At 72.3% G+C, this 57,041-nt stretch carries 49 protein-coding genes and 1 riboswitch (1 of these 50 running past the window's edge); of the genes, 22 read left to right on the top strand and 27 right to left on the bottom strand.

The features are described 5' to 3' along the window. Together ACXR2U_RS01550 and ACXR2U_RS01545 are read right to left on the bottom strand one after the other, a co-directional pair. Positions 1 to 1,407, bottom strand: the 5' portion of a protein-coding gene (locus tag ACXR2U_RS01550; protein ID WP_458823154.1) for a helix-turn-helix transcriptional regulator. Its footprint begins 372 nt before the window's first position; the window shows 1,407 of its 1,779 coding nt (coding positions 1-1,407); the start codon lies at positions 1,405 to 1,407; its stop codon lies beyond the left edge, outside the window. 249 nt (positions 1,408 to 1,656) lie between these two features. Further along, the gene (locus ACXR2U_RS01545; RefSeq protein WP_458823153.1) at positions 1,657 to 2,721 is read right to left on the bottom strand and encodes a glycosyltransferase family 4 protein; all 1,065 of its coding nucleotides are present in this window, start codon (positions 2,719 to 2,721) and stop codon (positions 1,657 to 1,659) included. A gap of 230 nt (positions 2,722 to 2,951) precedes the next feature. On the opposite strand from ACXR2U_RS01545, the gene ACXR2U_RS01540 reads away from it, so the two are divergent. Continuing rightward, positions 2,952 to 3,761 carry an ANTAR domain-containing protein gene (locus tag ACXR2U_RS01540; protein WP_458823152.1) on the top strand — a complete coding sequence of 270 codons (810 nt, stop codon included), beginning with the start codon at positions 2,952 to 2,954 and terminating at the stop codon, positions 3,759 to 3,761. Further along, positions 3,745 to 4,767, top strand: a complete 1,023-nt coding sequence (locus ACXR2U_RS01535) for a hypothetical protein (protein WP_458823151.1) — start codon at positions 3,745 to 3,747, stop codon at positions 4,765 to 4,767. The genes ACXR2U_RS01540 and ACXR2U_RS01535 overlap by 17 nt, the downstream gene beginning before the upstream one ends. 40 nt (positions 4,768 to 4,807) lie before the next feature. On the opposite strand, the gene ACXR2U_RS01530 is transcribed toward ACXR2U_RS01535, so the two are convergent. Continuing rightward, positions 4,808 to 6,973 carry an amylo-alpha-1,6-glucosidase gene (locus ACXR2U_RS01530; RefSeq protein WP_458823150.1) on the bottom strand — a complete coding sequence of 722 codons (2,166 nt, stop codon included), beginning with the start codon at positions 6,971 to 6,973 and terminating at the stop codon, positions 4,808 to 4,810. 152 nt (positions 6,974 to 7,125) lie between these two features. Between ACXR2U_RS01530 and ACXR2U_RS01525 the strand changes: the two genes are divergently transcribed. Then, entirely contained in the window at positions 7,126 to 7,365 is a 240-nt protein-coding gene (locus ACXR2U_RS01525) for a hypothetical protein (RefSeq protein ID WP_458823149.1), read from the top strand. 85 nt (positions 7,366 to 7,450) lie between these two features. On the opposite strand, the gene ACXR2U_RS01520 is transcribed toward ACXR2U_RS01525, so the two are convergent. Next, positions 7,451 to 8,356 (bottom strand): alpha/beta hydrolase, encoded by a 906-nt coding sequence (locus tag ACXR2U_RS01520; protein ID WP_458823148.1) that lies wholly within the window; start codon positions 8,354 to 8,356, stop codon positions 7,451 to 7,453. A gap of 99 nt (positions 8,357 to 8,455) precedes the next feature. Here ACXR2U_RS01520 and ACXR2U_RS01515 point away from each other — a divergent pair, with 99 nt between their 5' ends. After that, positions 8,456 to 8,896 (top strand): MarR family winged helix-turn-helix transcriptional regulator, encoded by a 441-nt coding sequence (locus ACXR2U_RS01515; protein WP_458823147.1) that lies wholly within the window; start codon positions 8,456 to 8,458, stop codon positions 8,894 to 8,896. A 71-nt stretch (positions 8,897 to 8,967) separates the two neighbouring features. Next, complete coding sequence (locus ACXR2U_RS01510) at positions 8,968 to 9,564, top strand: sugar O-acetyltransferase (RefSeq protein WP_458823328.1); 597 nt, start codon at positions 8,968 to 8,970, stop codon at positions 9,562 to 9,564. Positions 9,565 to 9,597: 33 nt separating this feature from the next. Here the strand turns inward: ACXR2U_RS01510 and ACXR2U_RS01505 are convergent, their stop codons facing one another. The 4 genes from ACXR2U_RS01505 to ACXR2U_RS01490 all read right to left on the bottom strand — a co-directional run bounded on the left by ACXR2U_RS01505 (position 9,598) and on the right by ACXR2U_RS01490 (position 17,730). Continuing rightward, entirely contained in the window at positions 9,598 to 9,978 is a 381-nt protein-coding gene (locus tag ACXR2U_RS01505; RefSeq protein WP_458823146.1) for a RidA family protein, read from the bottom strand. A 50-nt stretch (positions 9,979 to 10,028) separates the two neighbouring features. After that, positions 10,029 to 13,136, bottom strand: a complete 3,108-nt coding sequence (locus ACXR2U_RS01500) for a discoidin domain-containing protein (protein ID WP_458823145.1) — start codon at positions 13,134 to 13,136, stop codon at positions 10,029 to 10,031. Between the two features lie 92 nt (positions 13,137 to 13,228). Further along, complete coding sequence (locus ACXR2U_RS01495; RefSeq protein ID WP_458823144.1) at positions 13,229 to 16,462, bottom strand: TIM-barrel domain-containing protein; 3,234 nt, start codon at positions 16,460 to 16,462, stop codon at positions 13,229 to 13,231. Beyond that, positions 16,459 to 17,730 carry an ROK family transcriptional regulator gene (locus ACXR2U_RS01490; protein ID WP_458823143.1) on the bottom strand — a complete coding sequence of 424 codons (1,272 nt, stop codon included), beginning with the start codon at positions 17,728 to 17,730 and terminating at the stop codon, positions 16,459 to 16,461. Before ACXR2U_RS01490 ends, ACXR2U_RS01495 begins: the two co-directional genes overlap by 4 nt. 168 nt (positions 17,731 to 17,898) lie before the next feature. Continuing rightward, positions 17,899 to 18,029, top strand: a riboswitch (cobalamin riboswitch). Between the two features lie 108 nt (positions 18,030 to 18,137). On the opposite strand from ACXR2U_RS01490, the gene ACXR2U_RS01485 reads away from it, so the two are divergent. Then, the gene (locus ACXR2U_RS01485; RefSeq protein ID WP_458823142.1) at positions 18,138 to 19,556 is read left to right on the top strand and encodes a prenyltransferase/squalene oxidase repeat-containing protein; all 1,419 of its coding nucleotides are present in this window, start codon (positions 18,138 to 18,140) and stop codon (positions 19,554 to 19,556) included. Between the two features lie 24 nt (positions 19,557 to 19,580). On the opposite strand, the gene ACXR2U_RS01480 is transcribed toward ACXR2U_RS01485, so the two are convergent. From ACXR2U_RS01480 to ACXR2U_RS01465, 4 genes are all read right to left on the bottom strand, one after another. Beyond that, entirely contained in the window at positions 19,581 to 23,663 is a 4,083-nt protein-coding gene (locus ACXR2U_RS01480; protein ID WP_458823141.1) for a discoidin domain-containing protein, read from the bottom strand. A 316-nt stretch (positions 23,664 to 23,979) separates the two neighbouring features. Beyond that, positions 23,980 to 25,422, bottom strand: coding sequence for a methyltransferase domain-containing protein (locus tag ACXR2U_RS01475; protein WP_458823140.1), 1,443 nt, complete (start codon positions 25,420 to 25,422; stop codon positions 23,980 to 23,982). 64 nt (positions 25,423 to 25,486) lie between these two features. Continuing rightward, positions 25,487 to 26,584, bottom strand: coding sequence for a Gfo/Idh/MocA family protein (locus tag ACXR2U_RS01470; RefSeq protein WP_458823139.1), 1,098 nt, complete (start codon positions 26,582 to 26,584; stop codon positions 25,487 to 25,489). Next, on the bottom strand, positions 26,572 to 27,180 hold the full coding sequence (locus ACXR2U_RS01465; RefSeq protein WP_458823138.1) for a TetR/AcrR family transcriptional regulator: 609 nt from the start codon (positions 27,178 to 27,180) through the stop codon (positions 26,572 to 26,574). Before ACXR2U_RS01465 ends, ACXR2U_RS01470 begins: the two co-directional genes overlap by 13 nt. 88 nt (positions 27,181 to 27,268) lie before the next feature. Between ACXR2U_RS01465 and ACXR2U_RS01460 the strand changes: the two genes are divergently transcribed. The 3 genes from ACXR2U_RS01460 to ACXR2U_RS01450 all read left to right on the top strand — a co-directional run bounded on the left by ACXR2U_RS01460 (position 27,269) and on the right by ACXR2U_RS01450 (position 30,184). After that, positions 27,269 to 28,240, top strand: coding sequence for an aldo/keto reductase (locus tag ACXR2U_RS01460; protein WP_458823137.1), 972 nt, complete (start codon positions 27,269 to 27,271; stop codon positions 28,238 to 28,240). A gap of 388 nt (positions 28,241 to 28,628) precedes the next feature. Then, on the top strand, positions 28,629 to 29,585 hold the full coding sequence (locus ACXR2U_RS01455; RefSeq protein ID WP_458823136.1) for a GlxA family transcriptional regulator: 957 nt from the start codon (positions 28,629 to 28,631) through the stop codon (positions 29,583 to 29,585). A 65-nt stretch (positions 29,586 to 29,650) separates the two neighbouring features. Then, entirely contained in the window at positions 29,651 to 30,184 is a 534-nt protein-coding gene (locus ACXR2U_RS01450) for a carbonic anhydrase (RefSeq protein WP_458823135.1), read from the top strand. Between the two features lie 16 nt (positions 30,185 to 30,200). Here the strand turns inward: ACXR2U_RS01450 and ACXR2U_RS01445 are convergent, their stop codons facing one another. Next, the gene (locus tag ACXR2U_RS01445; protein WP_458823134.1) at positions 30,201 to 31,148 is read right to left on the bottom strand and encodes an SDR family NAD(P)-dependent oxidoreductase; all 948 of its coding nucleotides are present in this window, start codon (positions 31,146 to 31,148) and stop codon (positions 30,201 to 30,203) included. A 75-nt stretch (positions 31,149 to 31,223) separates the two neighbouring features. On the opposite strand from ACXR2U_RS01445, the gene ACXR2U_RS01440 reads away from it, so the two are divergent. Then, entirely contained in the window at positions 31,224 to 31,778 is a 555-nt protein-coding gene (locus ACXR2U_RS01440; protein WP_458823133.1) for a TetR/AcrR family transcriptional regulator, read from the top strand. 1 nt (position 31,779) lies between these two features. On the opposite strand, the gene ACXR2U_RS01435 is transcribed toward ACXR2U_RS01440, so the two are convergent. After that, entirely contained in the window at positions 31,780 to 32,580 is an 801-nt protein-coding gene (locus ACXR2U_RS01435; RefSeq protein ID WP_458823132.1) for an alpha/beta hydrolase, read from the bottom strand. A 118-nt stretch (positions 32,581 to 32,698) separates the two neighbouring features. Further along, positions 32,699 to 33,328, bottom strand: coding sequence for a TetR/AcrR family transcriptional regulator (locus ACXR2U_RS01430; RefSeq protein WP_458823131.1), 630 nt, complete (start codon positions 33,326 to 33,328; stop codon positions 32,699 to 32,701). A 55-nt stretch (positions 33,329 to 33,383) separates the two neighbouring features. Between ACXR2U_RS01430 and ACXR2U_RS01425 the strand changes: the two genes are divergently transcribed. The 4 genes from ACXR2U_RS01425 to ACXR2U_RS01410 all read left to right on the top strand — a co-directional run bounded on the left by ACXR2U_RS01425 (position 33,384) and on the right by ACXR2U_RS01410 (position 38,788). Continuing rightward, entirely contained in the window at positions 33,384 to 36,128 is a 2,745-nt protein-coding gene (locus ACXR2U_RS01425; RefSeq protein ID WP_458823130.1) for a LuxR C-terminal-related transcriptional regulator, read from the top strand. A gap of 81 nt (positions 36,129 to 36,209) precedes the next feature. Continuing rightward, positions 36,210 to 36,989 (top strand): SDR family NAD(P)-dependent oxidoreductase, encoded by a 780-nt coding sequence (locus ACXR2U_RS01420; protein WP_458823129.1) that lies wholly within the window; start codon positions 36,210 to 36,212, stop codon positions 36,987 to 36,989. 95 nt (positions 36,990 to 37,084) lie between these two features. Further along, a complete protein-coding gene (locus ACXR2U_RS01415; protein ID WP_458823128.1) occupies positions 37,085 to 37,834 on the top strand; it encodes an SDR family NAD(P)-dependent oxidoreductase in 750 nt (249 codons plus the stop codon). 54 nt (positions 37,835 to 37,888) lie between these two features. Then, complete coding sequence (locus ACXR2U_RS01410; protein ID WP_458823127.1) at positions 37,889 to 38,788, top strand: NADP-dependent oxidoreductase; 900 nt, start codon at positions 37,889 to 37,891, stop codon at positions 38,786 to 38,788. Positions 38,789 to 38,884: 96 nt separating this feature from the next. Here the strand turns inward: ACXR2U_RS01410 and ACXR2U_RS01405 are convergent, their stop codons facing one another. Next, entirely contained in the window at positions 38,885 to 39,415 is a 531-nt protein-coding gene (locus ACXR2U_RS01405; RefSeq protein WP_458823126.1) for a MarR family winged helix-turn-helix transcriptional regulator, read from the bottom strand. Between the two features lie 102 nt (positions 39,416 to 39,517). Between ACXR2U_RS01405 and ACXR2U_RS01400 the strand changes: the two genes are divergently transcribed. Continuing rightward, positions 39,518 to 40,900, top strand: a complete 1,383-nt coding sequence (locus tag ACXR2U_RS01400; RefSeq protein ID WP_458823125.1) for an NAD(P)/FAD-dependent oxidoreductase — start codon at positions 39,518 to 39,520, stop codon at positions 40,898 to 40,900. Here the strand turns inward: ACXR2U_RS01400 and ACXR2U_RS01395 are convergent. From ACXR2U_RS01395 to ACXR2U_RS01385, 3 genes are all read right to left on the bottom strand, one after another. Next, the gene (locus tag ACXR2U_RS01395; RefSeq protein ID WP_458823124.1) at positions 40,891 to 42,114 is read right to left on the bottom strand and encodes an MFS transporter; all 1,224 of its coding nucleotides are present in this window, start codon (positions 42,112 to 42,114) and stop codon (positions 40,891 to 40,893) included. The genes ACXR2U_RS01400 and ACXR2U_RS01395 overlap by 10 nt on opposite strands. Before the next feature lie 70 nt (positions 42,115 to 42,184). Next, a complete protein-coding gene (locus ACXR2U_RS01390; protein ID WP_458823123.1) occupies positions 42,185 to 42,799 on the bottom strand; it encodes a TetR-like C-terminal domain-containing protein in 615 nt (204 codons plus the stop codon). 42 nt (positions 42,800 to 42,841) lie between these two features. Then, positions 42,842 to 45,097: an ATP-binding protein gene (locus ACXR2U_RS01385; protein ID WP_458823122.1), complete on the bottom strand. Its 2,256-nt coding sequence runs from the start codon at positions 45,095 to 45,097 to the stop codon at positions 42,842 to 42,844. Between the two features lie 112 nt (positions 45,098 to 45,209). Here ACXR2U_RS01385 and ACXR2U_RS01380 point away from each other — a divergent pair, with 112 nt between their 5' ends. From ACXR2U_RS01380 to ACXR2U_RS01360, 5 genes are all read left to right on the top strand, one after another. Continuing rightward, positions 45,210 to 45,926 carry an alpha/beta hydrolase gene (locus tag ACXR2U_RS01380; RefSeq protein WP_458823121.1) on the top strand — a complete coding sequence of 239 codons (717 nt, stop codon included), beginning with the start codon at positions 45,210 to 45,212 and terminating at the stop codon, positions 45,924 to 45,926. Between the two features lie 82 nt (positions 45,927 to 46,008). Beyond that, on the top strand, positions 46,009 to 46,833 hold the full coding sequence (locus ACXR2U_RS01375) for an alpha/beta fold hydrolase (RefSeq protein WP_458823120.1): 825 nt from the start codon (positions 46,009 to 46,011) through the stop codon (positions 46,831 to 46,833). Positions 46,834 to 46,919: 86 nt separating this feature from the next. Next, positions 46,920 to 47,831, top strand: a complete 912-nt coding sequence (locus tag ACXR2U_RS01370) for an AAA family ATPase (RefSeq protein WP_458823119.1) — start codon at positions 46,920 to 46,922, stop codon at positions 47,829 to 47,831. Further along, positions 47,828 to 49,228: a VWA domain-containing protein gene (locus tag ACXR2U_RS01365; protein WP_458823118.1), complete on the top strand. Its 1,401-nt coding sequence runs from the start codon at positions 47,828 to 47,830 to the stop codon at positions 49,226 to 49,228. The genes ACXR2U_RS01370 and ACXR2U_RS01365 overlap by 4 nt, the downstream gene beginning before the upstream one ends. Before the next feature lie 32 nt (positions 49,229 to 49,260). Continuing rightward, positions 49,261 to 49,413, top strand: a complete 153-nt coding sequence (locus ACXR2U_RS01360; RefSeq protein ID WP_458823117.1) for a hypothetical protein — start codon at positions 49,261 to 49,263, stop codon at positions 49,411 to 49,413. A 9-nt stretch (positions 49,414 to 49,422) separates the two neighbouring features. On the opposite strand, the gene ACXR2U_RS01355 is transcribed toward ACXR2U_RS01360, so the two are convergent. The 7 genes from ACXR2U_RS01355 to ACXR2U_RS01325 all read right to left on the bottom strand — a co-directional run bounded on the left by ACXR2U_RS01355 (position 49,423) and on the right by ACXR2U_RS01325 (position 54,393). Further along, entirely contained in the window at positions 49,423 to 50,202 is a 780-nt protein-coding gene (locus ACXR2U_RS01355) for an alpha/beta fold hydrolase (RefSeq protein ID WP_458823116.1), read from the bottom strand. Positions 50,203 to 50,240: 38 nt separating this feature from the next. Next, entirely contained in the window at positions 50,241 to 50,648 is a 408-nt protein-coding gene (locus ACXR2U_RS01350; protein WP_458823115.1) for a MarR family winged helix-turn-helix transcriptional regulator, read from the bottom strand. A gap of 52 nt (positions 50,649 to 50,700) precedes the next feature. After that, entirely contained in the window at positions 50,701 to 51,057 is a 357-nt protein-coding gene (locus tag ACXR2U_RS01345; RefSeq protein ID WP_458823114.1) for a MerR family transcriptional regulator, read from the bottom strand. A 156-nt stretch (positions 51,058 to 51,213) separates the two neighbouring features. Next, positions 51,214 to 51,714: a PaaI family thioesterase gene (locus ACXR2U_RS01340; RefSeq protein ID WP_458823113.1), complete on the bottom strand. Its 501-nt coding sequence runs from the start codon at positions 51,712 to 51,714 to the stop codon at positions 51,214 to 51,216. Between the two features lie 11 nt (positions 51,715 to 51,725). Continuing rightward, complete coding sequence (locus tag ACXR2U_RS01335) at positions 51,726 to 52,079, bottom strand: hypothetical protein (protein ID WP_458823112.1); 354 nt, start codon at positions 52,077 to 52,079, stop codon at positions 51,726 to 51,728. A 54-nt stretch (positions 52,080 to 52,133) separates the two neighbouring features. After that, positions 52,134 to 53,459, bottom strand: coding sequence for an HNH endonuclease signature motif containing protein (locus ACXR2U_RS01330; protein WP_458823111.1), 1,326 nt, complete (start codon positions 53,457 to 53,459; stop codon positions 52,134 to 52,136). Between the two features lie 457 nt (positions 53,460 to 53,916). Beyond that, positions 53,917 to 54,393 (bottom strand): phosphoribosyltransferase, encoded by a 477-nt coding sequence (locus ACXR2U_RS01325; protein WP_458823110.1) that lies wholly within the window; start codon positions 54,391 to 54,393, stop codon positions 53,917 to 53,919. A gap of 114 nt (positions 54,394 to 54,507) precedes the next feature. On the opposite strand from ACXR2U_RS01325, the gene ACXR2U_RS01320 reads away from it, so the two are divergent. Next, on the top strand, positions 54,508 to 56,091 hold the full coding sequence (locus ACXR2U_RS01320; protein ID WP_458823109.1) for a carboxylesterase/lipase family protein: 1,584 nt from the start codon (positions 54,508 to 54,510) through the stop codon (positions 56,089 to 56,091). A 10-nt stretch (positions 56,092 to 56,101) separates the two neighbouring features. Here ACXR2U_RS01320 and ACXR2U_RS01315 read toward each other — a convergent pair whose 3' ends face one another. Next, the gene (locus ACXR2U_RS01315; protein WP_458823108.1) at positions 56,102 to 56,680 is read right to left on the bottom strand and encodes a GAF domain-containing protein; all 579 of its coding nucleotides are present in this window, start codon (positions 56,678 to 56,680) and stop codon (positions 56,102 to 56,104) included. Positions 56,681 to 56,841: 161 nt separating this feature from the next. Between ACXR2U_RS01315 and ACXR2U_RS01310 the strand changes: the two genes are divergently transcribed. Further along, positions 56,842 to 57,041, top strand: a 200-nt coding sequence (locus ACXR2U_RS01310) for a hypothetical protein (protein WP_458823107.1), incomplete at its 3' end; no start/stop codon positions are given.

The following is a 57,041-nucleotide window of genomic DNA, read 5'->3' as shown; positions in this document are numbered from 1 at the left end:
GGTGAGGGTGCCGGCGGCGTCCGCGACGAGTTCGTCGAACGCGGAACCCGAGCCGGGTGTCATCTGGGCGGTCACGTCGACGTGACGTACCAGGACATGACCGGAGTGACCCCTCGCCGTGAAGCCGACACGGAACCACCGCAGCCCGCCCGGCACCGCGCACGGGTAGACCGTCCACGACGACGTCCGACGACCGGACAGCACGGCGTTCAGCGCGCGCAGGGCCGCTCCCACCGCGGGCGCCCCGGCGCTTTCGGACGCGCGACACACCTCGAGGTAGTTGGCGCCCACGCCGTTGCGCGCCGACGTGGGCACGCCCGCGAAACCGATCCACGCGTCGTTCACGGCCAGCACCTCCCCGTGTTCGTCGACGACACAGCACGCATCGGCGGTCGAGCGCGGAACGGGCGCGGACTTCTGGCGACGGGCGGGCGCGGGCTGACCGACCGCAACCGAGGTCCGGTCGACGACGGCGCCGCTCGGGGCGGGCGACGTGGCGCCGGCGGAGGGCACGTACAGACCGTCACGTTCGGCGCGGACCGCGGCCAGGGTCCGGCTCGTCGCGTCGAGTTTCACGAGGACGTGTTCGATGTGGGCGGCGACCGTTCGGGGCGCCACCGTCAGCGTCCGGGCGATCTCCTGGTTCGTGCACCCCTCGACCAACAGTCCGAGGACCTCGAGTTCCCGCGGTGTGAGACCGCGCAGGTCGGGTTGCGGTGACATCACCGCGACGGCCGTCGTGCGGGACGTGACGTCATCGGGCACGGCGAGGACGGTCACCTGTACGTGACTCTCACCGTGACGGTGCCCGGCGACCGGCCACAGGAACGAGGAGAACGGCTGCCGGGCCCCGAGCCGGTCGCGGCACACACGTACGAGGACCGAATCCGGCGTCATCAGCAGGTGCGTCGGCAGGCCCGGGAGAGGCTCGCAACTGCCGTCGTCGCGCAGGACGATCCCGGCCGTCGCCCCGCGGACGAGTCGGGAGGCTGCGGTGACCGAACGCATCGGGTCGATGCTGCGCGCGAACACCGGGACCAGTTGCTGGAGGGCGTGACGGGCAGCGGCGGTCGGCGGTCGGCGATCGCCGGAGAGCAGCGCGAGGAAACCGACGTGTCGGCCGTCGGCAGCGAACAGGCCCACGGCGAGTGCCTCGTACACGGAGGCGGGCATCAGGCAGTCGGCCCAGGTCGACAACTCCTCGGCCGGATACGGCAGATCGGACGGGCTGAGGGGCGGCCGGGCCACGTCGGTCCCGGTGATCTCGATGTCTCTCGCCATGGTGGGGCCGGCGAGGAAGTCCACGATCCCCTCGGACAGGTCGACGCTCTCGACCGTGCGGTAGTCCGGACCCCCGGGGTCGACGGCCGCGAGCCAGGCGCCGTCGAACGCGAGCGTCGGACGCATCAGGTCCAGCAACGTTCGCGCGTGTTCGCGTGTCGATCCCGCCGACGCGATCGCATCGGCGAGCATCGTTTCGAGAGGGAGGCTCTGTGACATGACGCCTCCGCACGACATGTGCCGGAACGAGTTGTTCCGGCAGCCGACGGGCTCCGTCATGAACCACCGTCAGTGTAGCGACGTCCGGCGCCGCGGCGTGGACTCCGGCAGTCACACCCGGGTACGGCCGCCACGTGCGGTGGGCGGCTGATCTCCTCAGACGGCGACCGCCCGGACCGGTCGGCCCACGGACGGCGTGCGGGATGTGACCGCCTCGTAGAGCTGGATGTGCTCGGTGACCATGCGTTCCGTCGAGAAGCGCTCCTCGGCCGAGACCCGGCACGCCGCGCGGTCGAGGTCCGCCGCCTCGAGCAGGGCTGTCGCCATCGCCCTGATGCCGTTCCGGACGAAACCCGTGACCCCGTCCTCGATGATCTCCGGGGCGGAGCCGGCCACCGTGGCCACCACCGGCGTTCCGGTCGCCAGCGCCTCGACCATCACCAACCCGAACGGCTCGTCCCACTGCAGGGGGTTCACCAGCGCACAGGAACCCCCGATCAGCTCGAGCTTGTCGGCGCTGCCGAGTTCCCCCAGGAACTCGATGTCGTGTCCGAGCAGCGGCCGGACCTCGGCCTCGAAGTACTCGCGTTCGGCCGGCTCCCGGAGCTTGGCCGCCATGCGCAACGGGACCCCGGCCGCCCGGGCGACGAGCGCCGCCTGCCGCGGCCCCTTCTCGGGGCACATGCGTCCGAGGAAGCTGGCGTACCCGCCGTCGCCGCGGCCGATCGGGACCGTGCCGACGTCGATGCCGTGGTGGATCACGGCGGCGATGTCCATCCCGCTCGCGGTCGAGGCCTGGTGGTGCGAGATCGCGACGAGGAAGGCCTGCCGCATGGCTCGGTAGAGCGGAGCGAGGAGGGCGTTGAACGGTCCGTGGGCCGTGGTCACCACGGGCGTCCGGCCGATGGGCCGGCTGTAGAGGGGACCGGCCATCGTGTGGTCGTGCACGAGGTCGACCTGTGCTTCGTCGAACGCGGCGTAACTGCGCACGACGTGACGGAGTTCGGTGACCGTGTCGGCGCAGACGGGTGCACCGACGCCGGCTCGGGGACCGTCGGGGAGTTGCGGCACCGGGCACGTGCTGTTCGAGGCTGCGGCCAGCACCACCTCGTGACCGGCGCGGACCAGGCCACGGGCCAGGTGGTCCACGACCGACTCGGTGCCGCCGTACGCAGGCGGCGGGACCGGAACGGCGGGCGGGGCGATGAGACCGATGCGCATGACGGGAACTCCTCGAAGCGTGGCCCAGGTCGGGCACGGTGGGGGCGGCACCCCATGCAATCCCGTCACGGACGTCGCGACCATCGGCAGAGCGACCGGTGCGGACGAGGACGAGATGTGCCGGGATCGGCAGGACGACCGATGTCGCAGGCCCGGCTGAGCCGGTGTACTCGACAACGAGTCCGCGACCGGAACGGACGACGGTCGCCCGCCACGAAGGAGGAGCCGCCATGCAGGCGGTAGCCGACGAGCACCCCACCCCGGTGGACGCGAACGCGCCCGACACCCGCAGCGACATCGAGATCCTCGCCGCTCTCGCCCGCGGGATCATCGAGGGGCGGAAGGGGTCCGCGACGTTGTCGGCCCTGGCTGGGGCCGCCGCGTCGTTGATGCCGGAGGCTCGGTGGGCCGGTCTGTCCCGTGCGGTGCACGGAGGGTTGGTCGTCTGTGCCGCGTCCGACCGCGCGGCGCGCGACATGGACGCGACGCAGTGCCGGCTGGGCACCGGACCGTCCGTGAGCGTGCTCGCCGCCGACCGGGCGGAGTGTGTGACGTCGGACCTCGCAGCGGACGGACGATGGCCGGAGCTCGCGGCGCAGGCGCACGCGCGGGGCGTGCGCGGCGTACTGGCCGCCCGTGTCGTGGTCAGCACCGTCGAGGACTGCCCGTACGTCGTCACCTTCTACGCGGACCAGGCGGCGGCGTTCGACGGCGCGGGTGCACGCGACCGTGCTGATCGCTGCGTCGCCTTGATGGGCCTGGCCGTCGCCGCGGTGGTGAGCCGGGAGCAGGCCCGCAACCTGACGGTGGCGCTCACGTCCAACCGCGAGATCGGCGTGGGCATGGGCGTGCTCATGGCCCGACACCGCATCGAACGCAGTCAGGCGTTCGACCTGTTGCGCATCGCGAGTCAACGCGCGAACCGCAAGTTGCGCGATGTGGCCAGCGAGGTCGCCGACACCGGGACGCTCGAACTCCCGCCGGCACGCTCCCCCCGGTTGCGGGCGCGGGATGCTCGGGCGGATGAGCACATCGCGTGACATCGCCGCGCTGCGACGGGAGCTCGCAGCGCTCGTGTCCTCCTGCTCCACCGTCGAGGACCGCGCCCGAGCGGTGCTGCAGCAGCTCGGCGAGAGGCTGCCCTTCGACGCCGGGTGGCTCGCGGTGCGCGACCCCGAGCGTCGACTCCACACGCCGCTCGCCACCGTGGGTGCGACCGCGCCTCTGCGCGCCTACTTCGCCCGGCCGGATGCCGACGACGAGGTGGAGCGGTTGGGTCTCAACGGCCGCCGACCGCCGATGCTGGCGACGGAGGTCCCCGTGCCGCTGTCGGACGTCGCGGCGTGGGCCGACCACCTGCTGCCAGCCGGGTTCCGGAACGGCCTCGCCTCCGCGTTGTTCACCGCACGGGGCCGGCACGTGGGCTTCCTCAGCCTGATCTCGTCGGACCGGTCGCGGCCCACCGCGGCCGACCGTGCGCTGGTCGCGGCCGTCACGACCGCGATCGCGGAGAACGTCGACCGCACCCGCGACATCGCGGAGACCGCCGGCATCGTCGGGACCGCCGACGCCGGGGTCGTCCTCAGCCGCGCCGGCGACGTCCTCGCGATGCCGGGCCTGCCCGGTGACCGCCTGGTGGCACCGGGTTCGCGGGTCCTCACCGTCGTCGCGGACGAACTGGCCGCGGGTGGGCCGTACCTCTCGTTCCTCTGCGAGGCGCCGGGCTCCGAGGATCGGCTGCGCCGGGTGGTCGCGCTGGACCTGGCCCGCCCGGAGCTCGACCACCTCAGTGCCGCCGTGCTCGTCGGCCCGCCCGGCGATCTGCTCGGCCTCACGGTGGGCGACCTGCGGCTGCTGGGTCTGGTGGTCGAGGGCGTCGCCGACCCTGCCGCCCTCGCACGCGGGCTGCGCGTGGCGCCGCGGGTCGCGGCCGATTCCCTGGAACGGGTGCTGTTCGTCCTGGGCACCCGTGACCTCGCGGTCGCCGCGGTCCGCGCGCTACGCCGGGGGTTGCGCATCCCGCCCGGGGTGTCGGCGCGCGCGTGAACGGTGAGCTGGGCACGGCGTCGGTTGACGCGTGCCCCTGTCACACCGAGCGGGAATCCCCCGACGGGTACGGCTCGAGGCTCACCTCGACGCCCCGCGGTACGCCTTCCACCAGCGTCCGGTCAGCTGTCACCTCCACGCTGACGGTGCCCTCCCCGAGCGTCACCCCCTCGACCCTGAGCGGCGTGAAGGACGGCGGAAGCGCCGGGTCCACCGAGAGCGTCGCCTGCGGGAGCTCCGGATCGAATCGCAGCAGGGTCCGGATGAGCTGCACCGGGGTGGCGGAGGCCCACGCCTGCGGCGAGCAGGAGGTCGGGTAGGGCACCGGCTCGGGGAACTCGTCGCGGTCGAAACCGCAGAAGAGCTCGGGCAACCGCCCGTCGAAGAACTCGGCCGCCTCGAGCAACCCCTCGGCGATGCGTTGCGCCGACGCCACGAAGCCGTACCGCATCAGTCCGGCGACGAGGAAGGCGTTGTCGTGCGGCCACACCGAGCCGTTGTGGTAGCTCACCGGGTCGAAGGCGCCCATGGCGCTGCTGAGCGTGCGAACGCCCCACCCGCTGAACATCTCCGGGGAGAGGAGATGCTCCGCGACGGCGCCTGCCTTGTCCGCGTCGACGATGCCGCTCCACAGCAGGTGGCCCATGTTGGAGGCGCAGGCGTCGACCGGGTTCTTGTCGCGGTCCAGAGCGAGGGCGTACAGGTTCTTCTCCGGGAGCCAGAAGCGTGCGTTGAACGCGGTCTTGAGCGCCGACGCACGTTCCGACCAGTGCTGGAACCCGTCTTCGTCATCCCACCACCGGGCCAGCGCCGCGCGGGCCCGGTAGGCGGCGTAGGCGTACCCCTGCACCTCACACACGGCGATCGGCGACTCGGCCGGCCGGCCGTCGGCGAAGGTGATGCCGTCCCACGAGTCCTTCCACCCCTGGTTCGCGAGCCCGCGGTCGGTCGTCCGGTGGTACTCGACGAAGCCGTCCCCGTCGCGGTCGCCGTGGCGTTCGACCCACGCCAGAGCGCGGTCCGCGTGCGGCAGCAGCTCCCTCACCGCGTGGCGTTCTCCTCCCCACCGGGCGAACTCGCCGAGCAGCACGACGAACAGCGGGGTGGCATCGGCGGTCCCGTAGTAGATGCTGCCGCCACCGAGTGAGAGACCGGAGTCCACGCCCAACCTGATCTCGTGCAGGATGCGGCCCGGCTCCTCCTCGGTCACCGGGTCCGTCACGCGGCCCTGGTGGCGTGCGAGCGTCTTCAGGGTGCCGAGCGCCAGACTCCGGTCGACCGGCATCGCCATGTACGCCGTGAGGAGGGAGTCACGACCGAACAGCGCCATGAACCACGGAGCCCCCGCGGCAACCGCCGCAACCGTCGGGTCTTCCGGGTCGAAGATGCGCAGTGCCCCGATGTCCTCCTGGCTCCGGCGCAACGTCCGCTGCAGGCTCTCGTTCCCGGTCGTCGCGATCGGTGTGGTCTGCCGCCAGCGCTCCAGTCGCCGCGCCGGCAGGGACTCCTGTCCCGGCCGGTCCAGCGGGAAGAACGGCTCGACCGGCTCCCCGTCGACGACCGGACCGACCAGCAGCGACGTGGACCACCGTCCCCGCGCGGGGACCACGGCGTCGTACTGGATGCGTCCGGCCCCGGACCCGATGCCCGCGGCGACGACGAACGCGCCGCCGGGCGCCTCGATCACCGTTCCACGGTGGGTGCCCCGCCAGTGCAGGTCGAGGCACAGGAGGTCGTCCCCGGCGTGCACCCGCAGTTCCCCCCGCGGCTGGACGCGCCCCTCCTTGGCTTCGAAGATGTCAGCGAAGTCCGCCTCGAGCGTGATCGTGACGGTGCACCTCGCCGGTTCCGAGCCCGGGTTGCGCAGCACCAGGTCCTCCCGCATCCCGTTGCCGATCCGCCGCTCACGCTGCACCAGCAGGTTGGTGTCGGTTCGGCCGAGCCGCCGCGGGAGCCGACCGAGGAAGAGGGCCCGGTAGGGATCGGGGGTCGTGGCCGACAACGGGTCGGGGACCTCGTCGTCGACGCGCAGCTCCCACCGCGAGAGGATGCGGGTGTCGCGGAAGAACACCCCGCTCGGGCCGTTGCCGCCGATGTCTCCCCCGGACGAGCAGATGCAGAAGGACGACCCCTCGACCACGGTCACCGAGCCGCCTCCGACCGCGGGCTCACCCCGCGGGGGCAACACCGGCCGTGGGGTGTCCATCGTCGTGACCCTCCGTCGTCGCCGCGTCCGGCCCGTCCAACCTCCGTCGTGCAGCCGCGTCGCGGCAATGGGCCGTTCTGCCGATGGTGGTGCCGGGGTTAGGTCGGCTGTGATGGCGGTCCAGCGACGAGCGAGCGACGAGGAGGAACCGCATGCGCGTGGAGGAGCTCGGCGGGGACGAGGCCACGGTGTACCGCGCCGTCGCCGAGTTGGAGGACGCCACGTCGGCTCCCCACCTCGACGACATCGCGCGGCACGCCGGCCTCGATCTGGAACGCACCCGCTCAGCTGTCCACGAACTGTTGCACACCGAACCGAAGATCCTGCACCGCGTGGACGACACCAGTGGGACGGACCTGGGCCCGGTCTACGAGCTCGCTCCGCGGGCCTGAGCGGCGCCGTGCGGGCCGTCGCCGGAGAACTCGACGAGCTCCATCCCGTGTACGGACCCGGAAGACCTCGACCTCACCCTGGGGCTCAGGCGGCGAGGTGCGCCCGCACGAACCCGGCGGCCCGGTCCAGGGCGGCGGCGCCTTCGTCGAGGACGGCTGCGAACGCCTGGAACACGTGCGGCACGCCCGCGGTGACGTCGAGGACGACCGTGACGTCGTCGGCGGCGGCCCGGCCGGCGAGCCGGATCGCGTCGTCGAGCAGGATCTCGTGGGTGCCGACCTGGACGAGCAGTGGGGGCAGACCACGCAGGTCGGCGTGGACGGGGTTGACGGTGGGTGCGGCGGGATCGGTGCCCCGCAGGTAGTCGCGGGCTCGCACGCGGAGGGCGTCGGCGGTGAGTGCCGGGTCGTCCGCGGCCTTGCTCGTGGCGCTCGCCCCGCTGACGGCGAGGTCGACCCACGGAGACATCAGCAGGCCGGCGCTCGGCATCGGCAGGCCCGCGTCGCGGATGTTGACCAGGGTGACGGCGGCGAGGTTGCCGCCGGCGGACTCACCGGCGATGGTGACGGTCGCCGGGTCGACGCCGGAGTCCAGCAACCCGCGGTAGGCGGCGAGTGCGTCGTCGGGGGCCGCCGGGTGAGGATGCTCGGGGGCGAGGCGGTAGTCGACGGTGACGACGCGGACCTGGGCGCGCCGCGCGAGATCCGCGGCCAGACCGACCGAATCCGCCGCTGATCCGAGGGCGAAGACCCCGCCGTGGAAGTAGAGGACGGTCCCGAGCGGCGTCTGACCGTCGATGACGACCTCCAGCGCGGGGACGCCTCCGAGCGCGATCGGCGTGACCCCGACGTCGCCGGGTACCGGCTGCGCGGTGAGCACCTCGTGCAGCACCACGCGCTGCTCGGTGACGTCGCCTCCGAAGTCCATCGGGGCGTGGCGCAGGAGTGCGTCCACGGTGGTGCGTTGCTGCTCGGACATGGAGTCCTCCACGAAGTCGGTGACATTCTGCCACTAAGAACATTAGCACTAAGAATCATGCCGCTGTGGATCGAGCTGCTAAGGTCGCCTCGCGTACCGAGGAGGCAACCCGTGGACTACTGGCAGGTGTTCGACGATCTGGTCCGACTGGAGACCATGCTGTGGAACTCCGTCGACGCCGTGCTGCTCGAACGGTGCGGCGTCAGCCTCGGCGCCTTCAACGCCATGACGGTCATCAGCCGGACCGTCGACTGCCGCGTCCAAGACCTCGCCGACGCGCTCGCCATCACCGTCGGCGGGGTCAGCCAAGCGGTCGACCGGTTCGAGAAGCAGGGCCTCATCGTGCGCCGACCCAACCCGGCCAACCGCCGGTCCTCGCTGCTCGAACTCACCGGCGCGGGCCGGGTCGCACTGACCGCCGCGACCCAGGTGGTCGACGACGAACTCGCGGACCGGCTGGCCGGGCCCCTCGGGGAGAGAGCCACCGCGCAGCTCGGCCGGTCCCTGCGGACGCTGCGCGCCGCCGCCGAAGCGGGTTCCGACGAGAGCTGATCCCGGCGACGGGAGGTCGGGCGGTAGCGTGCGCCCCCGTGACCGACCCCGCCGACGGACACCGGGCCGTGATGAACTCCGGTGCGCTCTACGTGGACTTCGGTGAGGGGAACGAGGACCTCGAAGCGGCGCGACTCCGCGGCAAGGACCTCGCCGACAGCTACAACCTCACGCGCGGTTCCGAGGCCGAGGAACGTCAGCGGCTGCTGGCGGAACTGTTCGGCGACCTCGGCCCGGACGCGTTCATCGAACCGCCGCTGCACGTCGCCTACGGATCACACACCCACATCGGACGCGACTTCTACGCCAACTTCAACCTGGTCGTCGTCGACGACGCGCAGGTCACCATCGGAGACCGGGTCCTGTGCGGACCGAACGTCACGATCAGCACCGCCGGTCATCCCGTCCACCCCGACCTCCGCCGAGGTGGGCGGCAGTTCTCCCTGCCCGTCACCATCCAGGACGACGTCTGGATCGGCGCGCAGGTCGTGCTCCTGCCCGGGGTCACGATCGGCCGCGGATCCGTCGTGGCCGCCGGAGCGGTCGTCACCCGCGACGTCCCCGCCGGCGTCGTCGCCGGCGGGGTGCCGTGCCGCGTCCTGCGTCCGATCAACGAACGCGACGCCGTCTTCACCCCCCGGCAGCCGCGGCCGCCGCACGAGGAGTAGAGCCCGCGCCGGAGCGCAGACCTCGTGGGACGGTCAGGCGAGGGACGCGGTCATCCGGATCGACACGAGCAGACCGGGGAACGCGGCGCCGAGTTTCGCGGCGTAGCGGGTGGGCGGGTCGACGGGGAACCAGCGGGCGTACTCCTCGTTCATCCCGGCGAAGTCGTCCGGATCGGTCAGCAGGACCCCCACCTCGATCACGTCGTCCAGGTCCGCCCCTCCGGCTGCCAGGACCGCCCGGCAGTTCGTCAGGGCCCGACGGGTCTGTTCCTGGATCGTCGCGCCGGCCATGGCACCGGTGGCGGGAACGACTCCCGTCATGCCCGAGACGAGCACCAGCGAGCCGGCCCGGACGCCTTGGCTGAACAGCGGTGAACTCGGCGCGTCGGGTGTCGTGATGATCTGTCGTGGCACGGGTGGTCTCCTCCGGGTCGACACACCCTCCCACGCCGGGAGCGCGCGCGTCAGGTCACGACCAGCGAGCTCACCTGGGCCGAGGCGCCCGCGGCGGCGACGTACCTCACGTAGCGAGCCGTGACGGCGGGATCCACGTTGTGACTCGTCGCCGACCGGCTCGACGCGCCCTGCGTGACGACCGTGGTCCAGGAACTGCCGTCCGCGGAGACCTGGATCGTGTACGCCGTCGTGGTCGCGGGAGTCCGCACCTCGACGGTGTGCACCGGACGGGCCGTGCCGAGGTCCACGGTGAGGCTCGCGCCCGGCGCGGTGGCGTTCCAGGACGTCGCGTCGGTGCCGTCGACCGCGCCGACCGGCGGGTAGCTCGGATCGGCACTCGTGGCGGTGACCGGGGCGCACCGGGCGACGTCGGCCGTCGGGGTCGCGGCCGGCTGCCGGGTCGGGAGCGTCAGCGCGGCGTTGCGGGTGACGGTCTTCGTCCGTCCGTCGGCGAGACGGATCGGCATCGCCGGGCCGGCGGTGAGCGTGACGGTGGTCTTGCTGGAGCCGACCGCGACGTCGAAGGTCCGCCCCTGCCAGTGCAACCCGGTGAGGTTGACGCCGGGCAGCTGCGGCGGGAGGGACGGGTCGAGCGTCACGGCACCGGTCCCCCACCGCAGACCCGTGAACCCGTAGAGGAACTCCTGTAGGTAACCGCCTTCCGCGGTCGTGAACGTGAACGCGCCGCCGGTGCGCGTCTCCCGCGCCTGGTCGAAGGGGCGGGTGAGGAACGGCGTCGAGCTGCGCTGGAGGTAGGTGTACGACGAGCACCCGGGTGACCCCAACTGCGAGGCCACGATCGACGCGATGGCGTCGGTCATCGACGGCCCACCGAGGTCGGTGTGCTCGGTGTAGTAGTCGAGGTCGTTCTGTCCCACGGCCTTGCTCATCGGCACGTTGAACGGGTACTGCAGCAGCGTCACGTCGGCCTGCTTGATCGTGGCGCCGTCGTAGCCGTCGTACTCGGGGTGGATGCCGTTGGTGGCGTCGTACGGGATCCGCATGCCGTCGGCGACGGTCGTCCACATCGGGTCCGGCGTCTCACCGAGAACCGTTGCAGCCTGCACCGCAATCCGCAGCGCGGCTTGCGCGCCGGCGTTGGTGGTCACGCTGTCGTCGACGTTCGTGTGGTACTCGTCGGGGCCCTGGACGTCGGCGATGCCGTAGCTGCCGTCGGCCGACGCGGTGGCGCGCGTGGCCCAGTACGCCGCGATGTCCCGCAGCACCGGCCAGGCCTTCGCGAGGTACGTCTTGTCACCGGACGCCTGGTAGTACTGCCACTGCGCGAGGGCGATTTCGGACTGCACGTGCAGTTCCTGCGTGCCCTCGGGGTTGCCGGGCGGGGTCGACTCGACGCCGGTCAAGGCCGACTCCCACGGGTACTTCGCCCCGGCGATGGGGTGGTCCGGGGTGGAGAGGGCGGCCGCCGCGGCCTGTGCCGCGGGCAGCAGCTTCTGCCGGTAGGTGTCGGCCTCCACGGCGAAGTCCGGGTGCTGGGCGAGCAACGCCGGGTACATCCACGTCTCCATGTCCCAGAAGACGTGGCCGTTGTAGCCGTCGGACGACAGACCACCGGGGCTCGCGCTCCAGCTGACGCCCGGCCGGGTGCTCTCGAGCAGGTAGAACATCGCGGCGCGGATCTGCGCGGTCATCGCGGGGTCACCGGGGATGCGGATGTCGGACTGCCACAGCCGTGCCCACGCGGTGGCGGTGCGTCCGGCCACCCCGGCGGTGCCGGTGGTGGCGCCCTCCTCCGAGGCCGCCATTGCGGCCTGCTGCGGAGTGGCGTCGGTGAGCGTCCGGTCGGTGTCCACCGAGGACGCGACGCCGACGAACTTGGTGATCGTGTAGCTCCGGCCGCTGACGACCTTGAGCTTGGCCTGCTGGCCGACGGTGCCGGCGGGCAGGTCCGCGATCGGGCGCGTCGGGACGACGAGGTCGCCCACGCGCAGCGAGGACGCGACCCCGGCGGTGACCAGCCCGCCGGTCGTGGTGACCGTCTCCTGCAGGGTCGCGGACTTCTGGTCGACCGAGGAGGCCGTGACGGTCGCGGTGTCCAGGCTGCGGCCGTCGAGCAGGTCCCCGACGGTGGCGGCACCGCTCCAGTGCGGCACGACGGTGAGGGTGACGGTTCCGAGGTGGCCGTGCGACTGGTCGGCGGCGACGGCGTACGTCAGGGTCGACTTCCGACCGCTCGGGGCCGTCCAGTCCAGCGAGGTGGTGATGGTGCCGGTGCGCATGTCGAGCGACTGGCGGTAGTGCGAGGTGGTGCCGACGGTGGGCTTCGGCGCGACGGCCGTGGGCAGGTCCGCGCCGACCGGGAACGCCGTCACGTAGTCGACGTTGACCTGGGCCGAGTCACCCTCCCGCGTGGTGATCTCCAGGCGGTTCGCCCCGGCGGTGAGGGTGGCCGGCACCTGCACGACCCCCCAGGTGTCCCAGTTCGCCAGTGGCGGCAGGGTGAGCTGCTGGTAGCTGCCGTTGACGCCGAGCGACACCGTCTGCGTCGCGCCGGTGCCGTTGGCGTACCGGACGGCGACCGTGGCAGGTCCGGCCGGCGCGCCGGTCACGGGGAAGGTGCCGGTGGCGCCGATGAACGGCGCGCTGTTGTGGGCGAGGCCCGCGAGGAACCCCGGAACGGTCGAACCGCTGTGGTCGGACTCGATGTCCGCGCCGCCGGACGTCTCGGCGTACGCGCCGGGGCACAGCACCCCGAACGCGCAGGTGAAGCCCGGCGGCAACCCGCCGTACGAGGTGGTGCCGTCTCCGAACGCCAGCGACGTCCACATCGGGAGACTGGCCCGCTTCTCGAAGGAGTCCGGCTGACCGTAGAACCCCGCGAGTTCCGCCTGGGTCTGGATCGGCGAGGCGCTGTACCCGACGCCTTCGGCCGGCACGCGCGCCGCGAGGTAGCCGTTGCCGATGAAGGCCGGCGCGTACCCCGCCCCGGTGTCGGTGGTCGAGAGCACCCACCCCGCGGCGGACGACGCCGCGGGGGCCGCGGGCGCCGCGGCAGCGGGGCCACCGGCGACCGTGGCCGTCGCAGCGGCGAGCACGCCCAGGGTCAGAGCGGAGACCCGCGTGCGCAAGGGGATGGTGCGGACCGAGGTGGTCATGGTGGGTCGCCGTTCTGGAGGAGGTGGGGCGGGGAGGTGTGGTGCGGGGCCGGGTCGGCGGACGCAGGGCGTCCGCCGACCCGGCGCGGTGCTCAGCTGTACGAGACGACGAGCGTGTCGTGCACGGTCCGCTTCGGTGCGTGGACCGTCAGCGTGCGCGTGGCCGAGTCCCACGTCCACGACGCCGCCGTCACCCGTGTGCCGTTGATCTTGACCACGGTCGGCGCGGTGGCGTTGGTGAACCGCACCGTCCAGGCCCGGCTCTGGACCTGACCCGAGAACGCACCGATCGCGGCGCCGATCGTGACCTTGTTGCCCGCCGCGGCGATCGCGGTGGTGGCCGAGCGGGTGGACGACGTGGTGCCGTCGTCCTCGTAGAGCGTGCTCGACCCGTTGGCGCCCTGTGCAACGGTCACCGTGGCGGCGGTCAGCGGGTTCTGCACGTCACCGGTCACGTTGTTCGTGCGGGTGGTGACGATGCCGCCGGAGCGGACGAACACGGGCATGGTCGACAGGTCGGTGGTGACCTGCGCGGTGGTGCCGCCCTTGTAGGTCTTGCCGGTGAACCAGTCGGTCCAGGTGGACCCGGCCGGGAACCACACCGACGACGTCGAGCTCGTGCCGGGCGTGGTGACCGGAGCGACCAGGAAGTCCGACCCGTACAGGTACTCGTCGTCCGCCTGGGCGTAGGCCTCCTGCTGGTCCGGGTACTGCAGGTACAGCGGGCGCACGATCGGCAAGCCGGTCGTCTTGGCCTGCTGGGCCAGCGTGTACGTGTAGGGCACCAGGTTCTCCCGCAGGTTCAGGAACGCGTCGGCCGAGCTCTCCGCCGCCGGGCCGTACTGCCAGGGCAGCCGGTCGCTGTGGTTGGAGTGCAGCCGGTCGATGGGCTGGAACGTGCCGAACTGCACCCACCGGGCGTAGAGGTCGTCGGCGAGCTTGGTCGAGCCCGGTTCCGACCCGGGGAACTGCGTACCCCCGGTGTGACCACCGATGTCGTGGCTGATGGACGGCAGACCGGTGGCCGCACCCTCACCCGGGGTGTAGCCGACCTCGTAGGCGAGCGTCGCCCAGTCCGACGTCGTGTCACCGGTGAAGTGCAGCGTGGTGCGCTTGTCCGCCCACGGGCCGGTTTCCGCGGGAGTCGAGTTGCCGTACCCGCCGGTCGAGAGCGTCCCGTAGGCCCGGGAGAACGCGAACCCGCGGTCGACGGTCTTCTGGGTGTAGTCGGCGTACGCCTGGTTGATCCACGCGTCGCCGGTCACGCCCGGCAGGCTCGAGGTCGAGGAGTCGCAGCACCAGTCCATCCACCACAGGTCATTGCCCTGTGCCTGCATGGTGTCGTGCAGCGAGAGGTACGCCGCGAGCTGGTCGGGGTCGCCGAAGTCGAAGACGTAGCAGTCCTGACCGCCGCCACCACAGGCGCCCGGCTTGAGCTTGCCCTTCGCGATCGCCTGGGCCGCCGCGAACTGCGGGTCCGACGCCAGGATGCTCGGGTGGATGTTCAGTGACGTGTGCAGGCCCTGCGCGTGGGCCCAGTCGAAGTACGCCTTCGGGTCCGGGAACTTGCTGGGGTCGATCTCCCACCCGTTCCACTGGTTCGGCACCTTGAAGTCGGTGTCGGTGACCAAGACGTCGAGGGGCACGCCCTCACTGCGGAACTTCGGCAGGATCGTGTTCTCGTAGTCGGCCGCCGTGCGGTCGTAGTACTCCGAATACCAGGTGCCGTAGGCCCAACGCGGCAACAGCTTGGCCGGTCCGGTCAACGTCGACAGGTCCTGCAGTGCCGCGCCGTACTGCTGCCCGTAGCCGAAGACGTAGCCGTCCTGGTAGGGCTTGCCGCCGTGCGACGGACGCGGGGTCACCTTGCGCACGGAGGGGTCGAGGACGGCGGACGGGGTGTCGTCGATGAGCGACCAGCCGTCCTGGTAGAGCAGTCCGGGGTTGGTCAACGCCCCGGCGTCGACGCCGTCGATGCTGCGGCGGTACCCGCCGAGCGGGGCGTGCGGATCGAGCACGGGCGAACCCGACTCGACGAACGCGACCGTGTCGACGTTGACGTTGCAGCTGGCAACGGTCGGGCAGCCGAGGGTGACCTGGTCGGTCCCGGCGGTCAGCGCGACGGGCACGGTGATCGTCCGCCACGTGTCCCAGCTGCTGGTCGGGCGCAGGGTGACGGTCGTCGGTGCCGCCGAGCCGACCTGGACGGTCATGGTCCGGGTCTGGACCGGCTGCGAGCCCGCGGTGCTGTTGGCGTACCGCAGCTGAAGCGAGGCCTTCCCGGTCTTCGGCACGCGGGTCACGGTGAACGTGTCGGACGCGCCGACGTTCTCCAGCCCACTGAGGAAACCCTTGGCGGAGTAGCCGTTGTGGTCGGTGGCGACCTTCGCGCCGCCGGCGAGCGAACCGGTCTCGGCCTGGCAGACCGCACCGAAGGCACACGGCGTGACGACCGGCGCCGCGACCGGCGGGTAGTCGGCGCCCGGCGTGAGCACCGCGACGTTGTCGAGGTTGAGGTTGCCCGAGTCGTTCGCGGACCGCGCGACGGTGACGGTGTGCGACCCCGCCCCCAGCGTGACCGAAGCCCGGGCGACGGCCCACGTGTCCCAGTTCGCCGTCGGCGGCAGGCTCAGGGTGGAGGCGGGACCGCCGTCGGCGGACACGCTCAATGTGCGGGTGGTGATCTGACCGTCGCCGCCCTGGAAGTTGGCGTAGCGCGCGGCGAGGTCGTAGGTGCCGGCCGTCGCGACGTTCACGCGGAAGCTCAGGGCGTTGCCGACCTGTTCGAAGCCCGCGACGAACCCGCTCCCGGAGAAGTCGGCGTGGTTGGTGGCCTCGGTGAGGCCGGTGAGGTCGAGACCCTCGGCCTCACACCGCACTCCGACGGTGCAGCTCGGCGCGGCCGTGCCGCTCCACGGGGTCGCGGTGATCCGGTGGCCGCCGTCGTCCACCTTGAGCTGGAGGTTGTTCGCGGTGAACGGGCCGGACCCGACCTTGTAGCGCAAGGTCACGGCGTTCGTGTCGATGGTCAACCAGCCGTTGACGACCTTGGACGTGAAGGCCGTCTTGGCGAACGAGTCGCGCCCGACCGCGTTGAACGTCGCGGCGTCGAGGAACGCGCCGTCACCGGCGTACTCGGTGCGGATGAGGGTGGGCGAGAGCACCTCGAAGCGGGCCTGACCGGACACGACCGCGTTGCGGGCGGCCGGCACGGTCGCTGCCGCGACCGCGGGTGGCTGCGACGCCACGGCGAGGCCCACGCCGAGCGCGGTCGCGGCGAGAGCGGCGACCGAGCGACGCACGGCGGGACGGAGGGGACGTTTCACAGACGAACTCCTGGATCGGTGGGGAGGGACACGAGGGGCAGGGTCGGAGGACGGGGTGGGGCGGTGGTCGGGCCGCGGCCCTGGGACCGGTCGGCGAACTGGGTGGTCTCGGTGAGCACGAGGCTCAGCGCACCGACGAGTGAGGCCCGCTCGCCCAGCGGCGAGACGGTGAGGTCGACCGGCGGGCCGAAAGGCAACGTTGTCAACGCGGCCCGGACGGGGTCCTCGAGCAGGGACCCCAGGGCGACGAGCTCACCGCCGAGGACGACGCGCGCGGGGTCGAGGACCAGGACGAGGTCGGCCAGCGCCTGGGCCAGCACCGACGCGCCGTCCTCGACCACGCGACGTACCCGGTCCGATTCATGGGCACGTTCGACGAGTTCGGCGATGGTCGTCGCTCCCCCGCGGGAACCGATCCGACGCAGCATGCCGTCGCCGCCGGCGTAGAGCTCGAGGCACCCGCGGCGCCCGCACCAGCAGCGCTCGGCACGGTCGTGCACGGTCACGTGCCCGAACTCGCCCGTGTACCCGCTGCGACCGCGGAGGATCCGGCTGCCGCGCGCGACGCCGAGGCCGATGCGGCTCGCGACCTTGACGTAGAGCACGTCACCGTCGCCCGAGACCGGTTCGCGCAGGGCCTCGCCGAGCGCGCCGAGGTTGGCGTCGTTCTCGGTGACGACCGGGATGTCCCACCGGTCGGCCACCCGCTCGGCCAGTACTGAACCGTTCCATCCCGGCAGGACGTCGGGGACCGCCAACCGACCGCCGCCGGCCGTCACGGGCGCGGCGATGCTGATCGCGGCCCCCACCAACGCGTCGGCGTCGACGTCGGCCTCGGCGACGGCCTGCTCGATCTTGGCGAGCACCAGGTCGATGCCCCGGTCGGCCGTGTGGTCGCGCGGCACGGTGGTCCACCGTTCCGCCAGCACGCTGTGCGACAGGTCGCCCACGGCGACGGCGACGTGCCGCACGCCGATGTCGACGGCGATGGCGGTTCCGGCGGACTTGTCGAGCGCGACCTGGGAGGCCGGGCGGCCGGGAGTACCGGCCGCGGCGGGCGGACGCTCGGCGATGAGTCCGCGAACGGCGAGTTCGTGGAGGAGGCTCGAGATCGTGGCCCGGGAGAGCCCGGTGTGCTCCACCAGTTCGGCCCGGGTGGCCCACCCGGCGCCTCGGAGGACACCGACCACGCGCGCCCGGTTGGCCGCGCGGAGGGCCCCACTCGTGGGCTGCACCCGCCGGGGGGCGGGCAGCACCTGCTGCGTCACTGCGTCGGAACCCCTCTCGCGACCTCGTCGTCGTCGTGCCTCGGGCACTGTGCTCCGCGAGGTCGAATTCCGTCAAGACTTGTACAAAACCGACCGGTTTCTGCTGGGGCGTCGACCGCCTCCGCGTCCGACGTCACCGACGTCGGGCGACGTCCCGCCGGCGGTGGGTCTCGCGTGTCGCGGTACGTTCCGCGCCAGCGACTGACAGGGGAACCCGGTGAGAACCCGGGACTGACGCGCAACGGTGAGGCCGGTCGACCGGCCCGAGTCCGAACACCTGGCGGTCGTCGTGTCACTGCGGAAGCCTGTCCACGCGAGCGGGCGGCGGCCGCCCGGCTCCTGCGACCTCCGGGCTGCGGTGCGGGGCGTTCGACGCCTGCGCCCCCACCCGAGGAGCTCGATCCCCGATGCCCACGCCCTTCCCCCGTCGCGCCGCTCTCGGCCTGACCGTCCTGGCCACCACGACCGCGTTGGCGACCACGCTGGCCGTCCCCGCCGCGGCGACCTCGACCTCGGCCGCCGTCGCGACGTCGGTCCAGCGCGGCGTCACGTACGTCAAGACGTTGCAGGCGTCCGACGGCAGCTTCACCACCTCGGGCCTGTCGAACGAGTGGGCGTTCAGTGCTCTCGCCGCCGCCGGCACCGCGGCCGTCGACGTCGTTCCCTCCGGCAACACCGGGGGGAACGCCCGGGCGGTCTACCGCAACCAGGTCGCCGCGAGCACGTGGCCGAGCAGCGCTCCCGTCGTCACCGACTACGAGCGCGGGATCCTCAACACGTACGCGGCCGGCACCGACCCGGCACGGGTCTCCGCCCAGCGCAACCTGCTGGCCGACCTGGCCTCGTACTGGCAGCCCGCCGCGCCGGGCTACTTCGGTCCACCCGCGAACTTCAACGGAACCGTGTTCGGCCTGCTCGCGTTGGCGGGCGCGCGCACCCAGTCCGGCGCGGCGCGGGTCCCGCAGCGACTGCTCGACACCGTGACCGCGGTGGTCCGCGCGAACCAGCACGACGACGGCGGGTGGGACTTCACCCAGGCCGCCGGCAACGCCACCCGGCTCGCCGCCACCAGCGACATCGACATGACCGGCGCGGCGATGGCGGCCCTGTGCAGCAGCGGCGTCCCCGCCACCGACACCGCTGTCGTCGCCGCGCGCAACTTCCTCGCCGGCAAACTCGTCACCACTACCGGTGCGTTCAACTCCGCGTTCGGCGCGAACACCGACTCCAACGGCTGGGCGGTGTCCGGTCTGAACGCGTGCGGGATCCCTGCGCAAGGCGGCACTTTCACCACGTCCGCCGGCAAGACCCCGGTCGACTTCCTCATCGCCCAACAGCTGAGCGCGAGCGGCGGGTTCAGGTACCAGCCGTCCAACACGACCGCGACCGCGTACTCCTCGATCGACGCCCTCCGCGCCCTGGCCGGCGGCGGGTTCACCGCGGCACCCCCGACGCCCACCGGTGGTGCGGCCCGTTGGGTGGCCACCACCTCCTTCACGTCCGGCACCGCGACGAGCGTGGCGCTCGTCGTGGACACCGGCGCGACCGGCGGCCTCACCGTGTGCAAGGTCCCGTTCGTGCCGACGTCGACCACCACGACCCTCGGTGCGGTTCTGGACGCCGCCGCTGCGAACGCGTCACCGTCCGGGTGTGTCACCGGCGCGTCGCCGACCTCGGGGACCGGCACGATCACCGCGCTCAACGGCAGGACCAACACGGCGTCCTCGACGTGGAAGCTCAGCATCGACGGGTCGAGCGCGAGTACCGCCAGCCGCGGCGCGGTCGTCAAGCTCGGCGACACCGTCTCGCTCGCGTACGGCAGCTGATCCGTGGGCCGGTCGGCGCGTCGATCAGCGCGCGCCGACCCGCGGGGCGTTGTACGCCTGCGCCCACACGCGTGGTCCTCCCGCGACCGGGGTCGCTGCGGGCCACGACACCGTGACCGTCCGCGACTCCCCCGGCAGCAACCAGAAGTAGTTGTCGTCGTAGAACGCGGGGAGAACGCGCTTGCCCGCGGCGTCGCGGACCGAGAGCCGGACCATCGCCGCCACCGTCGTGCCGGCGTTGCGCACGGCTACCGAGCGGCGGGCGTCGCCGCCGGCGGGGTCCATGGCGGCGGTGCTGACCACGAGCCTGGTGGGCGCGCCCGTGGTGAGCACCTGCATGTCCGTCGGTTTGCGGTAACGCCAGTAGGTGTTGCGGGACACGACCCGGCGCGCCCGGTCGGTGAACTCCAAGCGCAGCAGGTGCAGGGCAGGGAGGTTCGCCTTGAACGGCATCGCGAAGGCCTTGCCCGTGGTGGTCGGGCCCACCGTCACCGCGCGCTTCAGCGTCCGCAGCACCGTTCCGTCCAAGGCGTACAGCGTGGCGGTGACGACACCCCGTGCCTGACGGGTCGTGTTGTTGGCGACCTTCACCGTCCAGTCCGGGAGCGATGCCTGCACGTGTACCGGTTCGCACGCGCTGCGCGCGCCGTAGTAGGCGCCGTTGACGTCGAAGTCGTAGTCGTAGGTCTGCCACACCGTGGAGTACCAGGCCGGGTGCGACATCCAGAGCAGCAACGCGGTCGCGTCACCGGTGAGGTTGGCGTTCCAGGCCTCGAACATCGCGCGGTGGTTCTCGTAGTTCACGAACTGTGCCCGCCGGCAGAACTCGTCGAGCGTCGACGACGCGCCCAACCGCGCGTCGATCGCTGCCTGGTAGGAGGCGGTCTGCTGGTTGGCCGTCGGTGACCAGTCGTGGTGGTTCCAGACCTCGGTGATCGGCCACCCGGGCTCGTCGCCCACGAGGTTCTGCATGGTCTCGGTCACCGGGACCACCGGCATGCCGATCTCGGTGTGGAAGCCGAACGCGCCGGTGTCGTAGCTGTCGCGGTCGTAGTAGGCCGCGGGCTCGATCCACCGGTACGGCCCGTGGCCGCTGACGACCCCGCCCGCCGAGTTGGGCACGTACAGCGTGCCCGGGTGCAACTGCGTGACCGCTGCGGCCATCCCCTGCCCCAGGTGCAGCGGCGGTTCCTCCTCGTTGGCACCGCACCACACGACGATGCTCGGGTGCGTGCGGTAGCGACGGATCGTGTCGGCGGCGATGTCGACGTATCCGGGGATGTCGTCCAGGAACGTCCCGGCCTCCCAGAAGTCGTTCCACACCAGGAGTCCGTAGCGGTCGCAGAGGGCGTAGAGCTCTTCCCGGTCGCTGCTGCCGAGCCAGTTGCGCACCATGGTGAAGTTCATGTCACGGTGCATCCGCACCGCGGTCTCCAGTCGGCCCTCGGTGCGGCGCAGGAGTTCGTCCCAGCCCCAGTTGCCGCCGCGGGCGAACACGGGCACGCCGTTCACGCTGATGCGCAACTGGGTGACGCTGTTGTCGACGGCCTTGACGTCGGTCCAGGTCTGACCGTCGTCGGAGGCCTGGATCACGAAGGTGCGCGCGTACGCCTGCTCCCAGTCGATCTGGACCTGGTCGAACACGCGCGCGGCGCCGAGGTCCACCTGGATCCACTGGTCGTCGGTGTAGCTCGACGACCACCGTGTCCGTGGGTTGTCATCGGTGGCGTTGCCCGCGGGGTTGCCGTCGTCGGACGACGCCGTGGCCGGCTGGTGCAGCGCGAGATCGGTGTCGGGATCTGTCGAGTCGAGCACCGACAGCCGCCACATCGAGATGCCGTAGCCCGTGGCGCGCTTGTGGCCCTGGATCCGCAACCACCGTGCGGTGGTCGGGGGGAACGACTCGGTCTGGACGGCGGAATCGCCCAAGGCCGCCGCGTTGTCGACACTCTGCACGTCCGTCCACGCCGCACCGTCGGCCGAGACCTGCACGACGTAGTCGAGCGCGTAGGCGCTCTCCCAGGCGATCTGCACCTGGTCGAACGCGGTCGTCGCGCCGAGATCGACCTGGATCCACTGGTGGTCTTCGTGGCCGGAGGCGAACCGGGTGGTGGGATCGCCGTCAACGGCCAACGCCGGGCTGTGGCCGTCGTCCTCCTGCGACGACGCGGTCGCCGTGTGCCCCTCGGCGAGATCGTTGTTGCTTGCAACGGAGTTGACCACGGCCAACCGGTACATGGAGAACCCGTACCCGGTGGCCCGGCGCCCGAGAGCCACCCGCACGAAGCGTGCGTTCTGCGGGCCGAGGTCGACGATCTGTCCGGGAGCCGTACTTCCACTGCTCACGATGAACGTCGGGGCGGCCGACGGCGGCACGACGATCGGTTGGGCGCTCGCGAAGTCGAACTGGCGGATGCCGAACTGCACCGTGCGGGTGTCGCTGAGGGCGTTGGCGCTGCTGACGGTCACGCTCAGGTCGTGCAGGGCGGGCTCGCCGTACCCGTTCGGCCACCACAGCTCGGGGTTCTTCACCATCAGAGGCGCGAACTGGTCGGGGTCGAACACCACGTCGGTGCTGCTCGTCGCGGGAACGGTGACCTGTTGGGCCAGCGAGACGCGGTCGAAGGCGATGCGCACGGTGACCGTCTTCGCCTTCGCGCCGACGTTCCGCACCGGCACGACGACCCGCACGCGGGCGACGTCGACAGCGGGCAGGTTCGGCAGGGTGGTGTCGATCTGCGGGTCACCGATGACCACGGCACCGGTGCTGCGCAAGCGCACGTGGTTCCAGATGCCGCTCGCCCGGTCACGCACGGCGGGCATCCAGTCCCACCCGGACGAAGCGAGATACGTGGGCGAGTCGAGGTACAGGTGCCCACCCTGCACGAACGTGTTGCCGTTGTCGCTCTTGTCGCCGGGGTTACCCGGGTGGGGCATCGGCGTGATCTTGACGGCGAGGCCGTGCTGCCCGCCACCGGCGGCCAGTGCGGACGTGACGTCCCACCGCGCGCGGGCGAACGGGTGCACCAGGGTGCCGACGTTCGTGCCGTTCAGCCAGACGTCGGCCTGGTGGTTGATCCCGTCGAACTCCAACCAGACGTGCCGTCCGGATGAGGTGTCGAGACCACGCGGCAGGGCGAACACCCGGCGGTACCACCACGCGTGGCGAGACAGCGCCTCCGGGATCTCCAGGTTGGCGAATCCTTCGACGGGATCTGGGAAACGCTCCTGCTCGACCAGACTTGTCAGCACCGTGCCCGGCACGGTCGCCGGCAGCCAGCGCTCGACGCTGGTGCGCGGCGCAGCCAGGTCGGCACCGGTGGCAGACCCGGCGAAGTCGTCGAGGGTGAGCTCCCACCCCGACTCCAGCGGCACCGAGCCGTCGGCGGCGACGGTGAGCGCAGGCGCGGATCGGCGCAGGCCGTCCCAACTGGTCCACCCGCTCGCGGGCGGACGGGTCGCGGTGGTGGTCCCCCACACCTGGAAGCCGTTGAGGCCCACGGGGTTGGCGTTGGCCTGCGCGGTGGCGGTCATGCGCACCCAGCGGGCCTTCACCGGGGCGTCGAGCGTGATCGCCACGACCCCGCCCGGCCCGCTGGTGGTCGCGTAGACCTGCTTCCACGTCGTCGTGTCGGTGCTGACCTCGACAGTGAAAGCGGTCGCGGCGCTCGACAGCACCTGGCTGCCGTCGGTCTGCCCGTAGTCGCCGTCGAAGGGCGGGTCGGACGCGAGGGCCTCGAACGTCAGGGTCACGGCCTCGACGGTGCACGAGGCCTGCAGGTCCACGGTGATGCTCGCCGGCCCGTCACCGCCCGCGCGCCACCCGGAGCCTCGGACACCCACCTCGGACAACTCGTCGACCGCGAACGACGCCGGGGTCGCGGCGTAGGCGGTCGAACTGGCCGTCGCCGGCCGGAAGAGTGCGAGGTCCCGCCGCGTCGCGGCAGGCGGGCCGGCCGGAGCTGCTTCGGCACTCCCCGGCCATGCTGCGGCCACGCCCCACCCGGCCAACAGGGTGGCGCCACCGGTGAGGAAGGCCCGGCGGCTCGCACCGCGTGCCGGTTCGGCGTGGGTGTCGGACGGGCGGGCGGACGGCGAGCGGCTCATCGGCGAGTCCTCCAGGTGGGATCGGGATCTGACAGCGTTGTCATCACTCGAGACGCGATGACAACGCTGTCAATCTGCAAGGGCGAGACGGTCGAGTCAAGGGGTCTGCGCCGATTACTTGACGATGTGCCGCAATCGACCGACGCCCGCGCGAGGTGTCCGACTCGTCGAGCAATCCGCCGCACCCGCCGCAGGACGCCGAGCGGTCCTGCCCTCGGGAGCCCGCAGGAATCTCATCGCAGGTCCGCGGACTCCGGAATCGACGGCGGACCCATGCCCGCGATGCCAGGGCGAGGACGCGGCCGGTCGAACGCCGTCAGCGACGCCCCCAGGTCACGGCCGCAGCCACCGGCGGCGCGACACCGGCACGCAGTTCGGGATCGGGGGTTGCTCCGAGAGCGTCGTTGACCGTCGAGAACGCGATCCGCAGCGCCACGAAGACCGTGACGGCCATGATCTGCGCGTCGTCGAAGCCGACCTCCCGCAAGGACGTGACGTCGGCGGCGGTCGCGCCGTTCGGGTCGCGGGTGACCACCCGCGCCCACCGCGCTAGGGCGCTCTCCTGCGTGGTGAGCGCCGAGTCGTCACCGACGAGGACGCCTGCTGCCAGCTCGGCATCGGCGGCTGCGGCCAACTTCTGACCCCAGGCGAGCGAGCAGTACGCGTCGCCCAGGGTCGAGGCCGTGGCCGCCACGAGGATCCCGCGCGTCCGCATGTCGAGCCGTCCCTGCTTGACGCACCGTCCCAGCAGGGCGAACAACCCGTCCAGCGTCTCGGGCATGTGACCCCACAACCGCGAGGCGTTCATGACGTAGCCGAGGTCGTCGAGGTCCTCCTGCCGGAGGCGTTCGGCCGCGGCCGTCGTGGGCGCGGCGGACAGGAAGTGCCCCGGCGGTTCGTCGGTGTGCTCGGGAACGTCTCCGACGGGCTTGGTCGCGACGTAGCCGACGACGAGGATCACGGCGCGCAGGGGCAACCCGGCCCTCACCCGTTCGGCGGCCACGCCGCGGGCGTGGGCGAGGAACCGGTCCTCCCCCACGGCCGCGACGGCCTCGTAGCCCGGACCGGTCGAGGCCAGGGCGCGCGCGAAGTGGTCGGGGTCGGCGAACTCCCACGCGAAGGGGATGTCGTGTCGCGCCACATCCTGGAAACCCCACCGCTGCAGCAGTTCCTCACCGGCACCCGGACGCCCGAGCTTCACCATCGACGCCTGGTTGGTGACCTTCTCCGCCGTGGCCAGGGTGAACGGCGACAGCGCCCACGCGCCCGGGGACGCCTTGATGTGACCCCAGACCGTGAGGCCCAGGCGGCCGCCGGGGCGCAGGACACGACGCGCTTCGGCGACGGCGTCGGGCGTCGTGCCCCAGATGCCCCGGAAGCTCGTCACGACGTCGAACGTCTCGTCGCCCCACGGGAGCGCGTGCATGTCGCCGACCTGCAAGTCCGCGTCCGGCAGGCGGTCGCGGGCGACCGCGATCAGCCTCGCCGACGCGTCCAGGCCGGACACCTGCGCTCCGCGCGCTGCGGCCAACTCCGCAGCGAGTCCGGAACCGCACGCGATGTCGAGGAGGTGGTCGCCGGCTCCGACCCCCAGCAGCTGGTGCACGGCCACGTACTCACGGCAGTTCGCGGGCTCACTCAGCGTCGCGAACTCGGCCGCCCGCCGGCCCCAGCCCTCGTCCACCAGCGTCCACTGCGGTCGCGGCGCTCCGAGCTCGGGCCCGGAACCACCGACGGCATCGACATGATCGGTCGTCACGCCTCACCGTAACGGCGCGGACGGACGTCGACGGTGCATCTTCGGGCAGAGGCGGACCGTGCGGTCACACCTCGACGCGACGCCCCGTGACCGCCGAGCGTGTGACGGCGTCGAGCAGCCGGTGCCGACGCACGCCGTCCGCGAAATCGGGGACACGATGTCCGCCACCCGTGAGCTCCCGCCGGATCCCGGCGTAGGCGTGCGCGAGGGTGTGCAGGTGGGTCCGGGCGAGGTGCGGGAACTCGTCGTATCCCGCCGGCACCGGCATCTCGACGAGGGGGTCGCTGCGGCGCGCGCTGCGGATCGTCACCGGCGCGATGTGCGGGTGGTTCGCCGCGGTGGCGACGAGCGATCCCGCCGTCCCGTCGATCGTCAGCGAGAACCCCGCACCGGAGCTCGTACCACCGCGCTGGTGCGCGGACAGCACTGCACCACTGTGCAACGTTCCCGACACGGCGATCTGGTCGACCGACGTCATGGGCACGGATCGGCCGGTGCGGCCCAGCGGCACCAGCGGGTGGCGGGTCGCGGTGGTCGCCACGACGTCCATCAACTCCCCCACCACCATCAGCACCGGGTCGATGGCGTGGCCGAACCCGATGCCCAGCATCGAAGCACCCTGGTCGCGGTCGAGCGTGTACAGCGCGCCCTCCGACACCGGGGATCCCCACTCGGAGACGGACGAGAGAACCGTTGCACTGAGCACGTCGCCGACGTAACCGTCGGCCACCAGCGCCGCGAGCCACCGGAACGACGGTGAAGACCGCCCCTGCAGACCGACGAAGGTCGGCAGGCCCGTCGCGGCCGTCGCCATCTCCTGCGCCTCGTCGACGTCCAGCGCGAACGGCCATTCGCAGAACACGGCCGTGCCCGCGGCGGCTGCCGGCAGGACCAGTTCGCGGTGCCGGGGCGTCTTCACGGTGACGACGACGAGGTCGATGTCCGGCGCGGCCGCCAGTTCCTCGACCGAGGCGTAGGCCGGCGCTCCGTGGGCGGTGCCGGCCGCACGGCCGGCCGCCTCGGAACTGGCGACGAGACCGCGCAGGCGGAAACCACCGGCCGCGGCCATGGCGGGCAGGTGCGCACCTGCTCCCCAGCCGCCGGTCGCGCTCAGCCCGACCACGCCGACACCGACGGACTCCACCGGTGTCACCAGTTCCACGCGGACATCGTCGTCTCGACCACGCCGCGCAGTTCGCGGCGCCCGGCACCGCCGGCCGCCTGGACGGCGATGCCGAAGGACAGGGTCATGACGTAGCGTGCGAGACGCGCCGGGTCGGTGTCCGCGCGGAGGTCACCCTCGTCGACCGCACGCCGGAACCGCGCCTGCAGACCGGCCCGGGCCGTGTTGCGCCAGGCCGTCAACAGGTCGTGCACCGCCTGACCGGACGCACTGGCCGCGAGCGCACCCTGTACGCCCAGGCAGCCATGGGGCGAACCCGGACGGGTCGTCGCCTCGACCGCGCCGATCAGGAACGTCTCGACCACCTGACGTGCCGTCGGCTCCCCCACCGCACGGGCCGCGTAGGAACCCGGCCCCTCGGTGTAGCGCTCGAGCGCCCGCCCGAACAGCTGTTCCTTGTTGCCGAAGGCGGCGTAGAGGCTGGGTTTCCCGATCCCCATCGCCTCGGTGAGGTCGGTGAGGCTGGTGGCCTCGTAGCCCTGCCGCCAGAACACGTCGACCGCCCGGTCGAGGGCCTCGTCGAGATCGAACTCCCGCGGTCGGCCGGTGGCAGTGGTTCCCCGTGCGGCGTCCATGCAGCTGATCCTACGCGAGATCTCTACCGATCGGTTCAGAAGCTGCTACGGTTCTGTACCGAACGGGACACAACACGACGGAGGACAGATGAAGACCAGCAAGCTCGGCGATCTCGAGGTCTCACGCATCGGCCTGGGCGCCATGGGGATGAGCGCGTTCTACACCGGCGCCGGGCGATCGGACGACGACGCCGTCCGCGTCGTCCAGCGCGCCGTCGACCTCGGGATCACGCACATCGACACCGCGGAGGCGTACGGCCCCTACCTCAACGAGGAGCTCGTCGGACGGGCGTTGCGGGGCCGGCGCGACCAGGTCGTGCTCGCCACCAAGTTCGGCCTGGTCTCGCACACCGGTGGTGAGGTCCCGGACAGCTCACCGACGAACGTCCGCGCGGCCGTCGAGGGATCGTTGCAGCGTCTGCAGACCGACCACATCGACCTCTACCACCAGCACCGCCTCGACCCGGACACTCCGATCGAGGACACCGTCGGGGTGCTAGCCGAGCTCGTCGCCGAGGGCAAGATCCGCCACATCGGGTTGTCCGAGGTCGGTCCGGACACCATCCGCCGCGCGCACGCCGTCCACCCGGTCTCCGCGGTGCAGTCGGAGTACTCGCTGTGGTCGCGCGACCCGGAATCCACCGTCCTCCCGACGTTGCGCGCGTTGGGGATCGGTTTCGTCCCCTACTCCCCGCTCGGACGGGGTTTCCTCACCGGCACCATCCGCTCGCTCGACACGCTCGACGCCGACGACTGGCGCCGCACCAACCCCCGCTTCGCCGACGGGAACCTCGAGCGCAACCTGCGTCTGGTCGAGGTGGTCGAGACGGTCGCCGGCGAGGTCGGCGCCACCCCGGCCCAGGTCGCACTGGCGTGGCTGCTCGCGCAGGGTCACGACATCGCGCCCATCCCCGGCACCACGCGCCTCGCACGGTTGGAGGAGAACGCCGCTGCCGACGACGTCACCCTGACGGGGGCGCAGATCGCCCGCCTGGACGCCCTGACGCCCGCATCGGGCGAGCGGTACGACCCGGCCGACATGGCGGCGATCGACGCGTGACCACCGAGACACCCCGTCGGATCCCACCTCCGCTCCGAGCCCCCTTGAAATCGGGGTGAAGCACGTGTGATCCTTCCGCGGTCAGACCGTCACCCCGGTGTTGAGACCGCAGCGCGAGGTGTCGTGGGCCCGCTGCGCCCGCACCTCTCCGGATGCGCTGCGACGTGGGTCCGCACCACTGCGGCGGCACCCGGCCGACCTCCCCGGATCAGCCGGGGCTGCCCGCAGACGGTGCACCGGGCCGCGTGGAACCAGGACCCCCGACTGGAGCCGCGCCGTCCGCCGCGTGGTGGCATCCGTTCGGACCTGCCGGTCGAACGGGTGTCACCACGCCGGCCCGACGACCGGTCCGCGACCGGTGAGCGCCGGCGCGTGGTAGTCACAGTGGGTGCACCCGAACCCCTCGGCGGAGCGGCACACGGTCGTGGCGCTCGTCCTGCCGGGCGTCATCCCGTTCGACCTCGCCATCCCGGCCCAGGCGTTCGGTCAGCTGCCGGAGCACTACCGGTTCGAGGTGTGCGGTGTCGAACCCGGACCGGTGCCCACGACCGCGCCGTTCGCCGTCACCGTCGGTGCCGGGCTCGACCTCCTGGCCGAGGCGGACACCGTGGTCGTGCCCGGGTTCCGGCCGCTCGACCGACCACCGCCGGCCGCACTCGCCGCCCTGCGCGAAGCCCACGCCCGCGGTGCGCGGGTGGCGTCGGTGTGCGTCGGCGCGTTCGCGCTCGCGGCCGCCGGGTTGCTGGACGGCCGGACGGCCACCACCCACTGGAAGGAGGCCGAGCACCTGCGCGAGCGGTTCCCGGCGGTGCGGGTGAACGCCGACGTCCTCTACGTCGACAACGGCCGGGTGCTGACCAGTGCCGGCCTCTCGGCGGGCGTCGACCTGTGCCTGCACATGATCCGGGCCGACCTGGGCGCGGCGGCCGCGGCGTGGGCGGCTCGGCAGCTCGTCGTCGCAGCCCACCGTCCGGGCGGCCAGGCGCAGTTCGCGACGCAGGTCGCCGACGACGACGGACTGTCCGAGACCTTCGACTGGCTGGTGGCCGAGATGCACCGCCCGTTGACGGTGAGCCAGATGGCGCGTCACGCGGGGATGCCCGAACGTTCGTTCGCACGGCACTTCAAGCTCCGCACGAACATGACGCCGACCCGGTGGCTCACCACCCAGCGGGTGCTCGAGGTGCAACGGTTGCTCGAGACCACCGAGCTGTCCGTTGAGGAGATCGCGTCCCGCACCGGCCTGGGGACGGGGACGAGCCTGCGCTCCCAGCTCGCGCGTCACCTCGGCACCACGCCGACGGCGTACCGACGGGCGCACCGACGTCAGCTCACCACTGGCTGAACTCTTGCGACGGCTGGCCGGATCGCCGAGGACGGGACCGGGCGCCGCGACCGAGACTGGATCGCATGACCCACCTCGACGATCTGCTCGATCGCAACGCCGTCTTCGCCGCCACCGACGCCCGGCTCCACGTGCCGGCGATCCCGTTCCTGCCGAATCGGCAGGCCTACGTCCTGACCTGCATCGACCCCCGGGTCGATCCGGCCGCGATCTTCGAACTCGACCTCGGTGACGCCATCGTGGCCCGCACCGTCGGCGGACGCGTCAACGACGGGTTCCTCGACGACCTCGCCTGGATCAGTTACCTGCACGAGGTCAAGACCCCGGACGCCGAGTGGTTCGAACTGGCGGTGGTGCACCACACCGACTGCGGTTCCGGCCTCATGGCGGACGACGACCTGTGTGCCGGGTTCGTCGCGCGTGGTTACGACGACCGCGTCCTGCGCGACACCGCGGTGGTCGACCCGGCCGCGACCGTCCGGATCGACGTCGCGAAGATCCTGGCCGCGCCGAACGTCAGCGACCGGGTCGCGGTGTCCGGCTACACCTACGACGTCGCGACCGGCCGGGTCGAACGGGTCGTCGACCCACGCCACTGAGTCCGTCGGTAACGACTCAGGAGGTCAAGCGCTCGCTGACCGTCCAGAGTCGCGCGGCGTTGTCCGGGTCCAGCGCGTAGGCGGCGTAGCCGTGACGGCCGTCGCTGGCGGAACGGGCCGCGACGGGCGCGGCCTCACCGCAGTCCTCCAGGTACCGCCCGCCGATCCCCTCGAGCAGCGGGGACACCGCGGCGAACACCGAGGTGGCGGCACCCTGCTGCACGGTCTTGAGTTCGGTGCCGGCACCGGCGTCGCGGCGCGCGGCGGCGAGCACCCCGGCGTCCACGTGGCGCTGGAGGTTCGTCGCGATACCGCCGGGCATGACGGCGTTGGCGGTGATGCCGTCACCGGCCCAGCGATGCGACGCCTCGACCGCGAACAACGCGTTGGCGGTCTTGGACTGTCCGTAGGCGGCGAACGGTGTGTACGCCACGAAGTCGAACGCCAGGTCGTCGAACAGCACCGGCGAGAACAGGTGCGCGGTCGAGGTCAGCGACACCACGCGCGCTCCCCCGGCCGCGCGCAGCCACGGGTGCAGCCCGACCGCGAGGCGGAAGTGGCCGAGGTGGTTGGTGGCGAACTGCTGCTCCACGTGCGCGTCGGTGAGCGTGCGCTCCGGGAGGGCCATCACGCCCGCGTTGTTCACCAGGACGTGCAGCGGTTCGTCCCACGCCTCCACGAACCGGCTCACCGACGCGAGGTCGGCGAGGTCGAGTTCGCGCACGTCGACGGCCGCCGACGCGTGCGCCCCGACGACGTCGTCGGCCGCGCGCTTGCCCGCGGCGGTGTCGCGCACCGCGAGGGTGACGGCGGCGCCGCGCGCGGCGAGCGTCCGGGCGGTCTCGATCCCGATGCCCGACGACGCGCCGGTGACGATCACGCGGCGCCCGTGCAGGTCGGTGTCGGCGGCGACCTCGTCCGCGGTCGTCCGGGCGGAGAACGGGGTCTGCAGTCTGCTGGTCACGGAATGTCTCCTCAAACGTAGTGAGCCTACGTTTCGGACTGTAGCAGCTTTCCGTAGACCGACTACGGTTGTGGTGTGGCGGCAGGACGAGCGGACGCGCAACGCAACCGGCAGGCGCTCGTGGACGCCGCCGCGGTGCTGTTCGTCGAGCGCGGCGCGGCCGTGCCGCTCGACGAGGTGGCCAAGGCGGCGGGTGTCAGCATCGCGACGCTGTACCGGAACTTCTCGACCCGCGAGGACCTGGTGGCCGCCACGTACCGCCGCGAGATCGACCACCTCGTCGACACCGAGTCTTTGCTGGTCGGTGGTGTCGACGGCGCCACCGCCCTCACGGCGTGGATCGACCGCCTCGTCGACTACTCCGCCACCAAGCGCGCGATCGCGGAGATCCTCCACGGCCTGCCCACGTCGTCACGACCTCCCGCCCGCGACGCCGTGGTCGCCGCCCTGACCGAGGTGCTGGCCGCGGGCGCCGACGACGGCACCCTGCGGCGCGACCTCGACGCCGACGACGTCCTGGCGCTGCTCTCGGGTCTGTGGAGCCTGGCCCCCGGTGGCGACGCCGCGGAGCGGGCGCGTCGGCTGGGGCGGTTCGTCGCCGACGGCCTGCGCGCCGAGCGTCAGCTCTAGGTCACAGGTCGTGGGCCTGGAGCCACTGGACGCAGGCACCCGCGACCTCGCGCCACCCGTGGTCGACGGTCAACGAGTGCCCGCGGTCGGCGAACTCGACCAGGTCGGTCTCGGCGGCGGAGTGCCGGTACTGCTTCAACGTCGCCTTGGTGACGGCCTCGGGAACGGTGTGGTCCTGACCGCCCGTCATCAGCAACAGCGGGCCACGGGTCTCGTTGTCGGTGTCGACGGCCGCCGGTGAGTGCGGCGAGAAGTTCGCGGTGGCCGCCTCGAACAGCGGCTTGCCCGGCGACGGAACGGCCCACCGCTCGTACAGCGCGTCGGACTCCTCCGGCGGGACGGCGTTGCCGAACCCGTAGCGGAACTGCTCCGCCGTGAGCATCACCGACTTGTGCTTGTTGGCGGGGTTCTTGAACACCGGCAGGGTCGAACGCAACGCGGAGATCGGCAGCGGCAGCACACCCTTGATCTGGGCAGCATCGATGGCGACGGCGGCTGAGCCCAGGTTCTGACCGAGCAGTTTCTCCGCGATCATCCCGCCGAAGCTGTGGCCGATCAGGACCGGCGGCGCGGGCAGATCGGCGATGATCTTCGCGAAGTGCTCGACGACGTCGTCGATGCCGATGTCGGCCACGGCGTCGGGTTCCGCACGGGCGGCCTCGACCGTGGCGGGCTCGCCGGGCCAGCCGGGCGCGACCGGTTCGTAGCCCAGGTCGGCGAACAGGTCGATCCACGGCTGCCACGAGGTGGCGTGCAGCCAGAGGCCGTGGATGAAGACGACGGGACGGGACACGGCGCTCATGGCGGCTCCTCGGACGGGCTGACGGGTCGCGGGGAATGGTCGCGGCCCTGACCGGTCGCCCGCGTGAGTCACATGACTGCACCCGTCGGCGCGGACCTCGGGGAGAGCCGTGGCCGAGTCAGGCGCCGTCGACCACGCGGCGGCAGGCCGCGAGGAAGTCCCGGGCGCCTTCCGGTGGGTCCTCGAGCCCCGCGGCGAACACGAAACCCGTGCGCAGCGCGAGCAACGTGCGGGCGGCGGCGTCGGGATCGGGATGGCCGGCCTCGCGCAGCAGCTGCGCGGTGGTGTCCTTCACCCACGTGCGCTGCGCGATCGCCGCCCGACGCACGGGGTGCTGACCGTCGCCGTACTCGGCGGCGGCGTTGACGAAGGTGCAGCCGCGGTACTCGTCGATCACACCGTCGTCGACCACCGCCTGCGCCCAGACCTCGAGGGCCCGCCGCGGGTCGCCCGCGTGCGCCTCGAGGATGCGCCCGACGGCGGCGTGGGCCCGCTTCGCGCGGGCGTCGAGGTAGGCGAGGACCAGGTCGTCCTTCGACGGGAAGTGCCGGTAGAAGGTCACCCGGGTGACCTCGGCCTCCTCCACGACGCGTTGGACGCCGACGGCCTGGATGCCCTCGCCGTAGAAGAGCCGGTCGGCCGTCGTGAGGATGCGGTCGCGCGCCTTGGTGGTGGCAGCGCGTTCCCGACGCGCCGTGGCCAGCGCGCGCTGGCGGCGTCCGGCCGCGGTCGCAGGCCGCCTCACCATGACACCTCCGTCGTCGCCGGAACGGGCTTGCGCTCCGGGCCCGCGACGGTACAGCATGAGCCGCAAGCAGCTGGAACGTTCGTTCTACCTTCGACGGTGGGGAGTCGCGGTGGTCCGGGATCGGGAACTGGCCGCCGCCGTCGAGACACTGGAGTCGCCGGGGACGACGACCGTGGTGCTCGGCCCGGTCGGCATCGGCCGCAGTTGGCTGGTCGACCGCGCGGGCGAGGCGGTGTCAGCTGCGGGGCACCGGGTCCTGCGGGCCGCCGGGTGCGTCGACGAACGTGCCATGCCGTACGCGGGGTTGCACCAACTCCTGCATGCCGACCTCGAACAGGTCGACGCGGCCCTCCCACCGCGGCAACGCGTCGCCCTGCTCGGTGCGCTCGGTCTCGACGACCCTCCCGCGGACGATCCCCTGCTCGTCGCCACGGGGGCGCTGAGCGCGCTGCGCCTGCTCGCGGCGACTCGACCGGTCGCGGTCGTCGTCGACGACCTCCACCTGCTCGACCCGGCGTCCGCCCAGGTGGTCGCGTTCCTCGGCCGACGCGTGGGGTCCGAGGCGGTGTCCGTCCTCGCGGCGCAGGTCGGAGGCCTGCGCCCCGCGGGGTTCGAACGCGCGAACGCGGTGCTGGACCTGGCGCCGCTGGGGCTGCAGGACGCGTCGGAGATCCTGGACGCCTGCGCGGTCCTCCCGACGGGACGCACACGGTTGGCCGTCCTCGCGCTCGCCGACGGCAACCCGTTGGTGCTGCGGGAGCTCGCGAGGGAACATGCCGGCGAACCGTTCACCGAGCGCGCCGTGCTGTCCGGGCCGTTGCGACCGACCCGCACGATCGCGGCCGCGTTCCCGTGCGACCTCTCCGGGCTCCCGGCCGCGACGCGGGCGGCCGTCGTCGATCTCGCCGTCGGCGACGACGAGGACCTCAGCGCGGTCGACGTCGGCGGCGACCCGGACGCGACCGCCTGGGCGCCCTTGGCCGCACATGGGGTGATCGCGCAGCGCGACGGGCGGGTCCGGTTCCGCCACCCCGTCCTGCGGTCGGTGGTGTTCCACGCGGTGTCGCCCGACGAACGGCGGGCAGCCCACCTGCGCTGGGTCGCCCGGCTGGCCGCGCACCCGGGTCGGGCGGTGTGGCACCGCGCCGCCAGCAGCCTCGGGCCCGACGACGTCCTCGCCGACGACCTCGCCGCCGCCGCGAACCGGTGGGACGCCGACGGCGACCACGACCGGGCCATCGCCGCCTGGGAACTGGCCGCCGAACTCAGCGGGAACACCTCGGACGCGCGGATCCACCTCGTCGCGGGCCTCCGCGCGGCGGCCTTCTCGTCCCACGTGCCGACGGCGCGGCGCCTCGCCGCCCAAGCCCTGCGCCACGGGCCGGACCCCGAGGTCGACGCCTTCGCGACGCGCGCGCAAGCCTGGCTCGATGCCGTCTCCGGCCGCCACGACGCCGCCCTCGACACCCTGCTGCACCTCGTCGAAGGCGACCCGCTGCCACGGGAAGCCGCCCTGGGGCCGGCCGCCACGGTCGCGTACCACCTGGGACGGCCCACGGCCCGGCTACGGGTCAGCGTCCTGGTGGACGACACGGCGACCCACCCGGGGGCCGCGGTGCCGTTGTTCCAGGCGTCGGTCAACACCTGGGCCGGGGTGGCGACCGGCCGCTACCACGGTGACGACGGCCGCCAACGGGTGTCGGCGGTCGTCACACGGCTCGGGCCACGGCCGCTGGTCGAGGTCGGCGCCGCCGCCTGGATCCTCGACGAGACGGCGACGGCGATCACGCAGTTGACGGCGCGGGCCGAGGGCGCGGCCGACCCGGACGGTCAGGCGCTGCTCGTCCTCGGGTGGTCGCTGCTCGAGTCCGGGCAGTGGGACGCCGCGGACCGGCACCTGCGCCGGGCCGTGCTGGTGTCGCGCACCTGGGAACAGACCACGGCCGAGGCGGCCGCGCTGGTCGGCCTCGCCCACCTCGCCGCGGTCCGCGGTGACCGCGAGGCGGCGGAACGCGGCACATCGGCAGGAGGACGCCGGCTGGGTCCGGCGGCGAGCACCGCCGTCGACGTCCGTGGCCACCACAGCCGCGGACTGGCCGCCCTCGGCGCCGGTGACCACGCCACCGCGTGGACGCACCTGTCCCATGCCGCGACCAACGGGGACCGCGTCAGGCACTTCCACGCCTCCCGCTACCCGGTGGCGGATCTCGCCGAATCGGCCCTGCGCAGCGGACACCGCGAGGACGTCCAGCGCATCCTCGCCCGCGACGGCGACCCGGCCGACCCTGAGGTGTCGGCCCGGGTGCGGCAACTGCGCCACCACGCGTGGGCCGTCGTCCACGCCGACGGCGGGCGCCGCGAGGACGCAGAACGCCACTTCCACGCGGCGCTCGCCGAGCGCAGCGGCGACACCTGGCCCTACGAGCGCGCCCGGGTGCGGTTGGCCCACGGGCGCTGGCTGCGGCGCGAACGACGCGTCGCCGAGGCCCGGGCGCCCCTCGAGCTCGCGCTGGTCGAGTTCGATCGCCTGGGTTCCGCCCCTTGGGCCGACCTCGCCCGCCAGGAGCTGCGGGCATCCGGCGCGAGCCGGGTTCCCACCGATCCACAGGCCGCCGTGCGCCTCACGGTCACCGAGCGCCAGATCGTGCGCCACGTCGCCGCCGGGCTCACGAACCGCGAGATCGGGGATCTGTTGTTCCTGTCGCCCCGCACCGTGGGGTCGCACCTCTACCGGATCTTCCCCAAGCTCGGCGTCACCACGCGGACCCAGTTGAGAGCGCTCGAACCACCCGACGGATGACTGTTGCACCCGGCACCGGTGGTCGTCGATGCAGTCACGTGACCGACGCCGGGAGCGACCCGGCCGACCTAGGTTGCCCGCATGGATCTCGGACTCACCGGCCGCACCGTCGTCGTCACCGGGGCAGGGCGGGGCATCGGACTCGCGATCGTCGAGGCGTTCGCCGCCGAGGGCGCCCACGTCGTCGCCGGGTCGCGCGTCGTCACCGACGAACTGACCGCTCTCCAGCAGACGGGCCGGGTGCGGGCCGTCGCCGTCGACCTCTCCTCGCGCACCGGACCCGCGCAGTTGGTCGACGCGTCGGACGGCCGGGTCGACGTGCTCGTGAACAACGTCGGCGCCGCCCCCGTGCGGACCGGCGGTTTCCTGTCGGTCGGCGACGACGACTGGCAGGCCACGCTCGAGCTCAACCTGCTCGCCGCCGTCCGCGCGTGCCGGGCCGCTCTGCCACTGATGGTCGCCGCCGGTCGCGGGGCTGTCGTCATGACCTCGTCGGTGAACAGCACGCTGGCCGATCCGAACGTCGTCGACTACGGCGCCGCCAAGGCCGCCCTCGCCGACTTCACGAAGGCCCTGGCCAAGGAGTTCGGCCCGCACGGGATCCGTGCCAACACCGTCAGTCCCGGCCCGGTCGCCACCGCGCTCTGGCTCGGTGACGGTGGCGTGGCGCAGACGGTGGCGAGCGCCACCGGCCTCACCCCGCAGCAGGTGGCCACCTCGGCGGTGTCGACCTCGGCGACCGGCCGCTTCACCCAGCCCGAGGAGGTCGCCGATGCCGTGCTGTTCCTGGCCAGCGACAAGGCCCTCAACGTCACCGGCGCCGACATCCGCATCGACGGCGGACTGATCCCGACCTGGTGAGCTCCCCGGAGACTTGAGTCGGGTCGGGAACAACTCCGGGCCTCGACGTCTTGCATGACATGTCACGTTCATGCACGACGAGAGAGGAACCCACGATGGGAAAGTTGGACGGCAAGACGGCGTTGGTGACCGGCGGGACGGCGGGGATCGGTCTCGCCACCGCGCGACGGTTCGTCGCCGAGGGCGCGCACGTGTTCATCACCGGCCGACGCCAGGAGCCGCTCGATGCGGCCGTGGCGACGCTGGGATCGTCGGCCACCGGGATCCGTGGTGACGTCGCGGACCAGGACGACCTCGACCGGGTGTTCGCGGCGATCGCGGCGCGAGGCGCGGGCCTCGACGTGCTGTTCGCGAACGCCGGGGGCGGTGAGTTCGCGGCCCTGCCCGACATCACCGTCGCCCACTTCACGGACACATTCGCCGGCAACGTCGGCGGGACCCTGTTCACGGTGCAGAAGGCCCTGCCGCTGCTCAACGAGGGCGCGTCGATCGTGTTGGCCAGCTCCAACATCGACGTCAAGGCCGCGCCGTCGTTCAGCGTGTACGCCGCGAGCAAAGCCGCCATCCGCTCCTTCGCCCGCAGCTGGGCCGTCGAGCTGATGGACCGCCACATCCGGGTCAACAGCATCGCCCCCGGACCGATCGCGACACCCGGGCTCAGCGGACTTAGTGCGGGCCCCGAGGCTGCCGAGCAACTGCTGCAGGCGCTCGCGGCCGGCGTGCCGATGAAGCGGCTGGGCCGGCCCGAGGAGATCGCGGACACCGTGCTGTTCCTGGCCTCCGACCAGAGCCGGTACGTCACCGGGTCCGAGTTCTACGTCGACGGCGGGGCCAGTCAGGTCTGAGCGTCAGCTGCGGAACCCACCGTCGTCTCATCCCACCACCTCCCGAGGTTCACCATGACCCACGCTGTCGTCCTCACCGACTTCGGACGCCCCGACGTCCTCCGTCTCACCGAGGTCCCCGTCCCGGAACCCGGCCCGTCGCAGATCCGCGTCGCGGCTCGGTTCTCCGGGGTCGGACCGACCGATCTCGCCATCCGCTCCGGTGCGCTCAAGGCGTTCCCCACACCACCCGGCACGGTGCTGGGGTTCGAGACCGCCGGGATCGTCGACGCCGTCGGCAGTGCGGTCACCGACGTCGCACCGGGCGACGCGGTCGCGGCGTTCCTGCCGGGACTCGGTGGCTACGCCGAACTGGTCCTCGCCGACTTCTGGGTCCGCCGGCCCACGACGGTCAGCTGGGAGGACGCCGCCGCTCTCCCCGCCTCCGGTGAGGCTGCGGTCCGGGTGCTGAACCAGTTGGCGGTCACGGGGTCCGACACCCTGCTGGTCCTCGGCGGGACCGGCTCGGTGGGCACGATCGCCACCCAGGTCGCCGTGGCCCGCGGCGCCCGCGTCATCGCCGCCGTTCGCCGGGGGGACTTCGGAACGGCCGAGGAACTCGGCGCGACACCCGTCGAGTACGGACCCGGTCTCGTCGCGGCCGTCCGTCGCCTCGCGACGGTCGACGCCGTGTTCGACGCCGCGACCGGTTCCGACCTCGCCGCCGCCGTCGAGCTCGCGGGTGGGCCCGAGCGCGTGATCACCCTGAGCAACCACACCGCCGTCGAGCACGGCGTGCGGCTCTCGGGGCCCGATGCCGCCGGCGCCACGGCCGCCCTGGACGAGGCGATGGCGCGCCTCGCCGACGGGAGCCTCACCCTGCGGTCGCACGTCGCCGTGCCACTCGCCGACGCCGCGTCCGCCCACGCCCGGCTCGAGGCCGGCGAACGCACGAAGTTCCTCCTGGCGATCTGAGTGCGGGTCAGTCGACCAGGGGCGACCGTGAGATGAGCGCGGTGGTGCAAGATGCAACGTTCGGCCCGCATCTCTCGGTCACGACTTCCAGTCGGCTCACCTGGCAACGGACGGGCCATCGGCGGCCGGTGGCGGCGGCAACGTCCCGCGGGCCAGCACGCCGTCGTACACCCGCTCGAGCAACCCGGCGAGGGTCGGCAGGTCACGGCCGTCGAGGTCACCGAAGAACAGGTCCCGCACGAACGCGGCGTGGTGGGGCGCGACCGCGGCGAGCGCGCGCCGACCTGCCGGGGTGATCACGGCGTCGGTCGCCCGGCCGTCGGTGGCCGAGGGCACCCGGCGGGTCAATCCGCGCGTGGTCATGCGCTGCAGGTGGTGGGACAGGCGGCTGCGTTCCCACCCGATGGTGTTGGCGAGGTCCGAGAGCTGCAACCGGCCGCCCGCCGCCCCGCCCAACGCCACGAGCACGTGGTAGTCCGGGTGGGACAGGCCGCCGTCCTCCTGGAGTTCGCGGTTGAGCTCGTAGTCCAGGCGCAACGAGATGCGCATCCACGCCAGCCAGACCCGCTGCTGCTCCGGATCGAGCCACGCGTCGTCGGAGCTCCCCGCCGCAGGCTTGCGTGACATGACGCCCTCTCCCCCCGGGCGACCCCCACCCGACACCACCACATCATCTGGCACCCGCACCGTTCTGCGAAGCTGACCCACCACCGACGCGAGGGGGACGACATGCCGTACGGCCGAGGACACGCACGACGCGCCCGGAACGAGCCACCGGCGGACAGCGCGCAGGTCGTCATCGTCGGTGGAGGGTTCGCCGGCTTCTACGCGGCGCGACACCTCCGCAGGACACTGGGGGATCTCGCGCGGATCACGTTGATCTCGCCGACCGACTACCTGCTCTACAGCCCGCTGTTGCCCGAGGTCGCGACCGGCGTCCTGGACCCCCGCGACATCGCGGTGCCGCTGCGGCAGGCCGTGCCCGGCGTGCACCAGGTCCACGGTCGGGTGGTCGCCGCCGACCTGCAGGCGCGGACGGTGGAGGTCGAGTCCCCCGACGCCGGCGCGTTCGACGTGGCCTACGACCGGTTGGTGCTCGCACCCGGCGCGGTCACGCGCGAGTTCGACACCCCCGGCGTCGCCGACCACGCCCACGGGCTGAAGACGTTGCAGGAGGCAGCGTTCCTGCGCAACCACCTGCTGGCGCAACTCGACCGGGCGGACGCGCTGCCCGACACCGAGGAGGGCCGCCGCGAACGGCTGGAACGGCTCACCGTCGTCGCGGTCGGCGCCGGGTACACGGGCTCGGAGTACGTCGCCCAGGCCCAGCACCTGTTGCGCGGGATCGCGGAACGGTGGACCTCGGTCGACCCCGACGACGTGCGGTGGGTGCTCGTCGACATCGCCGCCCAGGTACTGCCCGAACTCGGCCCCGCCCTCGGCCGGTCGGCGCTGCGGGTCCTCGCCCGCCGCGGCGTCGAGGTGCGGCTACAGACGACCGTCACCGCGGTCACCTCGACGTCGGTGACGCTGTCCGACGGCACGGTGATCCCGACCCGCACGCTGGTGTGGTCCGCGGGTGTCGCCCCGAGCCCGCTCATCGCGCAGCTCGGACTGCCCACCAGCCACGGTCGTCTCGTCGTCGGCACCGACCTCGCCGTCCCCGGCGTGGACGACGTCTGGGCCGCGGGCGACGCCGCGGCCGTCCCGGACACCACGATGCCCGTCACCTCCGGGCAGGAACAGCCGCTGACAGCACCCACCGCCCAGCACGCGGAACGCCAGGGAGCGACGCTCGCCCGCAACGTCGCGGCGAGCCTCGGCCACGGGACGCCCCGGCACTACCGCCACCACGACCTCGGTCTGGTCGCGGACTTCGGTGGCACCGCGGCCGTCGCGCGCCCGCTCGGCGTCCCGTTGACCGGCGCGATCGCCAAGGTCGTCGCGCGGGGCTACCACCTCTACGCCCTGCCGACGACCTCGGCGAAGATCCGCGTCGCGACGGACTGGCTCTACGCCAGCGTGCTGCCGACCCGCGTCGTGCAGTTGGACAACGTGCGGGCCGAGGACGCGCTCATCGAGCGCGCCCAGGCCACCGGCATCTACGACTGAACGACGGGCGCCGGGGCGGCGGGTCGACGGTCCGGGCGCCACAGGAGCCCCGCGAGGGCGACGCACGCGGCGGCGAAGATCGTCACGGCGTGCCAGCCCCACGCCTCGGACAGCAGGCCGGCCACGGCTGACGCGGCGGCGCTGGTGAGGAACAGGCTGGCCATGTAGACGGAGTTGAGCCGGGCGCGGGCGTCGGGGCGCAGGCCGTACACGTCCCGCAGGCTCAGCACCTGGTTGGTCTGGACGGCGAGGTCGAGCAACACGCCACCGACCGCGAGCAGCACCACGCTGCCGGCGCCGAACCCGGCGACCGCCATGGCGGCGAGCGCGACGATCGCCGCGAGCAGCCGTCCCCGTGCGCCGTGGCCGCGGTCGCCCAGCCAGCCCGCGACCGGAGCAGCGGCGGCACCGGCGGCGCCGACGAGCGCGAAGACCGCGACCTGCGTCTGCGAGAGGCCGTGCGCCGAGATCAGCTCGAAGGTGACCCCGGTCCAGAAGGCCGTGAAGGCCGCGAACAGCAGGCTCTGGCCGAGCGCCCGCCGCATCAGGGTCGGCTCCTCGACGACGAGGCGGGCGGTGGACGCGATCAGCCGCGGGTAGCGGTGGGTGCTCTCCGGCTGGCGCTGCGGCAACAGCTTCCGGATCAACACGGCGATGACGATCATGAGGACGGCCGAGATGCCGAAGATCGCGCGCCAGCCCCACAGGCCGGCGACGAAGCTGCTGACCGAGCGGGCCAGCATGATGCCGAGCAGCAGGCCGCTGGTGACCCGACCCACGACCGAGCCGCGGCGGTCCGGCGGGGCCAGGTGCGCGGCGAGCGGGACGAGCACCTGCGCGACGACGGACGTGACGCCGACCGCCCCGAGGGCGATCAGCAGCACCGTGAAGTTCGGGGCGAACGTCGCCGCGACGAGCGTCAACGCGGTCGCAGCGAGGATCGTCGAGGTCAGCTTGCGGTTCTCGACCAGGTCACCCAACGGCACCAGCAGGATCAGGCCCAGGGCGTAGCCGATCTGGGTGAGGGTGACGAGGAACGCGGCCGCGCCGTTGCCGACGTGCAGCGATCGGCCGATGAGCTCCAGCAGCGGCTGGGCGTAGTAGAGGTTGGCGACGGCCGCACCGGTGGCGACCGCGAGCAGCAGGACGACACCGCTACTCGGTTGCCGTGCTGTCTGCTGGTCGGTCGGGCGGGCCTCTGCGAGGGAGGACACGATCGTGCTCCTGTTCGTGGACATCGCGTCCAAGTGGACGCCACGTCCAAGAACTATGCCACGCCGGGTCTCATTCCCGTGCCTGCAGACCCGCCAGCACCTGGTCGACCGCGTCACGTGCGAAGCGCTCGGTGAGCGGACCGTGGCCGAGCAGGAGGCGGTAGTAGATCGGCGCGAAGACGTGGTCCATCGCGATCGCGACGTCGGTGTCGGCGCGGAACTCCCCGGACGTGATCCCCCGCTCCACGAGCGCGACGGTCGCCGCCCGGCGCGGCGCGAGCCACTGGTCGCGGAGGGCGTCGGCCACCTCGGGCTGGCTCTGCGCCTCCACGATCAGGCTGCGCATGAGCGCGCCCGCGGGCGAGCGGAACAAGCGCACCAGTTCGACCGCGAGGATGCGCAGGCCGTCGGCCGCCGAGACGTCGTCGGGCACCCGCCCCCACGGGTCGGCGCGGAGCATGAAGCCCTCGAGCGCCACCGCGCCCCGCGAGGGCCACCAGTTGTAGATGGTCTGCTTGCTCACCCCGGCCCGGGCGGCGATCGCCTCCATGGTCGCGGCGGCGAGCCCGCCCTCGAGCATGAGCTCCCCCGCCGCGGTGAGGATCGCGGTCCGTCGCGTCTCGTCGCGGGGACGACCGCCCCGCGAGCGGACGGCCGCGGCGTCGTGGGTGGGGCGGGAGGGCACCGACCCAGTGTCGCGCCCGGGGGTCCCGTGAGGTGACGGCGGTCAGGCCCGACCCAGGTCGGTGAGCACCCGCTGCGCCCGGGCGACGGTCGCCTCGTCGTCGTGCGTGCGGGCGAGCTCGCGGGCGGCCTCCGCGACCTCGGTCGCCCGGACCGGGTCACCCGCCCGGACCAGCACCTCCGCCCACTGCACGCTGGTGCGCGCCCGCTGCGAGGCGAACCCGGCGGCGGCCCAGGTGTCGATCGCCGCGTCGAACGCCGCCCGGGCGTCGTCGAAGCGACCGAGATCGGCGTGGGCGAGCGCCACGATCGACAGCACCGTGGCCCGAGTGTGGGCGACCATCCCCACCGGGAGGTCGGCCGCGGCGGCGTCCAGGCGGTCGACCACCTCCGCACCGCGCTCCACGGCGTCGGCGGGTCGGCCGAGGTACAGCAACGATTGAGCGGTGCCGACGAGGGCCTGCAACGCCCCGACCCGGTCCCCGGCCCGCTCGAACGCCGCGACGGCGTTCTCCGCCGCCGTGAGGGCCCGCTCGGGCTCGCCCAGCAGGGCGAACGCCCCCGCTGCGTAGGTCTCCGACCACGCCAGTTGCACGGCGTCGTCGGCGCGACGGGCGAGCTCGCCGGCGCGCTCGGCGCGGGCCAGCGTGGTCGCCCCGTCCGCCCGCACGATCGCGACCCAGGCCAGGTAGTTGGTGTGGGTCGCCTCGAGCGCGTCGTCGCCGAGTCGGTGCGCCGCGGCGCGGGCGAGGTCGAAGACGTCGAACCACCCGCTCCAGGCGGGGTCCAGGTCGCTGTACCAGTGCAGGGCCTCGGCGACGTCGACGACGGTGTGGTCCGCGCCGCCCGCCGCGGCCGCCTGCAACGCGGCGAACCAGTTCATGCTCTCGTCCTGCAGCCACCCGCGCGCGAGCTCGCGGTCCCCCACGACCGCACGGCGTGGTGGTGTGGGCACGTCGTCGCGGACCGGCTCGAACCACCGACCGGCGTCCGCCGCCGTGGTGAGCAACCAGGTGTGCCACCGCGACCGGGCGAGGTCGACCACCCGGTCCTCGTCGTCACGGACCAGCCGGTCACGGGCGAACAGCCGGAGCAGGTCGTGGAACGCGTAGCGACCGTCCGGGGTGGCCGTGACCAGTCCCAACTCGACCAGGTCGTCGAGCACGTCGTCGCAGACGTCCTCCGGCAGCTCGGTCAGCACCCCCGCGCCGGCAGCGCTCCAGGTCGGGCCGTCGACCAGGCCCGCACGCCGGAACACGAGACGTTCGACCGGGCGCAGCTGGGCGTAGCTCATCTCGAACGCCGTCTCGACCTCGACGTCACCCGCCCGCAGCCGACCGAGCCGCACCGACTCGTCGGCCAGCCGGTCGATCATCGTCTGCACCGTCCATCCCGGCCGCGAGAGCAGGCGGTTCGCCACGATGCGCAGCGCGAGGGGGAAGCGCCCACACACGGCGGCCAGTTCGGACAGGCCGCGGTGCGAGGCGGCGTGGTCGTCACCCAGCACCTGCGTCAGCAGCTGCCGGGCGTCGCCGTCGACCATCGGCGAGAGGCTGGCGCGATCGGCGGCGTCGAGTCCGCCCAGCGCACGCCGACTCGTCACCACGACCGACGTGCCGCCGCGGTGTGCGAGCAACGGGCGGACCTGGGCCTCGTCCCGGGCGTCGTCGAGCACGAGCAGGCCCCGCCGCGCGCCGAGCAGCTCGGCCAACGCAGCGAAACGTTCCGCCGCCCCGGGCGGTAGATCCCGGGGACTGGTGCCGTGTGCAACGAGCAGGGTCCCGGCGACGGCCTCGGGGGCCAGCGGGTCACCGCGCTGACCCCGGAGGGCCACGAAGTCCACGCCGTCCTCGAACCGGTCGGCGACGTCGCGGGCGGCGCGGACCACCAGGCTGGTCTTGCCGATTCCCCCGGGCCCCGACACGACGACCGGTCGGGAGCCGGCGGCGGCCACCAACGCGTCGGCCAGGCGCCGACGCTCCGCCTCGCGGCCGACGAACAGGCTGTCGACGTCCGGGAGCGGAGCGGACGCACCCGCGCCGTCGCCGCTCGAGCCGCCGGCACGTCCCCGCCCCCGCCGGGCGGCGGACGTGAACGCCGACCGGGTCTCACCCTGCAGCAGCAACGCATCGGCCAGGGCTTGCACCGTGCGGGCCTGTGGTCCGCGGCTGCGGCCACGCTCCATGTCACTGATCGCGCGGGCGCTCACGCCGGAGCGCTCCGCGAGCGACTCGAGGGTCAGGTCAGCGGTCTGCCGGTGGTCGCGCAGCAACGCGGCGAACTCCGGTGGGGACGCCATCCGAGCTCTCCGGCCTCCAGCTTCTGCGTGGGTTCTGCATGGTGCCACACCCACCCGTGACGGTGGGATGGACGCGGCAACCGCTGCCCGCCCCACGTCCCCGGAGGATCTCGTGCCCACACCCACCGTCGTGCTCGTCCACGGCGCGTTCGCCGACTCGGCGAGCTTCGCGCCGGTCACCCGTCGGCTCCTCGACGCCGGCGTCCGGGTCGTCGTCCCGGCCGTCCCCAACCGCAGCCTGCTCGGCGATTCCGCCTACATCGCATCGGTCGTCCGCCAGATCGACGGGCCGGTGCTGCTCGTCGGCCACTCCTACGGCGGTGCCGTGATCACCGTCGCGGGCGTCGAGGACAACGTCGTGGGCCTGGTCTACCTGGCCGGCTACGCGTTGGAGGAGGGCGAGAGCCTCGGCGAGCTGCAGGGCCGGTTCCCCGACTCCGACCTCGCGGCCGCCTTGGTCTACACCAAGTACCCGCTCGAGGGCGCGGACGACGGCACCGACGTCTCGGTCGACGTCGGCAAGTTCCCGCAGGTCTTCGCCCACGACGTCGACCTGGACCTCGCACGGGTGCTCGCGGTCTCCCAGCGTCCGCTGGCCGCGCTCGCCTTCTCGGAGACCGCGCCCGCCGCGGCGTGGAAGACCAAGCCCGCCTGGGCGTCGGTCTCGTCGTCGGACCACACCATCAACCCCGACGTCGAACGCTTCGGCTACCAGCGGGCCGGCGCGACGACGGTCGAGATCGACTCGTCGCACCTGGTCATGCTCTCGCACCCCGACGACGTCGTCGCCCTGATCCGTCAGGCCCTCGACGCCACTGCCACCGCCTGACAACATCGCCGTCACCGGCCGTTCACTGCAGCATGCAACGGTGCATGCGGACCACGATCGTCAACCACACGAGGGGAACGACATGCCCAGCATCACCACCACCGACGGTGTCGAGATCTACTACAAGGACTGGGGATCCGGCCAGCCCATCGTCTTCAGCCACGGCTGGCCGCTGTCGGCCGACGACTGGGACACCCAGATGATGTTCTTCCTGCTGCAGGGCTTCCGGGTCATCGCCCACGACCGTCGTGGTCACGGCCGCTCGACCCAGACCAGCGACGGCCACGACATGGACCACTACGCCGACGACCTGGCGGCGCTCACGGCCCACCTCGACCTGCACGACGCCGTCCACGTCGGCCACTCGACCGGTGGCGGCGAGGTCGCGCACTACATCGGTCGCCACGGCGAGGACCGGGTTGCCAAGGCCGTGCTCATCAGCGCCGTCCCGCCGATCATGGTGCAGACCGAGAACAACCCGGGCGGGCTGCCGAAGTCGGTGTTCGACGGGCTGCAGGAGCAGGTCGCCACCAACCGCTCGAACTTCTACCGCGACCTGCCCTCGACCGCGTTCTACAACTACAACCGTCCGGGCGTCGAGCCGTCGGAGGCGATCATCGCCAACTGGTGGCGTCAGGGGATGATGGGCGGCGCCAAGGCCCACTACGACGGCATCGTCGCGTTCTCGCAGACCGACTTCACCGAGGACCTGAAGAAGATCTCCGTGCCCGTGCTGGTGATGCACGGCGACGACGACCAGGTCGTGCCCTACGCGGACTCCGGCCCGCTCTCGGCGGAGCTGGTGCAGAACGGCACCCTCAAGACCTACGCGGGCTACCCGCACGGGATGCCGACCACGCACGCCGACGTCATCAACGCCGACCTGCTGGAGTTCATCCGCTCCTGACGGCGTGACGTCACCCGTCCCGTGGGTCCGCCCGCGGGACGGGTGACAATCGTCGGGACACCCGTCCCGATGCACCAGGAGCCCCCTTGGCCGCGCCGTCCGTCGCCAGTCCCGAGCCCGACGACGCGTTCGCCGACCCGGACACGCTGCGGGCCGCACTGGCGGACGTCGGCTACCTCGCCGACGACCGGACCGCAGGTGTGGTGAGCCTCGCCGCCCGACTCGGGAAACCGGTGCTGGTCGAGGGCCCGGCCGGGACGGGCAAGACCCAGTTGGCCAAGTCCGTGGCCGCACTCTCGGGCCGACGCCTCGTGCGGCTGCAGTGCTACGAGGGCATCGACGAGTCCAAGGCCCTCTACGAGTGGGACTACCGCAAGCAGCTGCTGTGGATCCAGGCCGCACGCGACGACGCGGGCTTCGACGCCGACGCGGTGACCACCGACGGCGCCGGCATCTTCGCGGAACGGTTCCTGCTCGCCCGGCCGCTGCTGGAGGCGATCCGGTCGGCCGATCCCACCGTTCTGCTCGTCGACGAGGTCGACCGGGTGGACACCGAGACCGAGGCCCTGTTCCTCGAGGTCCTCGCCGAGCACCAGGTCACCGTCCCGGAACTCGGACGGATCGAGGCGCGTCACGTGCCGCTGGTGTTCCTGACCTCCAACGGCACCCGTGACCTCTCCGAGGCCCTGAAGCGCCGGTGCCTGTTCCTGCACCTCGGCTACCCGGGCGCGGACCTGGAGCGCGACATCGTCCGTCAGCACGTCCCGGACCTCCCGGTGCGGCTGGCCGAGGACCTGGTGGCGCTCGTGGACCGGTTGCGCCGCCTGGACCTGCGCAAGCCCCCGTCGGTGTCGGAGTCCATCGACCTCGCGCAGTCGCTGCAACTGCTCCGCAGCGACGAGCTCGACGTCTCGGTGGCCTCGCCGGTGCTCAACGTCCTGCTGAAGTACCAGGAGGACATCGACACCGCGGCCCGCGCGCTCGCGACCCGCCGGTGACCGGGCCCGCGCGGCTCTCCCTGGAGGAGCGGCTACACCAGTTCGTCGACGAGCTGCGCACCCGCGGGTTGCCGGTGTCGATGGTCGAGCGGGTCGACGCGATGCAGGCCGTCGCCGGCACCGACCTCGCCCGCCGCGGACGGTTGCACACGGCACTGAGCGCGACCCTGGTCAAGGACGTCGACCACCTCGCGGTGTTCGACGAGGCGTTCGACCTGTTCTTCCGGACGGCCGGACCGGTACCGGACGTGTCGGACGCGGGCGCTCTTTCGGACGAGGCACTCGACCTCGACGACGCCGTCCGCGCCGTGCTGCAGGACGGATCCGACGCCCTGGCCCGGCTCGTCGCGGACGAGGCGGTGACCCGGTTCGCGCGGTTCGAACCGGGGCGACGCGTGGCGGGCGTGCTGTACGAGCGGTGGACGCTCGACGGTCTGCGGCTGACCGACACCGTCGACCAGCTCAGCGACGGGAACGCAGGCGCCGGCGAGGGTTCGGGGTCCGGCGGTGGTGGGGGCAACGGTGGTAGTGGCGGCGGGTCCGGGGCCGGGACGGTGCAGGAGAACGCCGAGAACCTGCGACGGCACGTCGTGGCCGTCATCCGCGAGCGGATGGTCGCCGACCGCGGGCCCGCCGACGTCGCGCGGGTCCTGCGCACCCCGCTCACCGCCGATGTGGACCTCACCGCCGCGAGCGCAGCACAACTGGCCGAGATCGAACGTTCGATGCCGGTGCTGCAACGCAAGCTCGCCACGACGTTGCTGCGCCGCCGTCGCCGCGCCCGCGGTCCGCTCGACGTCCGCGCGACGATGCGTCACGCCATGGCCACCGGCGGGATACCCGTCACACTCGTCGAGCGGCCGCCCCGGCCCACGAAGCCGCAGCTGTTCGTGCTGGCCGACATGTCCGGGTCGGTCGCGAACTTCGCGGCGTTCAGCATCAGCCTCATGGCCGCGATGGCCCCGCTGTTCTCCGGTTTGCGGACCTTCGTGTTCGTCCGCGACACCGTCGAGGTCACGGACGTGGTCCGCCGGGCGCGCACCTCACGCGAGGCGGCGGCAACTGCCCGCGCCACTCTCGACGGCGCCCGGCTGGGCGGCGCCACGGACTACGGCCGGGCGCTGACGACCTTCCGCGACACCGTGCACGGCACGCTCGGCCACCGCAGCACCGTGCTGGTCCTCGGCGACGCCCGCGGCAACCACCAGCCCGCCCATGCGGCCGCGCTGGCCGACGTCGCGCGCCGGGCCGGTGCGGTCCACTGGCTCAATCCCGAGCCGAGAACCCTGTGGGGTACGGGTGATTCGTTGGCACCGGTCTACGCCCCGCTGTGCACGGACATGGTGGTCTGCCGCACCGTCCACGACCTCGAACGTTTCGTGGCGCGGCTCGCGTAGCGGTCGCACGCTGATCTGGGCATGCCGACGACATGGCGGAGAAGAAGAAGGGCAAGGGCAGCGACACCGCGAAGCGGGCGAACGCGAAGGCGGCGGAGGAGGGGAAGAAGAACCCCCGGAAGTCGTCAGCCGCGCAGGCCGAGCTCGGCAAGAAGGGCGCGAAGGCGAAGAAGAAGAAGAAGTGAGCACCGCCGTCACAGTGCGGAGGCGAACTCCCGCACCACGGCCGTCAGCGCCGCCGGAGCCTCGAGCTGCGGCAGGTGACCCGCCCGCTCGAGCAGGGTGAACGACCCGCCGGGGACGGCTCGGGCGAAGGCCCGCCCGACCTCGACGTCCGCGATGCGGTCGGCCTCGCCCCACACCACCCTCACCGGCACGGTGACCGTCGCGAGCCGCGCGGCCAGGGTGGGGTCGGTCATGGTGTCGCCGCCGTAGATCCCGAGGCTCGCGCGGTTCGCGGCGAGCCGCTCCCGAGCCGGTGGCGGCATGGCCGCCGGGTCGAGGACACGACCCGTGGGGTCGAACCAGCTGAGTTCGGCGACCTGGTGCGGCGTGAGCGTGAAGAAGTCGACCACCGGGTGCCCCGGCACGTCGAGACCCACGGCGTCGACGAGCACGACCCCGGCCACCCGCGGCGACCCGAGCGCCGCCAGTTCGGCGGCGACCCATCCGCCCAACGAGTTGCCGACGACCAGGACGTCGCGCAGGTCCACCGCGTCGAGCAGCGCGGCGTACACCGCGGCGAGGCCGCGGACGGAGTCGAGCCCCGGTGGCCGCTCGGTGCCGTCGAAACCGGGGTGGACCGGGACCAGGACCCGTGCGCCCTCGAGCGACTCCGCCCACGGCGTCACCGTGGCCGGGCCACCACCGCCGTGGAGCAGCAGCACCGGGGCGCCTGCGCCGTACTCCGCGAGGGCGACCTCGACCGGGCCCAGCGTGGGGACGTCGAGCGTGACGGTGCATTCGGCTGGCATGCAGAGGACGCTATATCAGCATGCTGATACAAGCAACCTTACTCAGCCGCCGCCAGCAGGAGTCGGTGCAGCGTCTCGAGGTCGTCAGCAGACAGCTTGCCGAGCGACGCCTTCATGACCCGGTCCATGATCCGGCCGCCCTCACGTCGCACCCGCTCACCGTCCTCGGTGAGCTCGTGCCGGACCACGCGGCCGGGCCCCGCCGTCCGCACCAGCAGTCCGCGGTCGACCATGCGACCGGCGAGCGTGCCCATCGACTGGTCGGTCTGGAAGGTCAGCAGAGCGAGGTCGTGCAGCGACGCGTCCGGGTTCGCGTGCAGGTGCCGCAGGACATCCCACTGCGGCAACGACAGCCCGATCGTCGCGAGTTGTTTGTTGGCGGCGGTGTGGTGCCGCCACTGCAACCGCTTGACCGCGAGTCCGACCTCCTGCAACCGGGGTGCCACACCAGCGACCTTAGGTGAGGACGGTGGGCGGACGCGGAACCGCCGCGGCGCCTCAGGCCGGGGCGGGCAGCCGGGCCCGGGCGCTGGCGATCACCCCGTCGAGCCGGGTGCGGGTCGCGAGCAGCTCCGCAGCCTGCCGGTCGATGCGGTCGCGTTCGACGAGCAGGCGCTCGACCATCGCCGGGGTCGCCCCTCCGCTGTAGATGCACGGCAGCAACTCGACGACGTCCCGGCCGCCGACCCCGGCATGGAACAGCCGCTGGATGAGCTCGACCCGTTCGACGGCGTCCTCGTCGTACACCCGCTGACCGCCGGTGGTGCGGTCCGACCGCAGCATCTGCTGCTGCTCGTAGTAGCGCAACGAACGGACACTGACACCGGTGCGCGCGGCGAGTTCCCCGATGCGCATGGGCATCCCTCCCGGCGGCCCGTTCTCGACCCTGACACCGGTGACAGCTCCACGCGCCGCCGCGCTCGTCCGCACCGGGCAGCAGCGTGTCAACTCGTCGAGCGTCGCGGCAACGGTGGGATCGGACCGGTGCCCGAAGGGGAAGCCCCTCGTCCGTCAGGGGCGCAAGATCAGGCACGAACTGGTTGCGCTCGCGAGCAGCCGCCCATCCGGGCCGCGCAGCTCGGCGCTGGCCAGCGCGGTGCGCCGGCCGAGGTGGTCGACCCGACCGGTGGCCGTGACCCGGCCGGATCCGACGCGGATCGTGCCGAGGAACTTCACCGAGAGGTCCAGGCTCGTGTAGCCCACGCCCTCCGGGAGCATGGTCTGCACGGCACACCCGCACGCGGAATCCAGCATCGTGGCGTACACCCCGCCGTGCACCGAGCCGATCGGGTTGTACTGGAACTCGGCGGGCTCGAAGGCGAACACCGCCCGACCTTCGTCGAACTCGACGAACTCACCCCCGACCGTCTCGAGGATCGGCGGTGGCGGGAACTCCCCCGCGGCGATCGCCCGCAGGAACTCCAGGCCGGACCGGCCCTCCATCCCGGCCGCGGTGGCCATCGGGTCGTGCCAGGTCACGGTGCGCGAGCGGACGTCGTCGGTCGGTTCCACGCCTGCCGACGTTAGACACCTGGCTTCGGTTCGGACAAGTCAGGGGTGACGCGAGCCGCACCGGCCAGCTCATGCGGCGCGAGCACGGCGTCGACCCGGACGATCCGCGCGGCCCGCGTGGTCGACGACGTGACGGTCACCAACTCGCGCCGCTCGTCGGCCCCCTGCACCGGCCGACGAGCGGCATTCAGGGCGCCGCCACCGTCGCTGACCACCGTGACGTCGGGATCGAGCAGGGCAACGGCATGCCGAACAGCTCGTCCGGCACCCGGGACGTCCGTGCGGCCGGCTCGGGCGCGTCCAGCACGGCGATCGTTGCCGTTAGCAACGGCCAGCTCCGGCCGCTCGCCCGATACGGTTCTCACTCAGCTCCGGTACCGACGTCGCAACCCGTGAGAGCGGGGCTGGGCAACGTTGACTCAGAACGGTGGGTCGCCGAGCTCCGGTTCGAGGACGGGGAGTTTCGCGGCGGGTTTGCGGTGCTGCCCGCCGGCGGGGTCGGTCCAGATGCTGGAGTTGTCATCGGGATCGCGTTCATGTGACCAGCCGCCTTCGTGTTTGAGGCGGTGATGGCGTCGGCACAGCGCGTCGAGGCACTGCTCGCGGGTCTGGCAGCCGTTGTTCCAGTCGTGGCGGTGGTCGAGGTCGCAGGTGACGGCCGGGCGGTCGCAGGTGGGGAACCGGCAGTACTGGTCGCGGGCGATGACGAAGTCCTCGAGGTTCCGCGGTGGGCTGTAGGTTTTCCGGCCGTAGTCCAGGAGTTGACCTGATGCCGGATCGGTGAGGATCCGTCGCCAGGTAGCGCAGGAGTCGTAAGCGATACGCCGGACGGTGGCGGCGTCGATCACGCCGTGACCGTGCAGGAACCCGGGGAGATCATCGAGGCCCATCAGGGTGGTCCAGCCGACGACGACCTGGATCTCCGGACGCTGCCCGTGCATCCGCGGCGCCGCACCCAGATCGGTGCTGGGTTCAGTGCTGGAGGCGACGGTGGCGGGGTGCAGCGGCCGGAGGGTCAGTGCGACCAGGGCATCGGCGCGACAGTTGGCCAGCGTGCGGTCGTCGCCGGGGGTGTTGCGGGCCTTGGAGGAGCGAGCGTGCGCGTCGATGGTCTTGGCGACCGCATGACCCTGCTCGGCCGGCAGCAACGCCCACAGCGAGCACATGCCGTCGGCTTCGACCCGGACCCGCACGTCGCGTTCCCGACGACGGGCCCGGTTACGGGCCTTGGCCCCTTCGGGGTCGTGTTTGATGATCGCGGCCTGCAAGGCCCGTTCCAGTTGGGACGGGGTGCGCCAGCCCGGGTCGTCGACAACCTCCCGCTCGACGGTGCGACCCACCCCGGGTTCGACGACCCGCAACGTGTTGGCCGCGACCCGGGCGTGGTGCACCCCGATGGCACCGATCCGCAGCTGCGCGGAGATCGCCGGGGCGACCTCGACCAGGGTGACGGCCTGCATCATCCGGTGGTACGCGGACGTGCCCGCAACCCCCAGGGCGAGGCCGAGTTGTTCGGACCACCACTTGCCGGCGTCACCATCCGGTTCACCGCCATCAACGGGAGCGGCGTGGTCGCGGTAGGCGGCGGCCATGACGTCGTTCTGGTGGGCGGTGCAGAACGCGATCATCCGTTCCCACCCGGCCACTGACGCGACCCGTTCCTCGTCGTCCAGACCAGTGGGATCCTGAGCCAGCAGAGCGCGCAGCAGGTCGAGCGACGGAACCATCTCGTCGACCGCGACCATGCCCTCAGTCTATATCGAACGAGCGGTCGAGACAAGAGAATCAGTCGATAGAATTAGGTGATTCTCGGTCCGGCCACCGGCGACAACCGCCGCCCGCCAACGGAAGCCGGTCCGGACGGCGACGACACGCGCCTTTCCTAGGAGCCAGTTCTTGTCGAGGCGCAACCGCCACCCGCAGGCGCAGACGAACACCGCGCGAGACCCGCCGCGCTTTAGTAGGAGCCGATCCTTGCGCGCGCGAACCGAAGCCGCGAGCGAGACTCACCCCGAACGGGAAGCCCCCGCGCCTTTCGTAGGAGCCCGTCGTCGCGAAGCGAGAACCGCCACCCGCGAGCGCACTCCAATCCGAGCGAGACCGACCGCGCTATCTGCGGGAGCCCCGTCCTCGGCGAGCACAACCCCGCCCGAAAGCGCGCGAGAGTTCAGACGTCGTTGCACCATGCAACACTCGAGGACGTCACCGGGCAACCACCGGCGGCAGGGTCGACCACGGGAAGTTGATCCACGAGTCGGTACGCCGCCACACGTAGTCGCAGCGCACGACCGTGCGCGGCTTCTCGTAGATGACCGCGGTCCGGGCCTCGCTGACGTACCCGGCGCAGAAGTCGCGGACCAGTTCCAGGGTCTTGCCGGTGTCCGCGACGTCGTCGGCGACCAGCACCTTGGCGCCGGTGAGGTCGACACGGTCGAGGGTCGGCGGGAGCATGACCGGGAGCTCCAGTCGCTCGTCGACGCCGGTGTAGAACTCGACGTTCATCACGAAGATGTTCTTGACGTCGAGCGCGTACCCGAGCGCGCCGCCGAGGAACAGCCCACCGCGGGCGATCGAGAGCACCAGGTCCGGTTCGAAGCCGTCGTCGGCGACCTGCTGCGCGAGTTCCCGCGCGGCCACGCCGAACTGGTCGTAGGTCAGGGTCTCCCGCGCGTCGCTCATCGCCCGATCCTCGCAGGCGGACGCGTGCCGTGGAGACGCTTGACCGGAGTCGTTCCGACGGCGCAGTCTGCACGGTACGTCCGTTTCATCCCGCCATCCCCGAGGAGCTCACCGATGAGCCGTCGCCCCCTCCGCCTCGCCGTCCTCGGCGCCGTGCTCGCGCTGGGCGGGGGCATCGTCACCGGCACCGCACCCAGCGCGAACGCCGCCGCCCGGCCGGTGGTCGCCACCGACCGGGGCGCGGTGCAGGGGGTGCAGGTCGACGGCGTCGAGGACTTCCGTGGCATCCCCTACGCGGCGCCGCCGACCGGTGCCCGGCGGTGGCAGCCGCCCGCGGCCGCACCGGCGTGGAACGGGGTGCGCGACGCCTCGCGGTACGGCAACCGGTGTGCGGCGCTGGCGAGCACGAACGGCGCCCGCTCGGACTCCGAGGACTGCCTGTTCGTCAACGTCTCCCGTCCGGTCGGGACCACCGCGGGGTCCCGCCTCCCGGTCTACGTCTTCATCCACGGCGGCGGACTGGTCAACGGCAGTTCCAACCAGGCGGGCGGGGAGAAGATCGCCCAGGAGACGGGCGTCGTGACCGTCTCGCTGAACTACCGGCTCGGCGTGTTCGGCTTCCTGGGGCTGCCCGGGCTGTCGTCGGCCGGCGAGGGCAACTACGGCTTCCTCGACCAGCAGGCCGCACTGCGCTGGGTCCAGCGCAACATCGCCGCGTTCGGCGGCGACTCCGGTCAGGTCACGCTCGGCGGCGAGTCCGCCGGCGGATTCTCGGTGTGCGGCCACATGGTCGCGTCGTCCTCGCGGGGGCTGTTCGCCCGCGCCATGATCCAGAGCGGTGGCTGCCCGAGCCGGCCGGTGGCGCAGACCGAGTCGGCCAGCCGCGCCTTCGCGAAGGTTGCAGGGTGCACCAGTACGTTGGTGACCTGCCTGCGGTCCGCTCCTGAGTCCCGGCTGCTCGAGGCCAGCACCGGCTTCGGTCCTTCACTGACCGACGGCGTGGCGCCGTTCCCGGTGCCGCTCGCCGACGCCGTCGCCCGGGGCTCGATCGCGCGGGTTCCGATGGTCATCGGGTCCAACCGCGACGAGGGGCGCACGTTCCTCGCGGGTCTGGTCGGACAGGGCGAAGCGGCGTACACCGCCTACGTCCGTGGGTCGTTCGGGTCCGACGCCGCCGCGGTTCTCGCCCGGTACCCGTGGCCCGCGACCAGCGACCGCTTCACCGCGGCCTACCTGGCCGGAGCCGTGGCGACCGACTCGGGAGCGATCGCGGGCATCGGCGGGTGCGGAACCCTCGGTACCGCCGAGAGGTTCGCCGCGACGAACTCCGTGTACATGTACGAGTTCGACGCCCGCAAGGGTCCGGGGCTGCAGCCCGAACCCGCGGGCTACGTCTGGGGCGCGGGGCACGCGGCCGAGCTCGCCTACCTGTTCCCGAGCTTCGACAACGGCACGCCCATCGCGCCGACGTTCGACGCCGGGGAGCGGCAACTGGCGCGCGACATGGTCCAGTACTGGGGCGCGTTCACCTACACCGGTTCGCCGCAGGCGGCGGGCCGCGCCACGTGGCCGCGGTTCAGCGCCGACGGTCGCGTGCTGTCACTGCGCCCGGCCGGGGCCAGCACCGCGATCTCCGTCGCCTCGTACCGCGCCGAGCACAAGTGTGACTTCTGGGGCACGGTGGTCCGCGGCCAGTGACGCGCGGGCGTCAGGCGGCCGGCAGGGTCGGCGCCGCGAGCCGCCGCGGCGGGAAGCGGTGCAGCACCGGCCGGTCGCGGCGCGCGTCGTCGAGGACCTTGACCGCCGCCAGGGCGAGCTGGTCGAGCAGCAGGGCTTCGTCCCGCGTGAGTGTGCGGGCCGTGGACGACCACACGCACAGGGTGCCGAGCGCGATCCGCTCGTGTCCGACGAGCGGGGAGCTCGCATAGCCGCGGACTCCCTTGCTTGTGACGTACGGGTTGTCGTCGAATCGGACGTCACGCGAGAGGTCCGGGATCACGATGGCGCCGACCGGGCGCTGCTCGAGCAGCGCGGCGCAGACGCTGTCCCGCTCCGGGATCACGACCGGCATGGTGGCGTCGGTGCTCGCCAGCGTCACCTGCGCGCCGTCGGGCAGCAGTACGACCGCCGCCCCGTCGACCCCGGTGAACGACCGGGCCAGCCGGCAGATCCCGGTCAACGCCTCGACCACGGCCTCGGGAGTGGCCGGGTCGGGCAGGCCGTAGAGGCTCAGCGACTGGTGACGTGAGCGCCGCACGCCGTCGGGGGTGTGGTGGGTGAGCTGCACGGCGGGACCTCCGAGGTCCGGGGGGACGGGTACCGACCGCGGTGTCGCACGGTCGACGGTCCAACGATGAGCGACGTCATCAGTCACGAACGCGGAACACACGCCGTGATCCGGACACCGTGCTTCAGCCCGGGTTCAGAGTCACCGGTCAAGGTCGGAGCATGAGCCCACGACCCGACGACGACCCGACCGAGATCCTGCAGACCTGGCGCGAGCAGCGCCGTTCCGAGCGGCTCGCCGAGACCGGGGTCATCCCCGTGGTCGAGGCCGACTCGCCGCCGCCCCGGCGCCGCGCGGCCGGCCTGCTGGTCGCGTTCTGCGCCGGAGCGCTCGTCGCCGGTGCGGGCGCCGCCGTGGCCGT

It is taken from the genome of Jatrophihabitans sp. YIM 134969 (assembly GCF_054456675.1).
Note: the sequence above shows the minus strand (reverse complement) of the source record. Positions and strands in the feature narration are given on the sequence as shown.

What these genes read in the sequence shown, in the direction of transcription:
- ACXR2U_RS01545 (WP_458823153.1), bottom strand. Translation starts at nt 2,721, where the DNA reads ATGCGCATCGGTCTCATCGCCCCGCCCGCCGTTCCGGTCCCGCCGCCT.
- ACXR2U_RS01540 (WP_458823152.1), top strand. Translation starts at nt 2,952, where the DNA reads ATGCAGGCGGTAGCCGACGAGCACCCCACCCCGGTGGACGCGAACGCG.
- ACXR2U_RS01535 (WP_458823151.1), top strand. Translation starts at nt 3,745, where the DNA reads ATGAGCACATCGCGTGACATCGCCGCGCTGCGACGGGAGCTCGCAGCG.
- ACXR2U_RS01530 (WP_458823150.1), bottom strand. Translation starts at nt 6,973, where the DNA reads ATGGACACCCCACGGCCGGTGTTGCCCCCGCGGGGTGAGCCCGCGGTC.
- ACXR2U_RS01525 (WP_458823149.1), top strand. Translation starts at nt 7,126, where the DNA reads ATGCGCGTGGAGGAGCTCGGCGGGGACGAGGCCACGGTGTACCGCGCC.
- ACXR2U_RS01510 (WP_458823328.1), top strand. Translation starts at nt 8,968, where the DNA reads ATGAACTCCGGTGCGCTCTACGTGGACTTCGGTGAGGGGAACGAGGAC.
- ACXR2U_RS01500 (WP_458823145.1), bottom strand. Translation starts at nt 13,136, where the DNA reads ATGACCACCTCGGTCCGCACCATCCCCTTGCGCACGCGGGTCTCCGCT.
- ACXR2U_RS01485 (WP_458823142.1), top strand. Translation starts at nt 18,138, where the DNA reads ATGCCCACGCCCTTCCCCCGTCGCGCCGCTCTCGGCCTGACCGTCCTG.
- ACXR2U_RS01480 (WP_458823141.1), bottom strand. Translation starts at nt 23,663, where the DNA reads ATGAGCCGCTCGCCGTCCGCCCGCCCGTCCGACACCCACGCCGAACCG.
- ACXR2U_RS01465 (WP_458823138.1), bottom strand. Translation starts at nt 27,180, where the DNA reads ATGGACGCCGCACGGGGAACCACTGCCACCGGCCGACCGCGGGAGTTC.
- ACXR2U_RS01460 (WP_458823137.1), top strand. Translation starts at nt 27,269, where the DNA reads ATGAAGACCAGCAAGCTCGGCGATCTCGAGGTCTCACGCATCGGCCTG.
- ACXR2U_RS01450 (WP_458823135.1), top strand. Translation starts at nt 29,651, where the DNA reads ATGACCCACCTCGACGATCTGCTCGATCGCAACGCCGTCTTCGCCGCC.
- ACXR2U_RS01435 (WP_458823132.1), bottom strand. Translation starts at nt 32,580, where the DNA reads ATGAGCGCCGTGTCCCGTCCCGTCGTCTTCATCCACGGCCTCTGGCTG.
- ACXR2U_RS01430 (WP_458823131.1), bottom strand. Translation starts at nt 33,328, where the DNA reads ATGGTGAGGCGGCCTGCGACCGCGGCCGGACGCCGCCAGCGCGCGCTG.
- ACXR2U_RS01425 (WP_458823130.1), top strand. Translation starts at nt 33,384, where the DNA reads ATGAGCCGCAAGCAGCTGGAACGTTCGTTCTACCTTCGACGGTGGGGA.
- ACXR2U_RS01420 (WP_458823129.1), top strand. Translation starts at nt 36,210, where the DNA reads ATGGATCTCGGACTCACCGGCCGCACCGTCGTCGTCACCGGGGCAGGG.
- ACXR2U_RS01415 (WP_458823128.1), top strand. Translation starts at nt 37,085, where the DNA reads ATGGGAAAGTTGGACGGCAAGACGGCGTTGGTGACCGGCGGGACGGCG.
- ACXR2U_RS01410 (WP_458823127.1), top strand. Translation starts at nt 37,889, where the DNA reads ATGACCCACGCTGTCGTCCTCACCGACTTCGGACGCCCCGACGTCCTC.
- ACXR2U_RS01405 (WP_458823126.1), bottom strand. Translation starts at nt 39,415, where the DNA reads ATGTCACGCAAGCCTGCGGCGGGGAGCTCCGACGACGCGTGGCTCGAT.
- ACXR2U_RS01400 (WP_458823125.1), top strand. Translation starts at nt 39,518, where the DNA reads ATGCCGTACGGCCGAGGACACGCACGACGCGCCCGGAACGAGCCACCG.
- ACXR2U_RS01385 (WP_458823122.1), bottom strand. Translation starts at nt 45,097, where the DNA reads ATGGCGTCCCCACCGGAGTTCGCCGCGTTGCTGCGCGACCACCGGCAG.
- ACXR2U_RS01375 (WP_458823120.1), top strand. Translation starts at nt 46,009, where the DNA reads ATGCCCAGCATCACCACCACCGACGGTGTCGAGATCTACTACAAGGAC.
- ACXR2U_RS01360 (WP_458823117.1), top strand. Translation starts at nt 49,261, where the DNA reads ATGGCGGAGAAGAAGAAGGGCAAGGGCAGCGACACCGCGAAGCGGGCG.
- ACXR2U_RS01355 (WP_458823116.1), bottom strand. Translation starts at nt 50,202, where the DNA reads ATGCCAGCCGAATGCACCGTCACGCTCGACGTCCCCACGCTGGGCCCG.
- ACXR2U_RS01345 (WP_458823114.1), bottom strand. Translation starts at nt 51,057, where the DNA reads ATGCGCATCGGGGAACTCGCCGCGCGCACCGGTGTCAGTGTCCGTTCG.
- ACXR2U_RS01330 (WP_458823111.1), bottom strand. Translation starts at nt 53,459, where the DNA reads ATGGTCGCGGTCGACGAGATGGTTCCGTCGCTCGACCTGCTGCGCGCT.
- ACXR2U_RS01325 (WP_458823110.1), bottom strand. Translation starts at nt 54,393, where the DNA reads ATGAGCGACGCGCGGGAGACCCTGACCTACGACCAGTTCGGCGTGGCC.
- ACXR2U_RS01320 (WP_458823109.1), top strand. Translation starts at nt 54,508, where the DNA reads ATGAGCCGTCGCCCCCTCCGCCTCGCCGTCCTCGGCGCCGTGCTCGCG.